Genomic DNA, 57,671 nt, shown 5'->3' on the forward strand with positions numbered 1-57,671 from the left:
AGAGGCACACGCATTAAACAGAAGAAATATGATTACAACTAGAATTTGCTTCATAAATAATAAAAATAGTTTAAAACAGCGTATCAGGTCTTTTCGGTATCGAAATATTCAAATGTTTATATGCTTTTTCCGTCACTTCCCTTCCTCTCGGCGTTCTGATGATGAATCCTTCCTGAATGAGGAACGGTTCGTACACTTCTTCTAAAGTTTCCGGATTTTCGCCGATAGAAGTCGCCAATGCAGAAATTCCCACGGGTTTCCCGCGGAAGTTTTCAATCATCACACGCATGATGCGGTTATCCATATCATCAAGACCGAATTCATCCACATTCAAAGAGTTCAGGGCAAACTTTGTAATTCCGATTTCAATTTCTCCGTTTCCTTTAATCTCCGCGAAATCACGTACTCTTCTCAATAAAGCATTTGCAATTCTCGGCGTTCCCCGGCTCCTTCTGGCGATTTCCAGGGCTGCATCTTCATAAATCGGAACGCCCAAAACCCTCGCACTTCTTTCGATAATCATCCCGAGAAGTTCAATCGTATAATATTCTAGTCTGCTCTGGATTCCGAATCGTGCCAGCATCGGTTTTGTCAGCATTCCGCTTCTGGTTGTAGCGCCCACCAGGGTAAAAGGATTCAGGCCAATCTGTACACTTCTTGCATTCGGACCGGTTTCCAGCATGATGTCGATTTTGTAATCTTCCATCGCCGAATACAGATATTCTTCCACAATCGGGGAAAGTCTGTGGATTTCATCGATAAAAAGAACATCGTTTTCCTCCAGATTTGTGAGAAGTCCCGCGAGACTTCCGGGCTTATCCAGCACCGGACCTGAGGTGATTTTGCAGTTCACGCCCAACTCATTGGCAATAATGTGGGCTAAAGTCGTTTTTCCCAATCCCGGTGGGCCGTGCAAAAGAACATGATCCAGCGCGCCACCACGATTTTTGGCGGCTGCTACGAAAACTTCCAAATTATCGAGGGTTTTTCGCTGTCCGGCAAAATCCTGAAAACTCTGGGGACGGATTTTTTCTTCCTGAATCAGTTCATCATCAGAAAAATTTTCCTTATCAGCATGTAAAAAATCGGACATTTTGATTTGAAATTTGTATATCCTCAAAGGTAAAATTTTTTATTGAATCTAATGAGGATGAAAGTACCGCAGAATTTCCACAAAACAAATAATCGAGACAGAAAAGAAAAAACTTTGTTCACTTGATCTTTAAACATTAAATTTACCATTATGAAATTAACCGGCCCATTCAAACAAATCGTTACGCTTGCGAATCTTCCTTTACGAGGAAAACTTTCTGACGATAAACTCGAAATCATCGAAAACGGAGGAATTTTATCCGAAAACGCAAAAATAATCGATGTTGCTGATTTTGATGTTTTAAAAACAGCGAATCCAACTGCAGAAATTGAAAACATAGAAGAGACTCAAGTTGCACTACCCGCTTTCACCGATGCGCACACGCATATTTGTTTTGGCGGAAACCGAGCCAACGATTTTGCGATGAGAAATGCAGGAAAAACTTATCTGGAAATTGCCGAAAGCGGCGGTGGAATTTGGAGTTCCGTGCAGCATACGAGAGTGGCTTCGGAAGACGAATTGCTGAAAACCACTTTAGAAAGAATTAATTTTTTAATTTCTTTGGGAATCACCACGATTGAGATAAAATCCGGTTACGGTTTGAACGTAGAAAACGAATTGAAAATGCTGCGCGTCATCAAAAAAGCACAAAAATTCACCAAAGCAACCTTGGTTCCGACTTGCCTTTCTGCCCATTTGAAACCAAGGGATTTTGAAGGAAATAATGAGGAATACCTCCAATATATTTTAAATGAAATCTTACCAAAAGTAAAAGAAGAAAACCTAGCAAACCGCGTTGATATTTTTATTGAAAAATCAGCTTTTCAGCCGGAAGAAAGCCGAAATTTCCTTATTAAAGCGAAAGAAATGGGCTTTGAAATAACCGTTCACGCCGATCAGTTTACACCTGGAAGCTCGAGAATTGCTGTGGAAGTTGGCGCAAAATCTGCCGATCATTTGGAAGCCACAATCGATGAGGATATTGAGTTTCTCGCATCATCGGAAACCGTGGCGATTGCACTTCCCGGTGCGAGTTTAGGTTTGGGAGAAAAATTTTCACCGGCAAGAAAAATTTTAGATAAAAACGGCATTTTAGCCATCGCATCCGATTGGAATCCCGGATCTGCACCGATGGGAAATCTGATTGCCCAAGCTGCTATTTTAGCAACTTTCGAGAAACTTTCCACGGCAGAAGTTTTGGCGGGAATTACGTTCCGTTCGGCTTTTGCGCTCGGTTTGGAAGATCGCGGGAAACTGGAAAAAGGTAAAAAAGCAGATTTTGTCACCTTTAAAACCGATAATTTTCAAAACGTTTTGTACCAACAAGGAAGTTTGAAAGCAGAAAGTGTTTTTATTGACGGAGAAAAAATTTAATAAAAATAATTATCTTAACGCCTCAAAAATAATACAATGAGCAACTTAGAAATGTGGGAAGTTTTCATCCAAACAAAACCTGGACTTTCCCATAAACACGCAGGAACGGTACAAGCTGCAACTGCAGAAATGGCGCTTCAAGCCGCACGAGATGTGTACACCAGAAGAATGGAAGGAACCTCGATTTGGGTAGTTCCAAGCAAATATATGGTAACATCCGAGGGCATAGACAAGGAAGCATTTTTCGATCCGGCAGACGATAAATTATACCGCCATCCCACTTTTTACGAAATCCCGAACGACGTGAAAAATATGTAAATTCTTAGAAACAAAATTCAAGAAGTAAGAATCAAAACTAACAATCTCAACTCTTAAACCTTGGCTCTTAAATCTCAAAAAAAATGAATCCACTTTTTAATTATCTTTTAAAACTTGCCGATGACACGCTGATTTTCGGGCAAAGATTGGGCGAACTCTGCGGACAAGGACCTTATTTGGAAGAAGATATTGCTTTGACGAATATCGCTTTAGATTACCTCGGTCAATCGAGTAATTTCTATAAATATGCCGCTCAAATTCAAAATGAAGGCAAAACGGAAGACGATTTGGCGTTTCTCCGTTTGGAAAAAGAATATTTGAATTGCCAACTTTCGGAGCTTCCGAACGGCGATTATGCGAATACGATTTTGAAAGTTTATTTCTTTTCGGTTTATCAAAAAATTCTTTATCAGGAATTAATGAAAAGCAGCGACGAACAAATTGCTGCGATTGCCGAAAAATCTTTAAAAGAAGTAAAATACCATTACACACACACTTCGACTTGGGTGAAAATGTTTGCCGATGGAACCGAAGAAAGCAAAACGCGACTGAAAAACGCTGTAGAAAACCTTTGGGAATATACCGCAGGAATGTTTGCTGAAACCAATGGTGAAAAGGATTTGGTAAAATTAGAAATCACTCCGGATTCCGAGAAACTTCATGAAATCTGGAAGCAAAAAGTAACCGAAGATTTCAACAATTTCGGAATTGAAATTCCGGAAAGTGAGTTCATGCAAAAAGGTTCTAGAACCGGTTATCACACTGAATATTTTGGTTATATTCTTTGCGAATTGCAATATATGCAGCGAACTTATCCGAATTGTGTTTGGTAGGTTTTAGTTGAGAGTTGCAAAATTATTGGTCTAGAACTTTTGATAAACTCAATTTATTTTAAACTTTTATAACTTTTGTGGTTAATAAAATCCCGTGATAAAAACAGAACAAGACTTATTCAAACTTCTTTCCCAAATCCCCGATCCCGAAATTCCCGTGATCAACATCGTGGAACTCGGAATTGTGCGCGATGCGAAAATGATTTCCGAAAATGAAGCGGAAATCGTGATTACACCGACTTATTCTGCTTGTCCGGCGATGTTTAATATTGAAGAAGACATTATTAAACTTTTCAAAGAAAAAGGAATTACCACAAAAATCATCACCAAAATTTCCCCAGTTTGGACGACAGATTGGATTACCGATGAAGCCAGAGAAAAACTAAGAAATTACGGAATTACACCTCCCGAAAAAGGCAACCACGAAGATCATCTGAATATCCCGAAAAAATGTCCGAGATGCGGCTCCGAAAATACCACACAAATCGGCCGTTTCGGTTCTACGCTTTGCAAAGCAAGTTACCAGTGCAACGATTGCTTGGAACCCTTTGATTATTTTAAATGTCATTAATTCAATTTGAAAATGTGTTATTCAAGGCATTATTTTAAATAATAATTAAACTTTATCTTTGTGAAAACGCATAATTTTCAAATTAATCTCATTATCAAATTTTCAAATTAAAACGATGTACACTCAACTAGAAATAGAATCTCATTTAGACGGAAAACTTCAAATCGCTTATCTGAACGACGAGAAAACTTTCAACAGCTTAAATAAAACCTTACTTTCTGAACTTCGAACTTTTGTTCATAATGGAAGTCGTGATGAAAAAGTGCGTTGTCTTGCGATTTCCGGACGCGGAAAAGCGTTTTGTTCCGGACAAAATTTGAAAGATGCGATGTCTTTCAACGACTCTGATGAAGATAGAATCATTCAGCGCATTGTGATCGATTATTACAATCCTTTGGTAAAGGAAATTGCAAATGCTAAAAAACCCGTTATTTCTTTGGTAAACGGAGCTGCAGTTGGGGCCGGAGCAATGTTAGCGTTGATTTGTGATATTTCTTTGGCTACCGAATCTTCCTATTTTTCTCAAGCTTTTGTCAACATTGGTTTAATTCCAGATACAGGCGGAACGTATTGGTTACCAAAACTTTTAGGAAGACAACAGGCAAATTATTTAGCATTTACCGGAAAAAAAATATCGGCTGTTGAAGCGAAAAATTTAGGATTAATTGCCGATGTTTTTGAAGATGAAAATTTCATGGAAAATGCAATGGCCGTATTAACTCAAATCTCCAATTTACCGACAAAAGCGATTGCTTTAACGAAAAAAGCTTTCAACGAATCGTATGAAAATTCCCTCAGCGAACAACTTGATATCGAAGGAATCCTGCAACAGGAAGCTGCTGAATCAGAAGATTTCATGGAAGGTGTTTCTGCATTTTTGGAGAAAAGGAAACCAAACTACAAGGGGAAATAATTTAAATATAACAATTTACCAATGTAACAATCTACCAATCTTGCGTTTTGATTGTTACATTGGTAAATTTTCACATTTTTACATTTATGAAAATTGGAATTATCGGTTCCGGAACCATGGGAATTGGAATTGCGCAGGTTGCCGCAACTTCTGGCTGTGAGGTTTTTTTGTATGATGCAAATTCTGCTCAAACAGAAAAATCATTAACAAACCTTAAAAAAATCCTGGACAGATTGGTTGAAAAACAAAAAATATCGTCAGAAAAAAGCGAAGAAATTTTCAACAAAATAAAACCATGTACTGAACTTTCAGATTTTAAAAACTGTGATTTGGTCATTGAAGCCATCATTGAAAATAAAGAAATCAAAACCAAGGTTTTTCAAAATTTAGAAGAAATTGTTTCGGAAAACTGCGTGATTTCGAGCAATACTTCATCGATTTCGATCACTTCCCTATCTTCAGAATTAAAAAATCCGGAACGTTTTATCGGAATTCATTTTTTCAATCCGGCACCGCTGATGCCTTTAGTGGAAATCATTCCCGGACTTTTAACGGAGAAAAATTTAGCCAGAAAAATGTATTCTTTAATGGAAAGTTGGGGCAAAACTCCGGTAATTGCTAAAGATGTTCCCGGATTTATCGTGAACCGAATTGCGCGTCCGTTTTATGGAGAAGCTTTAAGAATTGTCGAAGAAAATATCGCAACTCCCGAACAAATCGATGATGCGATGCGAACATTGGGAAATTTCAAAATGGGACCTTTTGAATTGATGGACTTAATTGGAATTGATGTGAATTTTGCGGTAACAAAAACTGTATATGAGGATTATTTTTACGATCCAAAATACAAACCAAGTTTGCTGCAGCAAAGAATGAGCGAGGCGAAATTACTCGGCAGAAAAACCGGAAAAGGTTTCTACGATTATGCAGAAAACGCTCAAAATCCTGCCGCAGAAAAGAATGAAGAGTTGTATCAGCAAATTTTTATGAGAATCATTTCAATGCTTATCAATGAAGCTGTAGAAGCAAAACGCCTGAAAATTGCCAGCGATGAAGATTTGGAATTGGCAATGCAAAAAGGGGTGAATTACCCGCAAGGTTTGCTGGCGTGGGGAAGAGAAATTGGATACCGAAAAATTTCTGAGACGCTTCAAAACTTATACGAAGAATATCAGGAAGAAAGGTATCGACAAAGCCCGTTGCTGCGCAAAATGTAACAATGTAAAAGTGTAACAATGTGGAAAATGTAACAATAAGAAAATGGGCAATTTAAGATTGAATATTCGCATTACGAAATAGATAAATTGATACACTGTTAAATTGGTAAATTATGACTCCACACGAACTCGCGCAATACATGCTCAATCAGGATGCATTCTCCAAGTGGATGGGAATAAAACTGATTGAGGTACGCGAAAAATATTGCTTAATAGAAATGCCGGTAAAACAGGAAATGATCAACGGACTGAAAACCGTTCACGGCGGTATTACTTTTTCCTTCGCCGATTCCGCACTGGCTTTTTCAAGCAACAATACCAACGAAGCGTCGGTCGCATTGAATTGCACCATAAATTTCACCAAAGCCGTGAAAATGGGCGATATTTTGAGAGCAGAAAGTGTTCTAATTTCCGACACACGTAAAACCGGAATTTACGACATCAAAATCACCAACCAAAAACAGGAATTGGTCGCCGCTTTTCGCGGAACGGTGTATAAAATTGATAAAAAAGTGACGGATTTATAATGATAAATATTTTAAATCATTAAACTCAGAGAACTCTTCGGGAAAACTAAAACACTCGCAAATTCAGCTGATAAAGCGAATTTCTCCAACTTCAAAAAACAATTTTGAAGTTTTTTTTATCTTGATGTAACATATTTCCGAACTTCGTTGTCTTACCTATAAACTAAACTATGACTCACGCAATCTTTAAAGAAACGGTATTCTGTCTCAAGGATGAGATGTATCGTTTTGCAAAAAGATTTGTGATGAGCAGTGACGAAGCCGAAGACATTGTACAGGATTTAATGATAAAATTCTGGCAAAAAAAAGAAGAATTGGCCACATTTGGAAACCTGAAATCATACGCGATGAAATCGGTGAAAAATGAATGTCTGAACCGGCTAAAGCATCACGACGTGAAAATGGGTTTTGCAGATTTTCAATTTCACCGTAGCGAGCTTTACCAAATCGAAACCAACAATTTGAAAGAACACATTCTGAATTTCATCAGGCAACTGCCAGAGAAACAAAAAACCGTGATTCACCTGAAAGATGTTGAAGAATATGAAATCTCGGAAATAGCAAAAATGTTGGAAATGGAAGAAAACGCAGTAAGAATAAATTTAATGCGTGCCCGACAAAAAATTAAAGAACAAATCACCAAATTGATGAATTATGAAAACCGACAAATCACAGGATAAATACAACGAAATCTTCCGAGAGCTCAGGGACGAAAAGATGAACTGGGATTTCGAAGATTTCTTGGCGGAAGCTGAAAAAACAGAAAATCCTATCACTGAGATTTCCGAAAAGAAAAGCGCGTCTTTCCCGAAATTTTATTGGATGGCGGCAAGTGTTGTATTGCTTGTTTCCATGGGAGTTTTCTATAATGTTTCCAACAAGAATAAGATGGACGAGCAAAGTGAATTGGTGAAAAATGAAATCTTAAAACAACAAAACGATTTCCGAAAAAGCAACGAAATTGTTGCGGTAAATAACACCAACGATTCTTTGAAAAGCGTTTCGGATAGTTTGCTTACCGACTCAGTATCAGTAAGCGATAGCGAAGATGTGATTGAAAAAATTCTCCCAAAAAGAGGCAGAATAAAAAGACAAACGCTGCCGCAGTTTGTCAGCAATTCCGCACCTGAAAAATCTGCAACAAAAAAAATTGACCAAAAACCCGATTACGAATCCAACTACGTGATTATCAACGGGCAAAAAATAGAAAACGAACAAGAAGCCATCGATTTAACGAAATATTCGTTCCGAATTCTTTCTGAAAACGTTTCTAAAACAGTAGCTTCAACCGAAGCAATGAACAACTTTAACAATGATTACTAAAATTTAAAATCATGAAAAATTTACTCCTAATATTCGCCCTTACTTTTTCGCATTTCTTTCAAATAAATGCCCAAAAAGATAAATTAGACCAGCTTTTTGATAAATACCAAGAATCCGAAGGTGTTACTTCAATCAAAATCGCAAAACCAATGTTCAACATGCTCAATAAGCTGGATATCAACGATTCTGAATTGGATCAAATTAAACCCTTACTCAATAAAATCAACGGTTTGCGAATCCTTATCGTAGAAAAACCGAATGTGCCAACAAATCCTGGAACTCAAGACAAACTTCTTCTCAGCAATTTTCAAAACCTTCAATCCGAAATTACAAGTTCCATTAAAAACATGAAATACGAGGAATTGATGACCGTGAACAGCAAAGACAACAAGATTAAATTCCTTTCTTCGGATGCAACCAACGGAATTTTAGACAATTTGCTTTTGAACATCAGCTCCGGAGGAAATACCGTTTTGATGATGCTCGATGGGAAAATTTCCATGGACGATGTGAATAATTTGGTGAATGAAGCACAAACCTTTTCCTCTACAAACAGCAACAGCTCCTCGACCTCTATTTCCGATAAAGAAGTACGAAAAGTAAATCAATTCAGCGGTATACAGGTATCTTCGGGGATTAATGTAAGTTTCACCCAAGATGTTACACAAAAAATTATAGTAGATTCCGACCGACCAGAATTAATCAAAACCGAACTGGTGGGCGACATTTTAAAAATATATGTAGACAACAGCAAAGAGCGAAATCTTAAATTCAAAAAAATAAATGTATCGATTTCGGCTCCGGAACTCAGCAAAATAGCAGTCAATTCGGGAGCGAGTTTTTCTACGCTTAACACCATAAAAAGCCCATATTTCCAAATTGCAACAACTTCAGGTGCTAATCTGAAAGCCGACTTGGACACAAAAGGAAAAATCGAACTTGCCACGGCTTCCGGGTCTACAATTCACCTGAATGCGATCGCAAACGAACTAGAAATGAGTGCATCAAGCGGCTCTTCAACAACATTAAACGGAATAATTAATGATGTCAACATGGCGGTTTCCTCCGCGGCAAATGTGAATGCACAAGATCTTTTAACAAAAAAATCGACGATTAGCGCATCCTCCGCAGCGGATGTAAAAGTGAACGTCACTGAAGAATTAAAAGTGATTGGAACTTCAGGAGCAACTGTAAGATACCGTGCCAACTCCACCGTGAATCGCAACGCGTCACTTTCCGGAAGAGCTTCTATGAAACCATTATAAAAATTCATCATGAAAAAAAAAATCTCTATTATTTTATTGGTACTCGCAGTATTCAGTTTGCAATCGTGCATGGTTTCGAACTCGCCAAAAATGGGCTTCTTTGATAATCCTTACTACGATTATGGCGGCGCAAAATTCACAAGCATCAATGTTCCGATGTTTCTCGCAAAACCAATCGTGAAGAAAGCTTTGAGAGAAGACGGCGAAAGCGAAGAACTCATCAACCTCATCAAAAAAGTTTCGGATGTGAAGGTGATGACGGTAGAAAATGGCAATAAAGAAATGTTGGGCGATTTCGCGAAATATCTCACTTCCAACAATTTTGAGGAATGGATGACGGTAAAAAAAGCCGATGAAACCATCAATTTCCAAGCGAAACAAACCGGCGATGTGATTAAAAAACTAATGGTCACCGTGCATTCCGGGAAAGAATTGGTTTTTGTGGATGTGACAGGAAAATTCACCGCCGATGATGTATCGAGAATCATTAATTATTCAGAAAAAAACGATGTGAAAAAATTGACTTCGAAATAAAAAAATAACCGCAGCTTTTTCTGCGGTTGTTTTTTTCAAAAGCAATTATAACATTAATTTTCCTTAATAGAAAACCCCTATTTCCATTTTCCAAAAAAAAAACATAATTTTGCAAGAAAGTAAAGATGTCTATTCACAACAAAATCGTAGAAACGGCCATCACTTTCGATGACGTTCTACTTATCCCTTCTTACTCAGAAGTTCTGCCTAATCAGGTTTCCCTCAAATCAAGACTTTCCGATAAAATCACGCTCAATGCGCCCATCGTTTCCGCTGCAATGGATACGGTTACCGAGGCCGAAATGGCGATTGCAATGGCAAGAATTGGAGGAATTGGTTTCATCCACAAAAATATGCCAATTGACGAACAAGCCGCGCAAGTTTATCGCGTGAAACGTTCTGAAAATGGAATGATTACCGATCCTGTGACTTTATCAAAAGACCACACTTTAGCTCAGGCTAAAGAAATGATGACCAATTTCAAAATCTCCGGACTTCCCGTGGTTGATGCGGAGAATAAACTCATCGGAATCATCACCAACCGAGATGTGAAATACCAAGAAAACCTCGATGCAAAGGTAGAAGAACTGATGACCAAAGACCACCTCATCACTTCCGATAAAGAAACCAATCTCGAACAGGCAAAAGCTATTCTTCTTCAAAATCGCGTGGAAAAACTTCCAATCGTTGATAAAGATTTCAAATTGGTTGGTTTAATTACCATTAAAGACATTGACAATCAATTGGAATACCCGAATGCCAATAAAGACAAAAACGGCCGACTCATCGTTGGAGCAGGCGTTGGAGTTGGCGAAGATACAATGGATCGCGTAGCTGCATTGGTAAAAGCTGGTGTCGACATTATCGCGGTAGATTCTGCTCACGGTCATTCGAAAGGCGTTTTAGATAAAATCAAAGAAATTCGTACCGGTTTCCCAGATTTGGATATTGTTGGTGGAAATATTGTAACTGCTGAAGCTGCAAAAGACCTCATCGAAGTAGGTGCAAATGTGTTGAAAGTAGGTGTTGGTCCGGGTTCTATCTGTACCACAAGAGTTGTTGCCGGAGTTGGTGTTCCTCAACTTTCCGCAATTTATAATGTTTTTGAATACGCAAAAACTAAAAATGTAGCTGTAATTGCTGATGGTGGAATCAAACTTTCCGGAGATATCGTGAAAGCTTTGGCTTCCGGAGCAAATGCGGTAATGCTTGGTTCGCTACTTGCCGGAACTGATGAAGCTCCAGGTGAGGAAATTATTTTCCAAGGAAGAAAATTCAAAGCATATCAAGGAATGGGTTCTCTCTCAGCGATGAGACGTGGCGGAAAAGAAAGATATTTCCAAAGTGAAGCGAAGAAATTTGTTCCGGAAGGTATCGAAGGTCGAGTTCCTCACAAAGGAAAATTAGAAGAAGTTGTTTTCCAATTAACAGGCGGAATTCGCGCTGGAATGGGTTATTGCGGAACCAAAGACATAGAAACCTTGCAAAAAGACGGCAAAATGGTGATGATCACCGGAAGCGGATTGAAAGAATCGCATCCACATGATGTAATTATTACTCAGGAAGCGCCGAATTATTCTTTATAAAATTTATTTTACTCAAGGGTTGCAAATTAGCAACCCTTTTTTTGCGTTTTATTTTGGGTTTAATTTCTTAAATTTACTCCAAAATCATCCGATATATGAGATCTTACTCCCTATTTTTGTTGCTTTTTCTTTTGGTTCAGTGTGATGTTTTCCCATCCACAATTCCAATTTATCAACCTAGGACTTCTTCTGCTTCAGCAAATGAAAGCAAAGAGTTCGATGAACTGATGGAAAAAGATCAAATCAATAAAAAGAAGGTTACAGCAGAAGTCCTCACCTATCTTCTCAATGATACCGAGTATGATGATCCGAAAACCGCAGCAGTAATCGAAAATAATTCGAATTGCAATATCATACTAAGGTTGGTAGAAATTCAGGGAAACCGCATTTACAATCTTCCAATTCCGAAAAACAGCAAAAATCAATTTATCATTTATAAAGGGAGTTACACCTTAAAATCCAACGTTTGTGATGCAAAATATTATTCCCAGAAATTAATCAGTACGCCACTGCTCTTGAAACTTTCGGGAAATTAAATATCCGGTTCGGAGGAATTATTTTTGCCTAAATTTTCTTTAAAATCTTCGATTCTCCAATAGGTTCCGGCATTTCCTTTTTCGATTTTTTCTTTGGAATAAAGACGGAAATCGTTTTCGGTTTTATCTAAAAGATAATCATAAGGTCCCACCGAAGAAATGAGTTTCACCAAAACTGGAGAAATCTCCAAACAGATAAAAAGTCCCATGATAAAACTCGCTGCGAGTCCGATAATTGCGGAGTTTTTTCCTAATTCATCCAATGCCTGAAGTCTGGCCGCAAAACCATTGAATTTATCCTCAAAAGTTTCAGTTTTATTTCTTTCTGTTTCGATGTTGGTGTAAACTTTAGAAATTTCTTTGTCTAAATATTCGAGTCTTGGCGCGATTTGCTTTTGATAATTTTCCAAATCTTGGCGACGTTGTTCTTTCAATTCAGATTTTCTTTTTGCATTCGAACCAAAACCTACTTTCCCACTCGTCAAACCACTTTGTTTCCCCAAAATTTCCTTCTCCAATTCTACTGCCGCAGAATCGTATGATTTTTGATAATCCGCAATTTTAGCTGCAATTTGTTTTTTTTCGGTCTCAAATGGGCCAGATTGTTGCAAAATTCTGCCATTCATTTCCGCTTGAAGTTGGGTTTTATTTCTTTGGATAATGGTATTGAGCTGTTTGTTGACTTCCTTTTCAAAGATTTTCAGTTCTAGAGGTTTCGAAATAATAATTCCTAAAAAGGTGGCTAAAATCAATCTCGGAATCGCCATTAAAATCTGATTCCACCAAGTTCCTGTTTTCTTGATAGATGAAACGATATACCGGTCGAGATTAAAAATCATCAATCCCCAAAGAACTCCAAATCCTGTGGAAACCCAAAGATCATCAAACACCGTAAACATCCCATATCCAGCTGATAAAGTTGCGAAAACAGCCGTAAACAAAACGATTCCACCGATTCCTGCAAATTTGTTCCATTCACTCGGAGTTTTCCTCAAAATATGAAGATTTCCGCCGGAACAAACGATCAAAAATTGCTGAAACAAATTCATTTTGTGGTTCACCGGATTTATATTTTGTGATTTATTTTTCATTTTTTACAATTTTAAAGTTCATAAAACTTTTACAATTTGTCCTTAAAAACGTCACAATGTTACAGATAGTATTAGGTTTAACCAAGAAGATATCTTGTAGAATTTTTGTAAATAGATTTTACAAATTAACTTTTTAATAATCTGATAGTTATGGATTTTTTAAATAAATGTTCGAAAATCATTATTATTTAATTCGATCCGGATTTTGCTTCAAAAAACTATCCCATCCGGAATAATTTTTATCTGAAACCAAATTTCCGGAGTTGAAATGATGACAAACCGCCACCGCCAAACCATCGGAAGCATCGAGGTATTTGGTGGGAAATTCCTTTAGTTTTAAAAGATTTTTCAGCATACCAGCGACTTGCTCTTTACTCGCATTTCCGTTTCCGGTGATCGCCATTTTGATTTTTTTCGGAGAATATTCGATAATAGGAATATCCCGATGAAGCGACGCCGCCATCGCCACTCCTTGCGCGCGACCGAGTTTCAGCATACTTTGCACATTTTTCCCAAAAAAAGGCGCTTCCAAAGCAACTTCATCCGGATGATATTCATCTATTAAAGCTAAAGTTTTATCAAAAATGATTTTGAGTTTGGTTTCGTGGTTAGGATATTTCTTTAAAATAAGTTCATGAATGGAAACCAATTCGATGAAACTGCCCTTCACCGAGATAATTCCGAAACCCATAATCGTGGTTCCCGGATCGATTCCTAAGATGATTTTTTCTGTTTGCACCTCACAAAAATAGCAGTTTCAAACAAATTTAAAGACTTGAAAGCAATTAATTCATCAAAATAATTCTAAATTTGTTACACATAACTTCAATTCATTGAATATAAACAACCTTCATTGAATTTTTTATAAAAATTAATAAAACAAAATAATCCGAATTAATATCAAAATTTAATTAAACATGAAAAAAATTCTATTAAGCCTAACTCTGATTACTGCGCTTTCGGCAGGAAATCTGGTGAATGCTCAAAAAACAGAAGCTCCAAAATTCGTCTCTAATATCGAGGGAACCAAGGAATATTCCCTGAACAACGGGATGAAAATCCTGCTTCTACCCGATCCTTCACAAAGCAATATGGTAGTGAACATCATCTATAATGTCGGTTCAAAAGACGAAGGTTACGGCGAAAAAGGAATGGCTCACTTGCTGGAACATATGCTTTTTAAAAGCACTAAAAATCTCGGAGACATCAAGAAACAACTTTCCGACAAAGGTGGCGCGGCAAACGGAACAACCTATTACGACCGAACCAATTACTACGAAATTTTTCCTTCCAATGATGAAAATTTGAAATGGGCATTGATGATGGAAGCCGACAGAATGCTGAATGCCACGATTTTGCAAAGCGACCTCGATAAAGAATTTTCTGTGGTGAGAAATGAATTCGAAATTGGTGAAAATGACCCGACTGGAGTTCTTATGGAAAAAGTATTTTCCACAGCGTATTTGTGGCACAACTACGGGAACAGCACCATCGGAAGTAAAGAAGACATCGAAAGGGTGAAAGCTCCAGTTCTTAGAAAATTTTACGAAAAATATTACCAACCTGATAACGCAACTTTGGTCATTGCAGGGAAATTCGACGAAGCAAATGCGCTAAAATATGTTTCAGAATATTTCGCTCCGCTTCAGAAACCTTCGCGAGAACTCGGCGGAACTTACACCGTGGAACCCGCTCAAGATGGGGAAAAATTCGTTGAAGTGAAAAGATCCGGAGACAGCAAAATTGTTTCGGCAGCTTATCATACCGCGGCTTATGCGGACAAAGATTACGCTGCTTTGGATGCATTAATTGAAGTTTTAACCGCTGATCCATCCGGTTATCTTTATAAAAACTTGGTCGAAACGCAAAAAGTATCGAGTTTATGGGCGTATTCGCCGACTGTGAGAGATGCGGGATTGGTTTATTTCCATTTTGATGTTCCGAAAGATAAAGATTTGGAAGCAACAAAAAATCTGGTAAGAACTGAACTCGATAAAATCGCTACAACCGTTTACACCGAACAAGATTTAGCAAGAGCGAAAGCAAAACTTTTAAAACAAATAGAAAACAACAAGAACAACACCATCAACAAAGCCATTGGATTAACTGAAATTGTAGGAGCCGGTGGTTATAAATTGGCATTTCTTTATCGCGATAATGTTGAAAAATTAAGTCTTGCAGATCTTAACAGAGTTGCACAGAAATATTTTAAAAGCAACAACAGAACCGTTGGTATGTTTATCCCTTCCAAAGAGGAACAACGCGTAAAACCTACCGAATTTAGCAATGACCAAATTGCCGCATTAACTAAAGATTACAAAGGAAAAGCGCTAGAAAAAGAAGCCGCACCTTTCGAAGCGAGCATTGCCAACTTGAAGAAAAATTTGAATGAAGGCGTACTTTCCAACGGAATGAAATACGGTTTGGTCAACAAAGAATTGAAAGGTGACAAAATAATCGCCAACTTCAGATTCCTCATCGGAAACGAGAAAGAATTAGCCGGAAAATCGTCTGTAGGAGCTTTAACCGCTGCTTTGCTCAACGCCGGAACCAAAACAAAAACCAAAGAACAAATTCAGGATCGATTGGATCAGCTGAATTCTTCATTAGGTTTCCGAACTTCTGGTCAAAATTTCTTGGTGAATGTTACTACTTATAAAAACAATTTCGCCGAAGTGATGGATATTTTGCAGGATATTTTAGCCAATGCAACTTTCCCGCAAAACGAAATCACCAAGATGATTGCAGAAAATAACACCTATTTGGAATCCCAACAAAAAGATCCGCAAGCGATTGCGAGCAACGAACTTCAGCGTTTGGCAAATCCTTACCCGAAAGAAAGTATTTTCTACACCCCAACATTACAAGAAGAAATCGACAATAACAAAAAAGTTACCCGCGACCAAATCACTGCTTTCTACCAAAATTTAATGGGCGCAAGCAATGGTTTCGGTACCATTTTAGGAAGTATCGATGCGAAAACTGCCACAAATTCATTAGAAAAAACCTTCGGAAAATTCACTGCAAAAACCAAATATTCCGAAGTGAAACCTACTTATTTTGAAACCCAAAAAGCAGACAAAAACTTCATCACTCCTGATAAAGAAAACGCAGTCGCTCTCGGAACTCAAAAATTCAAAATGGATCAAAAACATCCTGATTATGCAGCTTTGGTGATGGCCAATGAAATCCTCGGAAGCGGTGGTTTCCTTTCGGCAAGACTTCCGATGAGATTGCGCGAAAAAGAAGGAATCAGCTACGGTGTGGGTTCTTACCTCAACGTTCCGGTGACCAATGATGTTGCTTCTTGGAATTATTATGCGTTCCTAAATCCAACCAAAAGAGACGCTGTAGAAGTCGCTTGGAAAGAAGAAGTTGCCAAAGCTTTGAAAGACGGTTTTACCGCTCAGGAATTAACTGACAACAAGAAAAGTTACGCTAACATTCAGCAAACTAATCTTGGAATGGATAATACTTTGATCAATTTGGTCAACAAAAAACTTCAGTACGGCGTTGCGCTTGAGGATTATGACGCTTTGAACACGAAAATTCAAGCACTAAAATTAGAAGAAGTGAACGCTGCACTAAAGAAATATTTAAGTTTAGACAAAATTGTTTCGGTGTACGCGGGAGATTTCAACAAGAAATAAATTGTGTTTTTTCAAAATTAAATCCGGGACTTTCGTTCCGGATTTTTTGTTTTTACTCCAAGCCTTTTTGCGTTTCGATCAATGCATTTTCAGCAACTTCGGTTATTTTTTTTACTTCTTTATGAGGATTAAAAAATCCATTTTTCCCTTTCGCTTCATCGGCGATATTCGAGAGAATGACCACCGAAGTTTTCGTCTCAGGATAGTAAATATTCAATGATGTTGAGCCTTTCACGTAACCGGTATGAAAATAAGATTCAGGTTTTCCTTCGTTCATCATAATGCCAAAACCGTAACCCACTTTGCCCAAAATCGGGTGGTTATTATCCGAAGAATGGGTCATAAATTTCTTTAAAGATTCCGGTTTCAGGATTTTCCCGTTGTATAAAGCAAAATTCCATTGATGCAAATCTGAAATCGTCGAGAGAACGCCACCTGCACCTACCGAAATCTCATTATTGGTAAGTCGTTTCGGCATATTGTCAACCTCTTGAAAGTTCGAAGAATTCCCCAAGAAAGCACTTGCAAAATGCTCATCCACAAACAAATCTGCGGTGGAAGAATGTTTCATTCCTGCTTTAACAAAGAGTTCTTTCGCATTTTCGCCGTAAGATTTCCCCGAAACTTTCTCAATTAATTGGCCTAAATATCGATACCCTTTATTGGAATAATGAAACTGCGTTCCGGGTTTTGAAAGCAAACCGCTTCCGGAATCATTCAGCCCTGAAGTGTGATTCAGCAATTGCGCAATGGTGATATTTTCGAAAGTTTTGGGCTGAAATTCCTTTAAATATTTCGAAACTCGATCTTCCGTTTTCAGTTTTCCTTGGTCTTCCAAAAGCAAAACCATCACCGCGGTAAACTGCTTGCTCACCGAACCAATGGCAAAAACCGAATTACTATCGAGTGCTTTTTTGGTTTTAAAATTTTCAAAACCATTCTGTTTTTCATAAAGAATTTTGCCATCTCGCATCACCGAAATACTTCCATTGAATTTCGATTTTGAAAATACCGAATCGATCTGCTGCGTCAGTAAATTCCGCTGAAACTGAGTAATCACACTATCAATCAAAGCATTTCGCGCCGCAGTTTCTTCTGCTAATTTTTCCGATTCGGATTTGCAGGAAGAAAAAATGATCAACAAAAAAGTCGAGTAAAAAATTAGTTTTAAAGGATTCACATTTGTAATTTTAGTAAAAATATAAATTTAATTTTAATAAAAAAACCGTGTCAAGAACTTGTCTTCACACGGTTTTTATTTTTAGTTGATAAAAACTACATATTTCTTCTATACTTCCCTCCAACCTCAAAAAGCGCGTTGGTAATTTGCCCAAGTGAACAGAATTTCACGGCTTCCATCATCACTTCAAAAAGGTTTTTCTGGTTGATCGCTGCATGTTGCAACTCTTCCAAAACTTTCTGTGTCGCCGATGAATTGGCAGTTTGGTAAGTTTCCAGATTCTTAATTTGCTGTTGCTTTTCTTCCTCGGTCGAACGGATCACTTCACCCGGTAAAACGGTTGGCGAACCGTCTTTTCCAAGGAAAGTATTTACCCCGATAATTGGGTATTCGCCGGTATGTTTCAGCCATTCGTAATGCATCGATTCTTCTTGAATTTTCGAACGTTGATACATGGTTTCCATCGCGCCAAGAACGCCGCCACGCTCGGTGATTCGGTCGAATTCCGCATAAACAGCTTCTTCCACCAAATCGGTCAACTCTTCAATAATGAAAGAACCTTGCAACGGATTTTCGTTTTTCGCCAAACCGAGTTCTTTGTTGATGATTAGCTGAATCGCCATCGCTCTTCTCACCGATTCTTCGGTTGGTGTGGTGATCGCTTCATCATAAGCATTGGTGTGCAGCGAGTTGCAGTTGTCGTAGATCGCATACAATGCCTGCAAAGTGGTTCTGATGTCATTAAAATCGATTTCCTGCGCGTGAAGCGAACGCCCGGAAGTTTGAATATGGTATTTCAACATCTGGCTTCTTTCGTTGGCGTTGTATTTTTCGCGCATTGCTTTGGCCCAAATTCTCCTCGCTACACGGCCGATTACCGCATATTCCGGATCGATTCCGTTCGAGAAAAAGAAGGATAAATTCGGTGCAAAATCATTGATATCCATTCCTCGTGAAAGATAATATTCCACGTAAGTAAAGCCATTTGCCAAGGTAAATGCCAATTGAGAAATCGGATTCGCGCCCGCTTCCGCGATGTGATAACCGGAAATCGAAACCGAATAAAAATTTCTCACTTTTTCTTTAATGAAATATTCCTGAACGTCGCCCATCAATCTTAAGGCAAATTCGGTAGAGAAAATACAAGTATTTTGCGCCTGATCTTCCTTCAAAATATCTGCCTGAACCGTTCCACGAACTGTTGCGATAGTTTCTGCTTTAATTTTAGCATAGGTTTCCGCATCTAAAATCTCGTCGCCGGTAAGTCCTAATAATTTCAACCCTAAACCGTTATTAGAAGGCGGAAGTTCGCCGCTGTAAACGGGTCTTTTCAGACCTTTATCATCAAATTTTTCTTTTAATCTCGCTTCAACTTTGTCCCAAAGATTATTTTCGTTAATGTATTTTTCGCAATTCTGATCGATGGCTGCATTCATGAAAAACGCGAGCAGCATTGGCGCGGGACCATTAATCGTCATCGAAACAGAAGTCATGGCATTCACCAAATCGAAACCTGAATAGAGTTTTTTCGCATCATCCAAAGTAGCGATCGAAACTCCGGCATTCCCGATTTTTCCATAAATATCTGGCGGAAACGCAGGATCCTGACCGTAAAGTGTCACCGAATCGAACGCGGTAGAAAGTCTTTTGGCATCCATTTCCGCGGAAACATAATGAAATCTTCGGTTGGTTCTTTCGGGACCGCCTTCTCCGGCAAACATTCGAGTCGGATCTTCGCCAGTTCTTTTGAACGGATAAATTCCGGCGGTGAAAGGAAATGCTCCGGGAACATTTTCCTGACCTTTCCAACGAATCAAATCGCCCCAATCTTGGAATTTCGGTAAAGCTATTTTCGGAATTTTCAGGTGAGAAAGAGTTTCAGATTTGGTTTGAACCTTAATTTCTTTTCCGCGAACGAGATAAATGTATTCATCAGCGTCGTGTTTCAGTTTGAAATCGTGCCAACCGTTGAGGAAATAAATATTTTCCTGATGAAGATCTTTTTTGATTTTCTGATATCTTTTTTCGATGATTTCTTGTGAATTTACATCGTCTTCGAGAATATTTTTTGCACCTTGAAGTTGGTAAAGTTTTCTTGCAATCAATGCTTGATCAACTACATCTTTGTCGTAAGCACGGTTGTTTTCAACGATTTCAGAAAGATAGCGAACTCTTTTCGGAGGAATAATTGTGGTTTCTTCTGAAACGTTTTGTTCCACATATTCGCTTAAATTCAGACCCGAAAATTTGTCATTAACTTTTTTAATTAATTCATTGAAAAGCTCGGTTGTTCCCCAATCGTTGAATTGGCTGGCTTTGGTAGAATACACCGGCATTTCGTCCAAAGTTTTATCAAAAAGTAGATGGTTTCGCTGAAATTGTTTTTTTACCGCTTGAAGTGCATCCAAAGCACCGCGTTTGTCAGATTTATTTAAAGCTACCAAATCAGCATAATCGAGCATGTCGATTTTTTCTAATTGGGTTGAAGCACCGTATTCTGGCGTCATCACATACATAGAAACATCGGCTATATCGGTAATTTCCGAACCTGATTGTCCAATTCCGGAAGTTTCAAGAACGATGACATCCGGTTTTGCGATTTTTAAAATATTTAAAGCCGAATGAATGTGTGGCGAAACCGAAACATTATTCTCACGCGTCGCCATGGAACGCATATAAACGCGCGAATCATTGATAGAATTCATGCGGATTCTGTCGCCCAAAAGCGCACCACCGGTTTTCTTTTTGGAAGGATCGATGGAAATGATAGCGATTTTTTTCTCCGGATTGGAACGTAAAAATCTTCTCACCAATTCGTCGGTTAAGGAAGATTTTCCCGCGCCGCCGGTTCCGGTAATTCCGATGATTGGGATTTGGGAATCTTTCGCTCTTTCATCAATTTCTTTCACCAAATCGGTTTTCGTTTCGGAGAAATTTTCTACAGCTGAAATAACTTCTGCAATAGCTTTTGAATTTTCGAAATTGATTTTATCTAAATCTTGAAGCGTAATATTTTCACCGGTTGGGAAATCGGATTTCTGTACCAAATCATCGATCATTCCTTGCAAACCGAGTTCGCGACCATCATCTGGAGAATAAATTCTGGTTACGCCATAATCCATCAAATCTTTGATTTCTTCGGGCAAAATAACGCCGCCTCCGCCACCAAAAATCTTGATGTGTGAAGCGTCTTTCTCTTTTAAAAGATCATAAATATATTTAAAATACTCGTTGTGACCGCCTTGATAAGAAGTTAAAGCAATCGCATTTGCGTCTTCCTGTACCGCACAATTCACCACTTCTTCGGCAGATTTGTCGTGACCGAGGTGAATCACTTCCACGCCGGTTCCCTGAATAACGCGACGCATAATATTGATGGCAGCATCGTGTCCATCGAATAAAGCAGCGGCGGTAACGATACGGATTTTGTTTTTTGGAGAATATTTTTGGGTTTCCATAATTGAATGTTCGTAAGTTTCCAAATATAAGATTTTTTGTAATTTAAAAAAAAGAAACCCTTTCTGTTGATTGAAAGGGTTTTACATACGTTGATGATAATAATTTTTGTACTATAATATAGTTATTGTTTTGTAACCGACCAGTTTCCGACCCAATCACCTATTTTCCAGGTCCCGGATTTTGTTTTCAGGTTTCCTTGCAAAGTAAAACCTGATTGTAAAGTAACGGATTGCAGCGCGCCATCATCACACACCATTCCTGAAACAAAAGAATTTTCAGTATTAAATTGCGAAACTTTTGTAACCGAAATATAACCGTTTTGAGCAACTTCAATGGTTAGAGTACCTACTTCGTCGCCGGAATAATTTCCTTTGTAAACGCCCTTATAAGGAGATACGTAATTTTCATTAGCTTCTTCTTCCCTGTTATTATCAATAATTCTTTGGCAAGAAACTAGGGATAAAATACTCAAAATGATCAATGTAAATCTAATTTTCACGACTGGTATATTTTTCTCAAATATAAAAAAAATACCAAATTGTTTATTAAATCTTTATTTTTGCGGAAACATTATTGATATGCAACGCGCCATTATTTATTTCTTCGCCGGAATCGTGATCAGTTTTCTCCTGAATTATTTTCTTTTGGGAAGCCAAGGTTGGGCGCTTGATCTATATTATGCGGTTGCGTTTGGTGCGGCTTGGGGAACTGCTTATTTTCTGGATGATGAAAAATTCACATTGGTACAAAAACTGGGCATTTCGTTTCTTGGGATGGTAATTTTGGTTTTGGTTGGTACTTTCCTCTTTGATTTGGAGAAAGCAGTACCTTCAGTGATTAAATTCTCGATGGTTTATGTTGCTTATTATGTCTTAGCAAGTTTCAAAAGCTCGAAATCTTTAAGAAAATAATAAGAGATTTAGAGAAAACTGTACTCATTACAGAGAATAAAAGCCTTAATAAATCCATCATTTTCAAAACATTAGGATAATCTTTCCTAAAACATTTTCTGTTTCAAAAAAAATCTTTACCTTTGCACACCCTATTTAGGGAAAATTATGTTTAATCGTTAAACGAAAAAGTGTGAATACATTAAGTTACAAAACCGTTTCAGCTAACAAAGCTACCGCTAATAAAGAATGGGTTGTGGTAGACGCTGAAGGACAACCGTTAGGAAGACTAGCATCTAAGGTTGCAAAGATTTTGAGAGGAAAGCACAAAACGAATTTTACGCCTCACGCAGATTGTGGAGATAACGTAATCGTTTTGAATGCTGGGAAAGTAACCCTTTCCGGGAACAAGTGGGCTGACAAGACTTACATTTGGCATACTGGTTATCCAGGTGGTCAAAAGTCAATGACTGCTCTTGAACTTCAGAAAAAAGATTCTTTAAAAGTATTGGAAAAATCTGTAAAAGGAATGCTTCCAAAAAACAAATTGGGATCTCAATTGTTTACTAACCTTTATTTATATGAAGGAACTGAACACAAACATGAAGCTCAACAGCCAAAAGTTATTAATATTAACGAATTCAAATAATTAATATGTCAATAGTTCATAAAATCGGAAGAAGAAAAACTTCTGTTGCAAGAGTTTATGTGAGACCAGGTTCTGGGGTGATCACAATCAACAAGAAAGATTCTAAAGAGTATTTTGGTACTGATGTATTGGTTTACAAGATCAACCAGCCATTTTTGTTGACAGAAACTGCAGGTCAGTATGACGTGACAGTGAACGTTTTCGGAGGTGGAATTACAGGTCAGGCTGAAGCAATCAGACTTGGAGTTTCTAGAGCTTTATGCGAAATCAACGAAGAATTCAGATTATTGCTAAAACCTCACGGCTTGCTTACAAGAGACGCGAGAATGGTGGAAAGAAAGAAACCAGGTCAGAAAAAAGCGAGAAAGAGATTCCAATTCTCAAAACGTTAATCAAACAGATTCAAGATACGAGACGCGAGATTCGAGACTTTCAAAAATCTTTATTCTTGGTTCTTGGCTCTATTATCTAATCAAAAAAATGCCCCGTTTAGTTTAGCACCCAAACTCTTCTCCCATCTAAAGAAAAGTTGATTGCGAAAAAGCGGAACGTAAACTAAAAACAAAAAAGCGACATGGCAAAAGCAAATGTTAAAGACCTTTTAGAGGCAGGTGTACACTTCGGTCACATGACCAGAAAGTGGAATCCAAATATGGCTCCATACATTTTCATGGAGAAAAACGGTATTCACATTGTAGACTTACATAAAACAGCGGTAAAATTAGACGAAGCTTGTAGCGCTTTGGAAAAAATTACTTCTGCTGGCAAAAAAGTTCTTTTCGTGGCTACAAAGAAACAAGCGAAAGAAGTAGTTGCTAAATATGCAGCTGACCTTAATATGCCTTATATCACTGAAAGATGGCCAGGTGGAATGTTAACAAATTTTGTTACCATCCGTAAAGCTGTTAAGAAAATGAACCACATCGATAAAATGAAGAAAGATGGAACTTTCGAAACTTTATCTAAAAAAGAAAGACTTCAGGTAGATCGTCAAAGAGCTAACCTTGAGAAAAACTTAGGTTCTATTTCTGACATGGTACGTCTTCCATCAGCACTTTTTGTTGTTGATATTATGAAAGAACACATCGCGGTAACTGAAGCTAAAAAATTGGGAATCCCTGTTTTCGCTATCGTTGATACGAACTCTGACCCAAGAAAAGTAGATTTCGTAATCCCAGGAAACGATGATGCTTCTAAATCTATCGATATGATCTTGAGCGTAGTTTCAGGTTCTATCAAAGACGGATTGTCTCAAAGAAAAGCTGATAAAGAAAAATCTAAAGAAGAAGGAGAAAAAGTATCAGCTGATGCTGATGCAGATTTCGACACTGCTGCAGAATAAGATTTTATCTTTAAAACAAGAAAAGCTCAGATTAATTTCTGAGCTTTTCTTGTTTTAATAAGAATATAAATACTTCCTAAAAATAAAAAAGGGGACATATACCAATAATGCTATATGATTGTCAGATAAATATTCAAACTATACGCTGAAATCTTTCCCAACAATACTTTTACTTCAAACCTATGAAACTAAATTTTCATGCTTATGATACTGGAGTTTCATGCCTATGATATTGAAGAATTACAACTTATGATATTGGAATATCAAATGTAAATAGACTAAGAAGAACAAAGAATTAAAACAAAGTTATCAAATGGAATCTTAATGAAATCTTGTTTTTATATTTTGAGAATTGCTCCCACTCCCTCAAAAAGGTTGTAGGCTCGATGTAATGGATCCTATTGAATAATGAAAAAAGGAGTTTCTTACCCAAAAAAATTTAAGAAGGGAAATTTGTAAAGTGAAAGCTACTTACTTAATTCTAAATTTAATATAAGTAATGGTTTTGCCTTTTGCTGAAAATAATCCCTCGTAATACGTTTTTATTTCTCTTAAAAGCGGCGTTCCTGGCTCGTATTCCGGTGCTCCATAGATATCGTGATGTGCAGAAATAATCTCATGGCCTTGCCCTTGAAGCAACCCTAAAGTATAACCATGAAGGAATTCTGAGTCAGTTTTCAAGTGAATGATGCCATCTTTCTTTAAGATTTTTTTGTAACGTTCCAGAAAATCAGGATGCGTCATTCGGTGTTTGGTTCTTCGGTATTTAATCTGTGGATCTGGGAAGGTAATCCAGATTTCATCAACCTCATCCTGATCAAAAAAACAATCTACCAATTCGATTTGAGTTCTTAAAAAAGCTACATTATTGAGGTTTTTCTCAGAAGCTTCTTTGGCACCAAACCAAAATCTTGCACCTTTGATATCAATCCCGATAAAATTTTTTTCAGGAAAAGCCTTCGCCAATCCTACGGAATATTCTCCTTTGCCACAACCGAGTTCCAATACGATCGGATTCTCATTTTTGAAGACTTCAGATCTCCATTTTCCTTTTAAAGGATAATTGTTGAGCGCCTCTTCTCTGGTCGGCTGAAATACATTCGGAAGTATTTTGTTTTCGGCAAATCTTGCCAGTTTATTTTTACCCATTTCTTATTCAAAATCGTGCAAAAATAACCAAAAATATAGACTTTATAGCTATTTTAAACAAATTAAAATTACAGAGTCTTCAATTCTCCCAATTGAGAAATGATTGTTTTTTACTTACAGCTACTACCATTTGCTTGACATCTCTTACTCCATTTACTTACAATTTTCCTTTGAAATTTATTCTTGTAGAAAGGTTTTCTATGAAGCAACGTAAATTTTTATTAAAATTCCTTCAACCATAGGTCCGAAGAATTGATGACATTGCATAATTCAATATGAACTTTAAATACTTATAAATTTATTGTGTATTTTCGATTAAATGTGAGTTCCGAAGGCGACGTTGGTAAATTGGAAGATATTTTTCGATGTAAATCGCTACAGATTCATAATTATTCTGTTGAATATAAGGCAACAAACTCTCGGACGTATAAACAAACTGCAAGAAATTATCGATGAAACTGGTTGGGATTTTCAAGTTGGTAAAGTATTCATCCCCATAATATTTTCGGATGTTGGCTACTGCAACATTCATTTTTTCATATTGGTTCGCGCGTTCCTTCTTTTTCCGATCGCCCGAAAGAATGTCATAAATACTCTCTAAACTAAAAGTAAGTCCACCGCCAGAAAAACCAGCAACAGGAAGTTGTGGTGGTGTCCCATCACCTTTAGGAGCCGGCAAACCAATCATTTTCTGCAGTGCCATTGTTTTTTCTCCCGTTTTCAGGGAACTTACATCTTTTCTTAGATTTCCGGTAGGTTTAAATTTATTAATTACCACTTCCTGAATATCGTAATATGCGATTTTGAGTTCCACGAAATTATTAGCGTTCTCTAAATTTTCCGCTGTTACGGTAACATCTTTTCGATCGGTAACGATGGAGGTGAAACGAATGATATCTCCTGGTTTTGCAGGAATTTTGAAAGCACCGAAATAATCGGTGTAAACGGTCTTGTGAGCGGTAATATTGGTTACATACACCTGATTGAGATAGTACACAGAATTGTCTCTGATAATAATTTCTCCGGAGAAAAACTGGGCATGAACCTGTGTTAAAACAAACAGTGCAACAAGTAGAAAAAATCGTTTCATATAGGAGGCAAAAGTAAATCAAATTTTACACATTCTACGATGAATAAAGGTTTTGCCGTGGTTAAAGTTTGGTTAAATAGTTTCTATAAATGTTAAATAATCTTAAACGTTGGTTTAAAATTATTTAGAACAAGATATCAGTGATTTATAAGCATTTCTCAGACTTTTTTTTAAAAGAAAATCTTTGGAAATAGCATAGAAAAATCCCCGGTGGTATTCCGGGGATCTATTATTATTGAAAATGTGATTTATTTTTTGATGAATTTCACTTTTTCTACTTTACCGTTATCTTCTACAGAGATGATGTACACCCCAGATTGTAGTTTAGAAACCTGAACTTTGTTGTCTGCGATTTTTCCTTTAGCAACAATTTGACCAGCTACATTGTAGATGCTGTAAGTTGCATTTCCAGAAACTTTAGAAACATTCAATACGTCTGTTGCAGGGTTAGGATAAACTTGTGTAGAATTTACATGAGTGTCTCCTACTGCCATATCAGCAATAATTTTTACTGCATAATCTTCTACTTCACCATAATTGTAAGTATCACAAGGGGTAGTTTGCGCAATATCATATCTAAGAGCAACTCTCATTCCTACAGTTTTATCCCCAGCATAAGAATTAGCAGGAACGGTAAACGTATTAGTAACAAGGGTTTTTATATCTGGTGATGTTGAAAGTATAATTTCATCGTCATCAAAAATCCCACTTCTATCAAAATCAATCCATGCAGTAACCGCTTCATCATACGAAATATCAGACCAAGCTTTAGTAACAGAGATTACGTTATTGGTAGTTCCTTGTTTTAAGGAAACTATTCTTGTCGCATCTGTTGAATAATTAGTATAAGTAGAAGCTCCAGATATACTGTAAACTCCAGCTGCACCATCTGCCCTGATTTCCACATTGGAAATATATTCATCACTAGCATCGGTAGAAGTTAGTTTACAATATACAAGTATATTTGTAGTAAAATCAACAGAAGCAGTATAAGCACCTGTTGTTCCTGAACAAACAGAAGCGACTTGAACATTGTACGAAGTCTCATCTTCTAAACCAGTAATTGTATAGCTATTTGAGTTTACAGGAACTTCAGTCCAAGTAGCATCAGCTGTTTTCTTGTATCTTACAATATAGGTAGCACTTGCGATAGCATCCCAAGCTACGTTAGCAGAATTCATACTAACACCAGAAACCGATAAACCTGTAGGAGCAGAACCGTCGCAAGTCATAATTGCAGAGACAGTAACCGGAGCCACTGCATAGAATACGTTTTCGATTGCAGAAATTCTTACTTTCATTGGGGCGTTGGTTGCAAAAGAAGAGAATCTAAAATCTTCTGTACCGTCATTTGGTGTTGAAGCTGCTAAAACATTCCAAGTAGCACCATTGTCGGTAGTATAATCAATTTTTACGTTCGCAACATTGAAAGGAGCTGCATTAGTTCCTACAACATCCCAAGTTAATGGACCAGCGGCGTTGTTGTAAACTTTAGTAGAAGTAATTTTGAAAGGTCCGTTAGCATGAACAGTAACTTTTTGGTTTGCACTTTGAGTTTGTTGCTGAGTTACGTCTGCTTTATTATCTCTTACAGTTACCATAAAGTTTGAAGTTCTTGCTACTTTAGAAACGGCTTCCCAATCCGTATCACTTTTTAAGCTTCCACCTATTACGGTACTCAACTTAGGAAAATATCTTGTTGGACTTGTAGTTGGGCTCCAAGATCTGAAAGAAGGCCCGTTGGTTAAAGTTCCTAAATTGGTAATGGTGGTAGGAGTAGTCGCATTATCTGCTTGTTCCCAAGTATAAGTTAATGGATCTCCTTCCACATCTGTCGCTTGAGCAGTAAGTACGAAAGCAGTTTCTTTAGGGATAGTAACATCTGGCATTGCAGTAATTACCGGAGGGGTATTTGCTACAGCAGTTTCAACATCACAAGTTTTACTTGCCAAATTAGTTTGAACTTGATTGATACTGTAATAATGAAAATAAGCATCAGAGTGCGCTTGAACATCTGTAACTCCTGTGATTCCGGCATAACCCATAATGGTTGATCCTGAACCTGGTTCTTGGTTAGTTCCTATACCTTCAAGTTGGTGAGAAAAAGTATGGTTACCACCCAATTGGTGACCTATTTCGTGAGCAACATAGTCGATATCGAAATTGTCCCCTTGTGGAATTCCGTCTGAAGGTGAAGTAAATCCAGATCCTTTTCCCTTATCTAGGTTTGTAGCAGTTTCACTAGTAGGCGCAATACAAACACAACCGATACAACCTGCATTTCCACCACCTCCAGTAGCACCAAACAAATGACCTATATCGTATGCATTACTTCCTACAGTTCTTGATAGTGTATTTTGTAATTGCAAGCTCCAACCAACTAATTTATTGGAATTACCACTATCTGTACCTATCGTTGCATCGGAATATGGATCGATATTTGCATCTATATAAATCAACTGTGGAAAATCTTGAAGTATAAGATGTAACCCAAAATCTTTCTCAAAAACAAAATTACATCTGGTCAATGTTGCATTTATTGCAGTCAATGCCCCGGCAACTGTTCCACCAAAATACTGCGTGTATTCGCCGGTCACAGAAATGGCTAATCGTATTGTACGATATTTTTGGTCAGAAGATTTATTGAAATCTTTTGGATTGTTGGTAAAGGTTTTACCATTGATGTACAATTTATCAATCTGCTGTTTTGTTAATGGGGCTTCATTTGTTGAACAAACAAATGCTTTGTCAGATTCAGATTTATTGCTTTTAGGATGTACCCTGTAAACTGATTTTTCTTTGTTTTGAGGCTCTATAAATTCATAATTTCCATCTTTAAGTATCATCGCTTGGAAATCATTTGGGGCCACACTGAATCTTACATAAGCAGCAGGATCATCAATCCCAACACCTACATAAGAACCCAATTGATAACGATCAGCAATGGATTTTACTACAACAGGAGCACTATAAACTGCAAATCTTTCAATTTTACCGTTGAGTGTTGGTAGCTTAACTTCTATAGGTTTTGCATTTCTTCCTGTTTCTTTCGTATTTGCTAAAGTCTGTCTTATGTCATTAATATTCAAAGAATAATACTGCATTACTTCTGTCGACGAACGGATTTTTTCTCCTTGTATTGATATTGGACTCCACTGGGAAAGTGCAGCTGTTGACATCAAACAACATAATAAAGAAGTAAAAAATTTCTTCATAAATTATTTATTAGTGATTTATTCAAAAGTAGTTTTTTTCAATCGTATTTCAAAATTTTAAAAACATAATAATTAAGTTATTTAACAACAAATTCACCAACAAAACAAATATTAAATATATACTTTATTTAAAAAAGAACTTATTTAAGTAACAATCTATTATTTACCCTTAAAGAATTAAAATTTTGTAAATAAAAAAACTCGCAAAAAATTGCGAGTGAATTATTCATTGCATAACAAGTTATCTTTCTTAAAAAGAATAAGCAATATTCCAAGAGAATCCGACATTAAATTTCGCAGAACTTTTCCCGAAACCGGGAACAATCATCGGTTTGATATCATCTTGTGTTGTAGAAAAAAGTAAATATCTTGGTTGCGCCGTAACATCAATATAAAAAGGACTTTCAAACAACTGAACGCGCCCACCAACCGTCGCTTCAATCCAATATGAGCTTTGTGATGACGCAGGAAAAGCCACCGAGGTTTCGCTTCCGCCGAAACCACGAACCGGAACCGCTTTGTATTCCTGATTATAAAATGAACCCGCTAATTTTCCGCCGGCGTAGAAACCATTTAATGGATTTTCTTTGTCGTTCGCCAACATATAAAATGCACCTAATTTTAAAAAAGGACCATTTACAGAAGCATCGTAACCATTTTTCTGGTAAATATTTTTTTCAAAACCCGCTTCAGCAGCTGCATGAACATTTTCGCTGATTCGCGAAGACACAAATCCCTGAAACAATTTTCGATCCGAAAAAGCTCCGATTCCGGCATTCAAAACATCAATTCCTACCATAAAATTAGGTTCGTATTTCAATTTTGTTTTAACCGTATCTTGTTCCTTCTGCGCAAAAGAATTTAGAAACAAAAAACTAAAAAAGAAGGTAAAAATGAGTCTTGGATTCATCGGTAATTTGGGTTTGGTTTTGTTCAACATCTAACACAGGATTGGCTACTTCCAAAACCGCATTTACATTTTCATAAATTTTCTTGATTCCGCAAGCCGGAGAAACATATTCTGATTGAGTGGTATAATTCACTTTCACTTCAGAAGTGATTGCCGCTTTCGACAAACCGACATAAATTTTGGTAAAAAGCGCGTCATCAACTCTCAAAGGAATAAAAACAGAATCAGTTTTCGTTTTCGCAGCAATCACCGAAACTGGACCATTTCCGTAATCAACGTTTACAAAAATCGAATCCATCGTTTTGAGTTTTCCGGTAGCTTTTGTTTTGAATTTAAGCTTCATTCTCGGTGTCGCTTCGCCACTTACGCAAATATCATCATCACTTCCGCAGGAAAAAAGCGAAATCAGAAACAGGGAAACCAGAAAAATTTTCAGAAATTTCATCATTAAATTTTTACTAAAAGTGCAATATTCTCAACATGATGCGTTTGCGGGAACATATCAACCGGCAATATTTTCACCAATCGATATTGATCTTTCATCAAAGCCAAATCTCTCGCTTGTGTTGCCGAATTACAGCTTACATAAACGATTTTTTCGGGAGCGAGTTTCAGGATTTGTTCCACCACTTTTTGATGCATTCCATCGCGTGGCGGATCGGTGATTAAAACATCCGCTTTAGGATGATTCGCCAAAAATTCGTCATTAAAAATATCTTTCATATCGCCACAATAGAACGTACAATTCGACAAACCATTCAGTTCAGCGTGTTCTTTCGCTGCATTGATCGCTTCTTGAACCGATTCAATTCCAATCACTTGTTTGGCGTTTCTTGCAACATATTGTGCAATCGTTCCTGTTCCGGTGTACAAATCATAAACCACTTCATCGCCTTTCAAATCAGCAAATTCGAGGGTTTTTCTGTATAATTCTAACGCTTGTTTATAATTAGTTTGGAAGAAAGATTTCGGGCCGATTTTGAATTTCAAACCATCCATTTCTTCCATTAAAAAACCATCGCCGAAATAAGTTTCGACATTTTGGTCGTAAATAGAATCGTTTTGTTTTGAATTAATGCAATAAACCAAAGTTTTGATCTGCGAAAATTCTGAAAGTAAAAAATCGAACAATTTCTCGCGATTTTCCTTTTCATCACGGAAAAGTTGGAATAAAACCATCCATTCGCCTTTCGAATTTTGTCTCATCATCACGGTTCGCAAAAATCCGGTTTGTTCTTTTACATCAAAAAATTCCAAACCATTTTTTACAGCGTAATTTTTCACCGCCAAACGAATCGCATTCGATGGATCTTCTTGAAGAAAACATTCTTTCAAATCGAGAATTTTGCTCCACATTCCGGGAATATGAAAGCCCAAAGCATCGCGGTTTCCGAAATTTTCTTCGGAACTGATTTCGTATTGTGTGAGCCAACGCGCATTGGAAAATGAAAATTCCATTTTGTTGCGGTAGAAATACTGTTGCTCACTTCCCAAAATTGGTAAAGTTTCGAAATCTTCGATGCCACCGATTCTTTTGATATGGTTATAAACTTCATCTTGCTTGAAAACAAGTTGTTGCTCATACGAAAGATTTTGCCATTTGCAACCTCCGCAAACACCAAAATGAACACATTTCGGAGCTACACGATACGGAGATTTTTCCAAAATTTCCACTGCTTCGGCTTCGAAATATTTCGATTTCGATTTTTTGACTCTTGCATTGACCAAATCTCCGGGAACTGCGCCGGAAACCAAAACGGTTTTGCCATCGTCGGTTTTGCCTATTGCCACGCCTTTTGCGCCCGCAGAAACCAGTCTAATATTTTCTAAAACGATATTTTTGTTTTTCTTTCTCATCGACTAATTTAATGAACACAAAAGTAAGGTTTTGAAAATAAAAAGAAGCGATAAATCGGTTGAAGCAATTTGAATCTGTTTAAATTATTTTTAAAATATTCAGAATCGATTAAATTTCGGCAAAAACCAACTCACATTTTACAAAAAAAGCTAAAGTTCGTTGCTCTTGAAATAAAAAAATCCTGCCCAAGAAAATGAGCAGGAAATATTTTAATTATTAGTAAAAGTTACTTTGTTGGAGCAGCTTCTGGTTTTGGAGCTAACAAATCATTCTGCAAAGTAGCTTCTGGCTGTACCATCGGCGCTTTTAACCCTGAAAGTTTATCCAAAACGGTTACGATTTCCGGATCGCCCAAGTTGTAGAAGAAGCGGCTTGCAATTTTGCCATCTTTATCCAAAACGATAAAAGAAGGAAGTTTGAAACCATAAATTCCCAAGTCTTTAGCGATTTGAGCATTCATTCCGCCATCGCCGTAAACGCTAGTTCCTTGAATTCCTTTCAATAATGCGTTGCTGGTTTTCACGAATTGGTCTTTGGTATCATCCAAATTTACAAAAGTGAAATTCATTTTTGATTTGTAGAAATTTACTACTTCTCTCAACACTGGAACGGTTCCTTCCGCGATGTAAGGATTCCAAGAAGCGTAGAACATCACCAAAGTTGGTTTTCCAGTAGCAAATTTATAATCGCTTCCGTCGGCTTTCGCCAATTTTGCGGAGCTCATTGCATCGCCAACTTTAGGGCCTTCGATTACGAATTGAATTCTTTCCAAATCTTTTTTGATTTGGCTGTCTTTGATTTTTTCTTTAATGATTTTCGAAATTTTATCAGAGTTTTCCTTAGTCATTCCCGGTGCAATATCACCGCTAGAAAGTACGAAAGCCAAAAGATAATCTTTAGCGGTTTGCGAAAGGTCTTTTTTTGTATCTAAAAATTTTGCGAAAACTTCAGAAGACATTTCTTTACCAGTTTTGTTATTTGCTGAAGCGAAATTCTGGAATTCAGAACTCAATTTTCCTAACAGATAGTTTCTGTAAACCGGTTGGTTTCTCAACATTCTTTCGTTATCTGAATCCAATTTTGCTTCCGCATCTTTGAAGTTTTTAGAAACTTTATAATTAGGATTTTGGGTAACTTGCGGGTGATTGATTTCATATTGACTCATCAATCCCAACAAGCTTGCATTCAATTCATCTTTTTTATACTGAACCACTTCGCTGTCAGCAGAAGTTTTTTTGGCGGAAGCTTCGATACTAGTTTCGAAATCTTTTCTAATTTTTTCTACATCTTTCAAGAAAGCATCTTCATTTTTGCTTACCAATTCTCCAACATTGATTTTGGCAGCATAGCCTTGGATGAATTTCTGCACATCCATTAAGAAATCATTGTTCTTTTTGGCATCACCGGTAATAGTGAATTGATTAGGGAAATTGGCAGCTTGGCCAGAAATATTTAATTCCTGTCCACCTTTAAGGTAAATCATTGCAGTTTTACCGGCATAAGACATGATGTACATTCCGTTTTTGGGAGCTTCGAAACTCCCGGAAAAACTCCCTTTTGAATCTACTCCTAAATTAACCAATGGCAAAGTTGCCACGCCTGAAGCTTCGATAAATTCAATTCTTTCCAAAGGTGATCCACCTGCGAAATTACCTTTTACTTCTACCTTTTTTGAACATGACATTGCTACGAAAGCAAAAATCAGCATTAAAAAATATTTACTCATGTTTGTATTGTTGTGTATAAATTTTGTTTACAATTAAATCTCTATTCTTTTCTGGTATAACGGGAACAAAAGTAAGTTATATAAAGAGTTAAAGAAAATTTTAGAATGTTTTTTGTGAAATTTTAACAAAGAAAAATCCGTTTTCAATATTAGAAAACGGATTTTTAAATTTTAATAAAGATTTTATCCTCTGTTGATATTCGCTGCCATAAACTCGCGGTTCATTCGTGCGATTACTTCCAAAGAAATTCCTTTAGGACATTCAACTTCGCAAGCGCCGGTGTTTGAGCAGTTTCCGAAACCTTCTTCGTCCATGGCTTTTACCATGTTCAGAACTCTTCTTTGCGCTTCTACTCTACCTTGCGGAAGCAATGCGTATTGGGAAACTTTAGCTCCAACGAATAACATTGCAGATCCGTTTTTACAAGTCGCCACACAAGCTCCACAACCGATACATGCAGCTGCATCCATTGCTTTGTCAGCATCTTCCTTCGGAACTGGGATCGCGTTGGCATCCAAAGTATTTCCGGAGGTATTCACGGAGATAAATCCACCTGCAGCCATTACTTTATCAAAAGCACTTCTATCAACCACCAAATCCTTAATTACAGGAAAAGCAGCACTACGCCAAGGTTCGATATGAATGGTTTCGCCATCTTTAAACATTCTCATGTGCAATTGGCAAGTAGTGATTCCGGTATCCGGACCGTGAGCTCTACCGTTGATATATAGTGAACACATTCCGCAGATTCCTTCACGACAGTCGTGGTCGAAAGCGATAGGTTCTTTTCCTTCATTGATTAGATTCTCGTTGAGCATATCCAACATTTCAAGGAAAGAAGAGTCGGTGGAAACGTCTGAAATTTTGTAGGTTTCAAACTGTCCTTTTGATTTATTGTTTTTCTGTCTCCAAATTTTCAGAGTCAGGCTTAATCCTTTTTTAGCACTCATTTTAATATTTACTTTTTCGGAGATTATTTATAACTTCTTGTTTTCACTTCGATGTTTTCATAAATCAGGTCTTCTTTGTGCAAAACTTCCTGATTAATGTCGATCCCTTGGTATTCCCATGCTGCAACGTATTTGAAATTCAAATCATCGCGTTCCGCTTCACCTTCTGGTGTTGCGTGATCCCATCGGAAGTGGCCTCCACAGGATTCTTCTCTTTTCAAAGCATCAATTGCCATCAATTGTCCTAATTCCAAGAAATCTGCTACTCTGAATGCTTTTTCTAATTCAGGGTTCATTTCATTGGCTTGTCCTGGAACTTTCACATCTTTCCAGAATTCTTCTCTCACTGCAGCAATTTCTTTGATTGCTTCTTGTAAACCTTCAGGAGTTCTTCCCATTCCTACTTTGTTCCACATGATGTGTCCCAATTTTTTATGGAAATAATCTACCGAATGTTTTCCGTTATTATTGATGAAGAAGTTAACTTTATCTTGAATTTCCTTTTCAGCAGCATCAAATTCAGCAGAATCGGTCGGAATTGCTCCCGTTCTGATATCTGCAGAAAGATAATCTGCGATCGTATAAGGAAGTACAAAATAACCATCTGCAAGACCTTGCATCAATGCAGAAGCACCCAATCTGTTCGCTCCGTGATCTGAGAAATTAGCTTCTCCGATTACGAAACATCCCGGAATAGTAGATTGCAAGTTATAATCAACCCAAACACCACCCATTGTGTAGTGAACTGCTGGATAAATCTTCATTGGAGTTACATACGGGTTATCCGCTGTAATTTTTTCGTACATCTGGAAAAGGTTTCCATACTTTTCTTCAACCCAAGCTTTACCTAGATCGTAGATTTGCTGTTGTGAAGGATTATGAATATTTTTCTCCAAAGCAGCTTCTTTTCCTTTTTTCATGATTTCTGTTGAGAAATCTAAGTAAACGCCTTCTTTGGTATCATTATTTTCAATTCCGAAACCTGCATCACATCTTTCTTTCGCCGCTCTGGAAGCTACGTCACGAGGAACCAAGTTTCCGAAAGCTGGATATCTTCTTTCTAAATAATAATCTCTGTTTTCTTCAGCGATATTTTCAGGTTTTAATTTTCCTGCGCGAATTGCTTCTGCATCTTCAATATTTTTTGGAACCCAAATTCTTCCTGAGTTTCTCAAAGATTCCGACATCAAAGTAAGTTTTGACTGTTGCGTTCCGTGAACCGGAATACAAGTCGGGTGAATCTGCACATAACAAGGATTTGCGAAATACGCTCCTTTTTTATGAATTTTCCAAGCAGCTGAAACATTCGATCCCATTGCGTTTGTAGAAAGGAAATACACGTTTCCGTAACCACCAGAAGCGATTACTACTGCGTGTGCAGAATGTCTTTCAATTTCGCCGGTCACAAGGTTTCTTGCAATAATCCCTCTAGCTTTTCCATCTACGATAACGAGGTCAAGCATTTCGTGACGGTTATACATTTTAATTCTACCTTTCCCGATTTGGCGGCTCAATGCAGAATAAGCTCCCAGCAAAAGTTGTTGTCCGGTTTGCCCTTTCGCATAGAAAGTTCTTTTAACTTGTACTCCACCGAAAGAACGGTTATCTAACTGTCCACCATATTCACGGCCGAAGGGAACACCTTGCGCCACACACTGGTCAATAATATTTGCGGAAACTTCTGCAAGTCTGTAAACATTCGCTTCTCTTGCGCGGTAATCTCCACCTTTGATGGTATCGTAAAACAATCGGTAAGTAGAATCTCCATCACCTTGGTAGTTTTTCGCTGCATTAATACCACCTTGAGCAGCAATAGAGTGCGCTCTTCTTGGCGAATCTTGGTAGCAGAATGCTTTTACATTATATCCTTGCTCTGCCAAAGTTGCAGCAGCTGAACCTCCTGCCAAACCAGTTCCTACAACGATGATATCAATCTTATCACGGTTGTTTGGTGCAACAAGGTTCATGTGGTTTTTATGGTTTTTCCATTTGTCCGCTAAAGGACCAGCTGGAATTTTTGAATCTAATTTGCTCATTTTTTAGAAATTTTAAATTTTAAACTTTAAATTTTAGACTACTTAAAACTTAAAATTTATTGAGTTAAAAAGTGATATACTGCAATGATAATAAACCCTGCAGGAATAAGAATAGAATACCAAGTCCCGAGAGTTTTGATAACAGGAGTGTATTTCGGATGACGCGCTCCCACAGATTGGAAAGACGATTGGAAACCGTGCGCCAAATGCAATCCTAAAAGCACAAAAGCAATCACATAAAAACCAACTCTCAACGGATTTGCGAAATTCGCGTGAAGTTCTTCCCAGAATCTTCCGTTATCGGGCGTGTTGGCTTCGATATACTTGAAGTTGATCTCATGCCACCAAAAATCGTAAAGGTGTAATCCTAAAAAAGCTAAAACTACCAATCCGGAAATAATCATATTTCTCGACATCCATGTAGAATTGGCTGAACCTTTGTTTACTGCATATTTCACTGGTCTTGCGCTTCGGTTTTTCAATTCAAGAACAAATCCCATTACAAAATGGAAAACCACTGCAAAACCCAAAACCGGTTGCATCAGAAACTGAATAACCGGGTTATAACCCATAAATTCTGAAGCTGCGTTGAATGCTTCGGGGCTGCAAATTGAAAGTAAATTCACCGAAAGGTGCATGATAAGGAATAGGAGCAAAAACATTGCAGACAATGCCATTGCGTACTTTCTACCGATAGTAGAACTTGTTAATCCTGCCATAATTAATGTTTAAATTTGAATTTCCACAAAGTTAAAAAATTGTTAAGGTATCTGTAGGTGAGATTTATCAGATTTTTTTAGTTTGTAATCTTTCTAAATAAGTTTTGCTTTATTCATCAAAATCGTAAATTTTGCCTTTTATTCGAACTTCATTAGTTCCTTTGGGTAGAATCTTGATTTCAAAGTTTTGCACTCTTCTTGCCGTTAAATAAGGTTCAATGATATATTGTTGAAGTTTATCGGTATTTGCTTTTTCTTTTAAAATAAACACAACTTTCTTATCATTTTTGACCGAAATAATTTTCTCTTTAAAATAATAATGTTCCAAAACCTCATCAATTTCTGCAGCTTTATAATTGAGCAAAAGTCGCAGTGCAAAGAAAATCAAGAGAAAATAAATAACCCTCAAAACATTTTTAGCTTTTGGTTTCAAAATCGCAAATCTTAAAAACCAAACCACTGCAAAAGCGACCACAACTTCCAAAAAAGTCATCGAAAGCATTTTATGGAAAGCAAAATCGAAATCTGCAAACCAATGAATCATTTTTAATGTAAAAACAACCACCTCATCATAAATCAAATTCAACCAATAAAACTGAAAGGAAAACCCAATAAGAAGCGTCATCAACAAAGAAAAAACAATAAGAATTTCCGAAAAAGGAATCACTAATAAATTGGCAAAAATCGACACTAAAGAATATTGATGAAAATAATAAATCACCAGCGGAAGCGTTGCAATTTGCGCTGCAAAACTCACTGAAACAATATTGACGAGAAATTTCTGAAAATTATTTTTCGGTTTTGGCAAGTATTTCAAAATCGGTTTATTCAACCAGAAAATCCCGAAAACCGCTGCAAAACTCAGTTGAAAACCAACATCAAAAAGCTGTTGCGTATCGAAAATGAGCAATCCCAATGCAGCCAAAGCCATCGCATGAAGCAAATCGGGTTTTCGTTGTAAAATCACAAAAATATAATACGCAGAAATCATGATGCAACTCCGCACCACCGAGCTTCCGTAATCGATAAAAACAGCAAATGCCCAAATCAAAATCAAGGCAAAAATCATTTTGAAATTCCTAAATTTCGGCGGAAAAATCCAATTCAAAACCAACAAAATCAACCAGAAAATAATCGCCATGTGCGAACCGGAAATCGCTAAAACATGCATCAATCCTGATTTGTTGAAATCCTGAACCGTTTCCTGATCCATCTCAGTTCGATCTGCAAGGATAATTCCTTTTGTAAATTCTCTTGTTCTTTTGCTAAAACCGCTGCGATCGATTTTACTTAAAGTTTCCAAGCGTTTTTGTTTAATTTTTTCAGCAAAACTTAAATCATTTCGCAATCCGGATTTGAAAGAATTGGGCAGGTAAGCTTGAAAATAAATGTGTTTTCTTGCCAAATACTTTCTATAATCAAACTGAAAATCGTGATAAGGTTTTTGAAGCGAATTGATGTGAACTTCACCTTTATAATAATGCAGAAAATCGAGTTCACTTTCGGATTTCGGAACAGAAAGAACGCTTAGAAATGATTCTTTTCCTTTCCACGCGACGATTTCATAACGACGATTTTTTTCGTTGGAATTGAGTTTTTTGTTGATTTTGAAAACGATGTTTTCTTTGCTTTCAAGAATCGGTAATTTAGGCTTTTTGGAATGGAAAAAATGGGCAAAAACTCCTAATGAAAAGAACAAAAAGAACAATGAAAGATGTCGAATTCGATAAAGACAAAAGCTTTTAACGAAATAAATAGTTAATGATAAAAAACTGAATATCAACAAAATACAAATTAAATTTTGCTGCAGTGAAAAATAATCCTGTAAAACAATTCCCAGGACAAAACAAATACACAGAATAAGTAAAGGCTGCTTTTGCAATGTTTTAATTTTACAGTTAAACAGCTATTGAATTATGATAAAATCAGCTTTTTACAACAATTTCTGCAGCATGATCACTTGCGCCCTTTCCTCCAAGTTTCTCGCGGAGCAATTCAAAATCTTGTAACATTTTTTCACGCGTTTCACCTTCTAAAATCCGTTGAAGTTCTTTCACTAAATTTTCAGTATTTAGCTCTTTTTGAATGAGTTCAGTAACCACTTCGCGATCCATAATTAAATTCACCAACGAAATAAATTTAATGTTTTTTACCACTCTTCTTCCGATTTCATAGGAAATTTGACTGCTTCGATAACACACCACTTCCGGAATATTGAGCAGAGCGGTTTCCAAAGTTGCAGTTCCGGAAGTCACCAAAGCAGCGCGTGAACTTCTCAATAAATCGTAAGTTTTATTGGACACAAAATGCACATCATCGTCCACAAATTTTCGGTAAAATTCCTTCGGTAAACTTGGTGCACCAGCAATTACAAATTGATAATTTTTAAAAAAAGGTCGCACAGAAAGCATTAAAGCCAACATTTTTTCTACTTCCTGTTCACGCGAACCCGGCAAAAGCGCAATGATTTCTTTCTCATTTAAACCATGTTCTTTTTTAAAATACTCAGCAGAAATTTCTGGCAAATCTGAAATTGCATCAAGCAAAGGATGACCAACAAAATGCGCATCAACACTGTGTTTTTTATAAAAATCTTTCTCAAAAGGAAGAATCACGAGCATTTCATCAACGAATTTTTTGATTTTTTCAACGCGACCTTCTTTCCACGCCCAAAGTTGTGGCGAAATATAATAAACCACCTTAATCCCCAACGATTTCGCGAACTCGGCAATTCTTAAATTAAATCCCGGATAATCCACTAAAACCAATACATCAGGTTGATAATCAGCAATATCTTTCTTGCAGAATTTTATATTTCCGAGAATCGTTTTGAGATTTTTCGCCACTTCCAAAAATCCCATGAAGGCCAAATCTTTATAATGCTTCACAGGCTGAAAACCTGCAACTTCAGCCATCAAATCTCCTCCCCAAAACCGAAATTCAGCGGAAGAATCTTTCTTTAAAATCGACTTCATTAAATTAGAAGCATGCAAATCTCCGGACGCTTCTCCTGCGATGATATAGTATTTCACGTGGTAAAAAGTTGTAATTTTGCTCAAAGATAAAGATAAAAAATGTCAGAAGAATTTGAAATAAAAAATAAAGTTGCAGACAGCGGTTTGATTAATTTCGACCTTTCTGCATTAATACCGAAAGGAAAAAGAATCGGGATTGACTTGAAAGATTTCCTTTTCGAAGGTTTAATTTTAAAAGAAAAAGACTTTCGCGAAAAAATTGCAGCACTCAATACAGATAATTTTGAAGATTCCTATATCTACATTTATAACTCTGCAGATGCGATTGTTCCCCTTTGGGCGTACTTTCTCATCACCGCAAAACTAACCGAAGTTGCTAAAAAAATCGTTTTCGGAAACCGTGAAGATTTGGAAGTGTTGTTGATGCACAACGCCATTCAAACCTACGATTTCAGCGAAATGAACGGAAAAAGAGTTTTAGTAAAAGGTTGCAGCGACCAATCAATTCCGGAAAATGCTTATATCGAATTGGTGGAACAGCTGAAACCACTCGTAAAATCGCTGATGTTTGGCGAAGCTTGTTCGAATGTTCCGATTTTTAAAAATTAAATCTTTTAGTTTTCATTAAACTTAAAATTTTAACAATACTTTATCATTCTAAAAAAAGATTGCGGAAGATTTTTTGTTACATTTGAGTTTCATATTTAATCACAAAAAATACAAACTATGAGTTTAATAGATTTAATTACCGGAAACGCCGGAAACCAAGTAGCAACACAAGCCGAAAACAAATTTGGCATCAGCAAAAACCAAATTATTGCCCTTTTAGCAGTTGCTGCGCCTTTGGTTATTTCTTATTTAAGAAAAAAATCTCAAGAAGATCCGAACGAAGCTGAAGCTTTAAATAACGCTTTAGACAAAGATCACGATGGAAGTATTTTAGACGATCCTTCTCAAGTAGAAGCGCGTCAACAGGAAGGAGGTTCTATCTTGGATCATATTTTCGGAGGTCAAAAAGCTACGGTAGAAAATCAACTTTCTCAGAATACGGGAATTTCAATGGACAAAATCGGACCCATTTTAGCGATGCTGGCTCCAGTAATTATGGGTTATATCGGCAAACAAAAACAATCAAGCGGAGTAACTTCCGGTGGTGGTTTAGGCGATTTGTTGGGCGGAATTTTAGGAGGTGCACAAAGCCAAGTTCAATCTGAACCTTCAAATCCTTTGAATGACATTCTAGGAAGTGTTTTGGGTGGTTCTCAAGCCAACAATTCCGGAAATCCTTTGAATGATATTTTGGGATCCGTTCTTGGCGGTGGTAATCAGCAACAGCAATCACAAGGCGGATTGGGAGGATTATTAGGCAGTATTTTAGGCGGAAAATAAATTTAACTTTCCACTAATAAATTAAAAAAAACCGAAGATTATTCTTCGGTTTTTTTAGTTTTTGGAGCCGCTTTTGGCTTCTTTTCTACGTTTGCATTTTCAGTTTTTTCGGTTGGTTGGCCAACTTCTTTTCGCACTTTGGCTTTCGGTGATTTTTTGTCATCTTCATCCAAAACTTTTACCGGAATATTCTTCACAGAGGCAGATTTTCGAGGTCTTTTCTTTCCATAGCTTCCAGCTGTAACTTTGCCTCGTCTTGATTTTTGATCTCCTTTTCCCATAATTAAATTATTTTTTGATGTTGATTTCATCAAAGTTAATTAAAAAATCGCCAAAGCGAATCTTAAAAAATCATAAAGTTTAGACCTTAAACACTATAAATCATCACTTTCCGAGAATTCCATTTGCCCAAAAATCACTTCTTACAATCGTTCAAAAAACTTATCTTTGTCCCTGCAAAATTGATTAACTCAAATATCCTAAAAATATGTTTCGTACGCACACCAACGGAGAACTTTCTTTACAAAATATTGATCAAAACGTCACCCTTTCCGGTTGGGTTCAGACCATCCGCGACAAGGGATTTATGATTTGGATCGACTTGCGAGATCGCTACGGAATTACCCAATTGGTATTTGATGCTGATCGTTCATCAGCTGAATTATTAGAAAATGCAAAAAAACTCGGTCGCGAATTTGTAATTCAAGTGAACGGAAAAGTGATCGAGAGACAAAGCAAAAACCCGAAAATTCCGACAGGAGAAATAGAAATTTTAGTTGAAAAACTAACGATTTTAAATGAATCTCAGCTTCCGCCATTCACCATCGAAGACGAAACCGACGGTGGTGAAGAACTGAGAATGAAATACAGATATTTGGACATCCGCAGAAATCCGGTAAAAGACAAATTGATTTTCCGCCATAAAATGGCGCAAAAAGTAAGAAATTACCTTTCTGACCAAAATTTTATCGAAGTTGAAACTCCGGTTCTCATTAAATCTACTCCAGAAGGTGCGAGAGATTTTGTGGTTCCAAGCAGAATGAATCCGGGGCAATTTTATGCACTTCCGCAATCGCCACAAACTTTCAAGCAACTCTTAATGATTGGCGGAATGGACCGTTATTTCCAAATTGTAAAATGTTTCCGTGACGAAGATTTGCGTGCAGACAGACAGCCGGAATTCACCCAAATCGATTGCGAAATGGCGTTTGTAGAACAGGAAGATGTTCTGGAAATTTTCGAAGGAATGACCGCAAATTTGTTGAAAGACATTACCGGAAAAGATTTCGGAAAATTCCCAAGAATGACCTTCGCTGATGCGATGAAAAAATACGGAAACGACAAACCGGACATCCGATTCGGTATGGAATTCGTGGAAGTAAATGAATTGGTAAAAGGCAAAGATTTCAAAATATTTGATGATGCAGAATTGGTGGTTGGAATCAACGTTGAAGGTTGCGCCGATTATACCAGAAAACAAATCGATGAATTAATTGATTGGGTAAAACGCCCACAAATAGGAGCTTCCGGAATGGTTTGGATTAAATTCCAAAACGACGGAATCGTAACTTCTTCTGTAAATAAATTTTACAATGAAGAAGATTTAAAGAAAATTACAGAAAAATTCGGAGCAAAAGCGGGAGATTTAATCTTCCTCATGTCCGGAAATGAAAATAAAGTAAGAACCCAACTTTCTGCTCTCAGAATGGAATTGGGAAACCGTTTAGGTTTAAGAAATCCGAAAGAATTCGCTCCACTTTGGGTGATCGATTTCCCACTTTTGGAATGGGACGAAGAAAGCGGAAGATATCACGCGATGCACCACCCTTTCACTTCCCCAAAACCGGAAGACGTACATTTATTGCAAACCGAACCCGGAAAAGCAAGAGCAAACGCCTACGATTTGGTACTGAACGGAAACGAAATCGGTGGTGGCTCGGTAAGAATTTTCGACAAAGAATTGCAGTCAACAATGTTTGATTTACTCGGTTTCACGAAAGAAGATGCTGAAGCTCAGTTTGGATTTTTGATGAACGCTTTCAAATTCGGAGCACCGCCACACGCTGGTTTAGCGTTTGGTTTCGACCGATTGGTAGCGATTTTAGACGGAAACGAAGTGATCCGAGATTACATCGCTTTCCCGAAAAACAATTCCGGAAGAGACGTCATGATCGATGCACCAAGTAAAATTGCAGACGAGCAGTTGGATGAACTTTTCTTGAAAGTAGAAACTAAAGGATAAATCAAGTGTTTTTAAAACAAGCCAAGAAGCAATCTCAATCAATGGGATTGCTTCTTTTTTACATTTAAATTTCATCAAAATTAACTTAAAAACATTAATTTTAGTCAAATTTTCCAAAGCCATGAAATTCATCTTTCTCTTTTTTTCTTTTTTCTTATTCATCTCTATGAACGCTCAAAAACTCACTTCATTCGTCAATCCATTTGTGGGAACAAAAAACATGGGACACACTTTTCCCGGAGCCACTTCCCCGTTTGGAATGGTTCAGCTTTCTCCGGAAACAAACCAAGTTCCTTACGCGATTGATGGAAAATACAATCCCGAAACATATCGTTACTGTTCTGGTTATCAAGCGCAAGATCAAACTATTTTTGGATTTTCACACACTCATTTTAGCGGCGTTGGTCACTCGGATTTGGGAGATTTTTTAATCATGCCCACAACGGGAAAACTCAATTTAGAACCCGGAAAAATCAACGAACCCAAAAGCGGATATCATTCCCAATTTTCAAAAAAAACCGAGAAAGCAGAACCCGGTTTTTATGAAGTAATGTTGGATGATTATGGCATCAAAGCTGAACTTACGACTTCCGACCGCGTTGGTTTTCATCGATACACTTTTCCTAAATCTGGAGAATCGCACATTATTTTAGATTTAATGTCGAATATTTACAATTATGAAGGGAAAAATGTATGGACTTTCGTAAGAGTAGAAGATAATCAAACCGTTATTGGATACCGAGAAACTACAGGTTGGGCGAGAACTAAAAAAGTATTTTTCGCGATGAAGTTTTCTAAACCTTTTAAAAATTATGGAAGAAAAAGATATGAAAAGGTAGAATACAACGGCTTTTACAGAAAATTTAATGAAAATGAAAATTTCCCAGAATTTGCAGGAAGACAAATCCGCGCTTACTTCGATTTTGATACCGAAAAAGATGAACAGATTTTAGTGAAATTTGCTCTTTCAAATACTTCAACCAACGGAGCATTGAAAAATTTGGAAGCAGAAATTCCGCATTGGAATTTTAATCAAATTAAAGAAGAAACCTCGGCAAAATGGGAAAAAGAACTTTCAAAAATTGAAGTAGAAACATTAAATCTAAACGATAAAAAAACTTTCTACACGGCAATTTACCACACCATGATGTCGCCGATTTTGTATGAAGATATCGATGGACAATATCTTGGACTCGATCAAAACATTCATGAATCCGAAGGTTTTACGAACTACTCTATTTTTTCACTTTGGGACACCTATCGCGCGCTGCACCCGCTTTACAACATCATTCAACCGAAAAGAAACAACGACTTCATTCATTCGATGATGGCTCATTATGATCAAAGCGTTCACAAAGCTTTGCCGATTTGGTCGCATTATGCCAACGAAAATTGGTGCATGATTGGCTATCATTCCGTTTCGGTAATTGCCGATGCCATCGCAAAAGGAACTACAAATATTGATTTAAATAAAGCTTTAATTGCTTCTAAAAATTCATCAAACCTAAAATATTACGATGGAATTGAACATTATTTAAAATATGGTTACGTTCCGGAAGATAAAAGTTCATCGTCGGTTTCCAAAACTTTAGAATATGCTTATGATGATTGGGCAATTGCACAAATTGCCAAAAAATTAGGAGACCAAACTACCGAAAATGAATATTTGAAGAGAAGCGAATCTTACCGAAATGTTTATAACCCGAAAACTGGGTTTATGCATCCGAAACTTTCCGATGGAACTTTCAAGAAAGAATTTGATCCGATGGATACGCACGGACAAGGTTTTATCGAAGGAAACGCCTTCAATTACGGACTTTATGTTCCGCAAAATATTCCGGAAATGATAAAAATGATGGGCGGAAAAACGAAATTTTCTAAACATTTAGATGAAATTTTCACCACGGAAATTGCCGACAAATACATCGAGAAAAACGAAGACATCACCCGAGACGGGATCATCGGAAACTACGTTCACGGCAACGAACCGGGGCATCACATTCCATATCTTTATAACTGGACCAACGATTCTTGGAAAACACAAGAACGTGTAAGAATGATCTTGCGAAAAATGTATTCTGCAGAAGAAGATGGGCTTTGCGGAAACGATGATGCAGGACAAATGTCGGCTTGGTATGTTTTCTCGGCGCTTGGTTTTTACCCTGTTCTTCCAGGTTCCGACGAATATCAAATCGGTTCTCCACTCGTGAAATCTGCGAAAATCAATTTAGAAAACGGAAAAACTTTGCACATCAAAACCGAAAATCAATCGGAGAAAAATGTGTATGTAAAGAAAATTTCGGTCAACGGAAAAGAAATAAAAACGCATTTGCTAAAACACAGTGATATCGCCAATGGTGGTGAAATTATTTTCACCATGAGCGATAAACATTAGCTTAAGGCAATTTCGCAACTAAAAATTCCGGTGAAAGTTTCAAAATCCAATAGATGATTTTCCATTTCCAATTTGGGACGATGGTGAAAGAATTTCCTGCGTTTACGATATGTTTCGCAACATAATCGGGTTCCATCATCAGGTTTTTGTTGAGTTCCAAACCTGCATTTATTTTGGTATTGATGTAGCCACTCACCAAAACATTCACGATCACTTTCCTTGATGCCAATTCTTGTCTCAAACCTGATAAATATTGGGTAAAAGCAGATTTTGTACTTCCGTAAACAAAGTTTGATTTTCGTCCACGAACACCAGAAAGCGAAGAAATTCCGATAATTCTTTCTAAATTTTGATTGGAAAAATCGGTTGCAATAATATTTAAAATAGAAACCGCGCCAATGTAATTCACTTTCATCATGTTGAAAGTTCTTTCAAAATCATGCAAAGCCTCTTGATTTTCCACCAAAAAACCGGCGGCATAAACCACAATATTCGGTTTTGCTGATAGTTCATCATAAAATTTTTGATGAGAACTGAAATCTGTGGCGTCGAAATATTTAAGTTCAACATTATTTTGGAGATTATTTTCTTCAACGAAATTTTTCAGCGAAGACAAATCTCTGGAAGCCGCCAAAACATGAAATCCCTTTTCCGAATATTGCAAAATACATTGCTTCGCAACATCGGAATTCGCACCGAGAATTAGGATGGTTTTATAAAAATCCATTATGCTATTTCGCACGCAATCTTTCCTTAATTTTTCCAATATTTTCTTTGGCGGAATCTTCTAAAATTAATGAAGCGCTCATCAAAATTCTTTCTGGCATTAATTGATCAAAATGTTCGGTACCTTCCCAAGAAACTTTTTTAATCAATGATAAAGCGTCAGAACTTCTGGTTGATAGTTTTTCCATAAAGGCAATAATTTTCTCATCCATTTCCTGAATATTTTCTGAAACCGAATGATAGACATCGTGTTTTTCGCACCAATCTGCAGTTCTGAAATCTGCGTCAATCGACATCGCTGAATAGGCAGATTTTCCAATTTTTCTTTCTACATAAGGTCCAATAATGAATGGCCCGATTCCCAAATTCAATTCTGTTAAAGCCATTGCTGCGTATTTTGTAGCGAAACAATAATCGGCTGCACAAGCGATTCCCACGCCTCCACCGGTTGTTTTTCCCTGAACACGAACGATGACTATTTTCCCACAATTTCGCATCGCATTTAAAACTTTAGCAAAACCTCCAAAAAATATTTTCGATTTTTCCAACTCTTCGATTTCCAATAATTCATCGAAACTGGCTCCGGCGCAAAATGCTTTATCTCCTTCGGATTTTAAAAGAATTGCTTTGACATTTTGATCTTTTCCGCTTTCTAAAATAGTTTGCGCCAATTTTTCTAAAATTTCTCCCGGCAAAGAATTGCTTTTCGGGGTTCCGAAAGTAATTTCAGCGATGTTGTTTTTTATCTCTTGGGCTACAAATCCGTTGTTCATTTTCTATTTTTATCTTGATTATTTTAAGGTTTCATTCCCAAAGCTTTGGTATAACCTTCAATTTTTTTGTTGTTTTTAAACTTCATGTTTTCGAGCAAATCGAGCATTGCCTTTCTCACTAAAGCCTGATTTGGTCTTGCTTCGCGAACTTTCGAGAAATTGCTTCTATCCTTTTTGGTGTAATCCACGATGAGATCCCAGTTTTCAGGTTTTGGGATGTACATCATTCCACTTTTGGGAACCATTTTTTTATAAGGCCAAAATGTCCAGCCAATATTATTTTCCTCAAGCGTTTTTCGAAATTGTTCCACCCACTCATCAGTGTTTTCGCCGGTTTCGCCCATCATAAGTGGTAAATTTACCTTTTCCCTAAAATCAATAAAATCCTGAATAGCATTTTTATCCGTACCACTCCAATATCGATGTGGAGTGTACATGATATTGTCATCAAATTTAGGATTATTAAATACTTTAAAATTTCCATTCCACTGTGCTCCTCCCAAAAGGATAATGTGGTTTTTATCAGCCTTTCTGATTGCCGCAGTGCATTCAATATAAAGCAGTTCTAGTTTGGAATTCAGCAAAGGCAAATCTTTATCAAAATAGTGCGCAATAGGTTCATTCAACAAATCGTAGCCTAAAATTGCTGTTTCTTTCGAATAATGCTTTGCAATTCTCTGCCAGATTTCGATGAATTGTTTTTGATCTTCTTTTTCCAAAAGCAACCATGGATAACCATAGCTATCATCAATATTATCGCCCGTTTGTCCACCAGGCGCAACGTGCATATCAAGAATTACATACAAACCCGCCTCTTTGCACCAAGAAATAACTTCATCTAAAACTTTAAATCCGTTCTGGTCATCGGAAACTCCCATAAAATCTTCATTCGTAAACATTTTATAATGAAAAGGAATTCGCACAGTATTCATTCCTGTCGATTTGATGTAGAGAATATCATCTTTGGTAATATAATTTTTCTGGAAATTTCGCCAAAATTCATTGGTAAAACGCGGCCCAACCATTTCAGCAAATGCATCATTGATCAAACGGTAAGAAGATGTACCTTCAAAAAAGAACATATATCCTTCCGGATTCAGCCAATTTCCGAGATTTGTACCTTGTATAAAGAATTTTTGATGGTTCGGTGTATAAATATTTTGTCCATCAACATACAAAAATTTTGTATTCTTATTGATTTTCTGCCCTAAAAATAGATGACTGAAAATCAACATAACAAGCAATACAAACGGCTTTAAAAAAGAAATTATTTTCATTTTATTAATATTAATCAATAATTAATTTTTAGTCGTTTAAAATATCAAATTGTTCAAAATGATGCGTAAAATGTTTGCGATGGAAAAGCTCCCACATCTCCTTTCCTATTTTGCAAAAAAGAGGATGAGTGTGTTCTACCAAAGGATTTTCGCGATAATATACCAGATAAGATTTCAAGCTTTTCATGAATTTTTCTTTGGCTTCGTCAAGATTTTTGTAGCGGAGCGACGCATTTTCATTTTCCGGTAATCCTTCGAACTTTAAATCCCGAGAAATTGGTTTTTCTTTGTAAAGCCAATCGCGAAGTTTTTCCAATTGTTCCTCATCTTTTGTTCGGCATTCCATATGTTTTTCTCCCACTGAAAATTGCAAGAAATCTTCTAAATGTTCCAACATATTTTGCGGCGTCATAATTCCCCATTTCGGTTGAGAATTTTCCGTTAACGCATTCAATTTCTTTTGAATATTTCTCACATTCAATTCTAAAAACTGAGATTTTTTAGCAACTAAAGTCAAAATCGTCGCAACACAAACAATCTCATCGCGCTGATTGACAACTTCAACCAGCCATTTCACCACACCACTCGGAATATTTCTTCCTTTTACCCCTTTGTTGATTTTTTCTTTGGCCGTTAAATAAACCGTAATCGTGTCTCCTGCATAAACCGGTTTGAAGAAACTTGCATTTTCCAATCCATAATTGGCGATAACAGGTCCCTTTTTCCCGGAAACAAACAAACCAGCTGCCGCAGAAAGGATAAAATATCCATGTGCAACCGTTTTATCGAAAATAGTTCCGTTCAAACTTGTAGAATCGGTGTGAGCATAAAAATGATCCCAAGATACATTAGAGAAATTCACAATATCGGCTTCTGTAACTGTTCTTCCGGCGGTTTCTAGAGAATCTCCGATTTCTACTTCTTCAAAATATTTTCTGAAAGGATGTTTGTCTGAAAATTTCTGCGTTGCACCTTGTTGGTAAATTTTGGTTATCGCCGTCAAAATATCCGGCGAACCTTGAATGGCAGTTTTCTGTAAAAAGAAATGAAGTCCGTTCAATCCTCCCATTTCTTCACCACCGCCTGCTCTTCCGGGGCCGCCATGCATTAAAGTTGGAAGCGGAGAACCATGACCTGTGGATTCTTTGGCATTATCTCGATTTAAAACAAAAATTCTACCGTGAGTGGTCGCCATTTTCCAAGATGTTTCTGCAACAAATTTTTCGTCGTGGGAAATGATGGAACCTACCAAACTTCCTTTTCCTCGTTTCGCTAGAGCAGCGGCTTCTTCCGCATCTTTGTAAGGCATGATTGTAGAAACAGGTCCAAATGCTTCCACATCGTGGGAAATGTTTTTATTGAAAGGTTGGTCGTTGTAGAATAATTTCGGACTCATAAACGATCCGGACTCGTAATTAGCGTCAATTAAATCTTGTTTTCCGTCGTAAATGAGTTCCGTTTCGGTTTTTAATAAATTGATTTTTTCAGAAACTTCCTTGAACTGATCTTTCCCGGCCAAAGCGCCCATTCGCGTTTCGCGATTGAGTGGATTTCCAATTTTTACTTGATCTAAAGATTTAATTAAAGCATTCTGAACATCACCAATCAAATTTTCCGGAACGATAATTCTACGAATTGCGGTACATTTTTGACCGGATTTAGTAGTCATTTCGTTACGAACTTCTTTGATGAAAAGATCAAATTCCGGAGTTCCTGGTTTTGCATCTAAACCTAAAATTGAACAGTTTAAAGAATCTGCTTCCATATTGAATCGCACAGAATTCTGAGCAATGGACGGCATTGATTTCAATTTTTTCCCGGTGGAAGCCGAACCCGTAAAGAGAACAGAATCTCCATCTTTCATGAACTCAAGCATGTTTCCTGCACTTCCACAAATTAGTTGAATGGCACCTTCGGGAAGAATTCCGCTTGCGATCATGTCTTCGAAAACGGCGTGGGTGAGATAACTTGTTGGCGTTGCAGGCTTCACAATACTTGGAACTCCCGCCAAAAGCGAGGTTGAAAGTTTCTCCAACATTCCCCAAACTGGGAAATTGTAAGCATTAATTTGAACAGAAACCCCTTCACTTGGTGTTAAAATATGCGTTCCGAGAAAAGTTCCGTTGGCTGAAATTTTCTGCGTATCTCCATCTACCCAAAACGGCGTGTTGGGTAACATTCTTTTTGCTAAACCTGAATAAGTGAAAAAAGTTCCAAAACCACCTTCAATATCTACCCAAGAATCCGTATGAGTTGCACCGGTTTTATAGGAAATTTCGTAATATTTTTTCTTTCTCTCGAGAAGATAAAGTGCCATTTTCTTGAGCATTTCACCTCGATCATAAAAAGTCATGGAAGAGAGATTTTTATAACCGACCGTTCTTCCGAAATCTAACGCTTGCTCGAAATTGATTCCTTCGGTGTCGGCGATTGCCACTTTTTCTCCGTTTACTGAATTATAAAGTTGATTTCCTTCGCCGGTTCCTTCTACCCATTGGTTGTAGATATAGTTTTTGAGCTTTTGCATTTTTTTAAATAAGTAAATATTAAGAATGTTAAGATACAGAAATTTTCAAATTTGCTAAAATATAGTTTTCAAAAACCTGAAATTGCTGAAAAAGAAGCGGTTTGTCATTAAAAAATAAATGATTAAATCAAATTAAACCATAAAAAAAATCCCTTCCAATGAAAATTGAAAGGGAAATTTATTAATTTATCGCAAAATTATCTTGCGCTAAAGTCTACGTAATCGCGTTTTTGAGCTCCTTGGTAAACCTGTCTTGGTCTTCCGATTGGGTCGTTGTGTAAACGCATTTCTTTCCATTGAGAGATCCATCCTGGAAGTCTTCCCAATGCGAACATTACGGTAAACATCTCGGTTGGAATTCCTAATGCTCTGTAGATGATTCCTGAATAGAAATCCACGTTTGGATAGAGTTTTCTGCTTACGAAATATTCATCCTCTAGCGCTACTCTCTCCAATTGCATAGCAATATCTAGAGCTTTATCTTCAATACCTAAAGCATTTAAGATATCATCAGCAGCTTTCTTAATGATGGTTGCTCTTGGATCGAAGTTTTTGTAAACTCTGTGTCCGAAGCCCATCAAACGGAAATTGTCGTCTTTATTTTTAGCTTTTTCTACATATTTTGCAACATCGCCTCCGTCTTGCTCAATCAGCTCAAGCATTTCAATCACAGCTTGATTTGCACCACCATGAAGTGGCCCCCAAAGTGCGGAAATACCAGCTGAAACAGATGCAAATAATCCGGTGTGTGCAGATCCTACCATTCTTACTGTTGAAGTAGAACAGTTTTGTTCGTGATCAGCGTGAAGGATTAATAATTTATCTAAAGCACCAACAACAATTGGATCTAAATGGAATTCTTCGTTTGGACGACGGAAACACATTTTGTAGAAATTCTCTACATAATTAAGACTATTGTCTCCATGATTGATTGGCAAACCTAGTTTTTTTCTGTAAGTCCAAGCGCAAAGGTGAGAGAATTTAGCAATCATCATCTCTGCAGCGTGATCCAAATCTTCTTTAGAATTAACGTCAACAGCTCTCGGGTTGAATGCTGTAAGTGCTGAAGTAAGAGAAGACAAAACTCCCATTGGGTGGGCAGATCTAGGGAAAACATCTAGGATTTTCTTCATTTCATCGGCAACAAAATTATATTTGTTGATCCCTTTTTGAAATGATTGAAACTGATCACTCGTAGGCAATTCTCCGTGAAGCAAAAGATACATTACTTCTGTGAAGTTAGATTTCTCAGCAATCTGTTCAATAGGGTAACCTCTGTAGTACAATTCGCCATTATCACCATCAAGATAGGTAATATCGCTTAATGTAGCTCCTGTGTTTTTATAACCTAAATCTAATGTAATCAAACCTGTTTGGTCTCTCAATTTAGAAATATCGATTCCTCTGTCACCGATAGTACTATCTATAATGGGATATTCGAAAGATTTCCCGTCATAGTTCAATACAACTTTATTATCTGACATATTAATTATTTATTTTTTACTAAATTATGAATAATGATAGAGAACAGCAAATGAATCTTGGTATTCTCTATTGATATTACCTATTATCGTTTTATTTTAAATGCACCCAATCCTGGGAAATAAGCAGATTCTCCTAAAGCCTCTTCAATTCTCAATAATTGGTTGTATTTTGCCATTCTATCGGAACGGGAAGCAGAACCTGTTTTGATTTGTCCACAGTTCATTGCAACTGCTAAATCAGCAATCGTAGAATCTTCAGTTTCCCCGGAACGGTGAGACATTACAGACGTATATCTGTTGTGTTGAGCCATTTGAACAGCATCCATAGTTTCTGATAAAGACCCGATTTGGTTTACTTTAACTAAGATTGAGTTAGCAATTCCTTCATTAACACCTCTTGAGAGTCTTTCAACATTGGTTACAAACAAATCATCACCTACCAATTGAACTCTGTCACCAATTTTATCGGTCAACATTTTCCAACCTTCCCAATCGTCTTCGTGCATACCGTCTTCGATAGAAATAATTGGATATTTTGCTGCCAATTCAGCAAGATAATTTACTTGTTCACTTCTGTTAAATATTGCAGAATCAGGAGTTTGGAATTTTCTATAATCATAATTTCCATCTTTGTAGAATTCTGAAGAAGCACAATCCAAAGCAATCATCACATCATCACCTGGTTTGTAACCTGCTTTTTCAATCGCTTGCAAAAGAGTATCTAAAGCATCTTCAGTACCAGTGAAAGTTGGCGCGAAACCACCTTCATCACCTACTGCGGTTGATAAACCTCTTGAATGAAGAATTGATTTTAAATTATGGAAAATTTCAGTTCCTTTTCTTAAAGCGTGAGAGAAAGAATCAGCTTTCACCGGCATCACCATAAATTCTTGGAAAGCAATCGGAGCATCGGAGTGAGAACCTCCGTTAATTACGTTCATCATCGGAACTGGAAGTGTGTTGGCATTTACACCACCCACATATTTGTAAAGAGGCATTCTCAGTTCAGTAGCTGCTGCTTTTGCTGCTGCTAAAGAAACACCAAGAATTGCATTAGCACCAAGATTTCCTTTGTTTTTAGTTCCATCAAGGTCGATCATGATTTGATCGATATAATTTTGGTCATAAACAGGAAGTCCTACCAATTCTGGTGCGATCACTTCTCTTACATTTTCTACGGCCTTCAGAACTCCTTTCCCTAAATAATCAGAACCGCCATCGCGTAATTCTACGGCTTCATGCTCGCCGGTAGATGCTCCGGAAGGAACTGCAGCACGACCCATCGCACCATTTTCTGTAAAAACATCCACTTCGATTGTGGGATTACCTCTGGAATCCAAAATCTGTCTTGCTTCAATGTAAGAAATGTAACTCATTGTATTATTTTTAACGTTTATTTTTGAATTACAAATTTAATGAAAATTGAACTATTTTATAGGTTTCACCCCATGATTTTATGAATGTTAGCGTTAAAATTTCGTTAATTAATTTAGTTTTATTAAATCAAAAAAAGTAATCGTAAATTTGAATGATTAAAAATAATTTTGTCATGAAAAAAATAATTTATTCGGCATCTGCAATTGCACTTTTGACGAGTTATAGTTGCAATAAATCTACAGAAGGAAATAAGAATGTAATCGTAGAGGAAAGCTCCGATATCAAAGTTGATAACAAAAACGGAACGATTGACAGCACAGTTTCCATTGAAAAAATAGTGAAAAATGGAGAAAATACCAGTACTGAACGAACCGACCGATATGTTGCGGAAGATGGATCTTCGGCTTTGGTGACTTTCAAAAATACCGACAAAGAAAAATCAATCAGCATTCGAAGTAATAATAAAACCATTTCAGCACCACGAAAAGAGGAAAAAGGTGAAGGCGTTTACGGAAATTACGATTTCGAGATTGTTGCCAAAAACGATAGTGTAATCATTACCCAAGGAAATAATGTGATTGCCTTAAAAAAAGCGAGAGTTAACTAAAATTATTCGGATTAAAGCAAAAAAAACCATTCAACACAAATTGAATGGTTTTTTATATTTAAAAACTGTTTGAATTATTCAGCAGCTTTTTCTTCTGTAGAGTCTGCAGCTTCTGCAGTAGGTTCTTCAGTTTTAGCATCAGCTTTTGCCGGAGCTTCTTTTACTTCAGCAGCAACTGCTTCAGCTTTAGGAGCGGCAGATCTTCTGCTTCTTCTTGTTACTTTTTTCTCTTCAGCATTCGGGTTGTAAAGTTCATTGAAATCTACAAGCTCGATCATTGCAGTATCTGCAGCGTCGCCTGGTCTGAATCCAGTTTTGATAATTCTGGTGTAACCACCATTTCTTTCTGCAATTTTAGGAGCAACTGTTCTGAATAATTCAGTAACTGCTTCTTTGCTTTGCAGGTAAGAGAAAACTGTTCTTCTGTTGTGAGTTGTATCTTCTTTCGCTTTTGTTAAGATAGGTTCAACATATACTCTCAAAGCTTTCGCTTTTGCAACAGTAGTGTTGATTCTTTTATGCTCAATAAGAGAACAAGCCATATTAGAAAGCAAAGCGCTTCTGTGCGAAGCAGTTCTTCCTAAGTGATTGAATTTTTTACCGTGTCTCATTGTTTTTTATTTATCAGCGTCTAATTTATATTTAGCAACGTCGAAACCGAAGTTAAGACCTTTTGCATGCACTAATTCTTCTAATTCTGTTAAAGATTTTTTACCGAAATTTCTGAATTTCATCAAATCAGACTTTGTATAAGAAACCAGTTCTCCTAAAGTTTCCACTTCAGCAGCTTTCAAGCAGTTTAATGCTCTTACAGAAAGATCCATATCTGTTAATTTAGATTTAAGGAGCTGTCTTGTATGTAAAGTTTCTTCGTCGTATTGGATGGATGCTTTCACGGCTTCAGTTTCCAAAGTGATTCTCTCATCAGAGAACAACATGAAGTGATAAATTAATATCTTAGAAGCTTCGGTTAAAGCATTCTGAGGGCTGATTGAGCCATCAGTTTCAATATCCAAAACAAGTTTTTCGTAGTCTGTTTTTTGCTCTACACGATAGTTTTCAACACTGTACTGCACTTTCTTGATTGGCGTAAAAATCGAATCAATCGCAATGGTACCGATAGGCGCATTGTTTGATTTATTCTGCTCAGAAGGAACATAACCTCTACCTTTTTCGATGTTGAAAGTGATTTCAAATTTAACATCTTTATTAAGGTTGCAGATGATCAAATCTGGGTTCAAAACATCAAACCCTTGGATTGATTTTCCTAAATCTCCTGCTGTTACAGTAGTTTGTCCGGAAACTTTAGCAGTTACTGTTTCAGCCGTAGCATTTTCAGTTTTAGCTTTAAGTCTTAATTGTTTCAGGTTCAGAATAATTTCTGTTACGTCTTCAATAACGCCGGGAATCGTTGAAAATTCGTGCTCTACGCCTTCTATTTTGATAGATGAAATAGCATATCCTTCAAGAGAAGAAAGTAATACTCTCCTCAAAGCATTACCGATAGTAAGTCCGAAACCTGGTTCTAATGGTCTGAATTCAAATTGACCTTTGAAATCATCAGAGTTAAGTAGGATTACTTTATCGGGTTTAATAAATGTTAAAATTGCCATATAATTTGGGGTTGAGCAAAAATTTGAAAAAAATTATTTAGAGTAAAGTTCGACGATCAACTGTTCTTTGATATCTTCCGGGATTTGAATTCTCTCCGGAGCTGATACGAAAGTACCTTGTTTTGTTTCGTCGTTGAATTGCAACCACTCATAGTTTGTTTTAGAAGCTAATGAATCTGCAATTACTTCAAGAGATTTAGATTTTTCTCTTACTGCAACTACATCACCAGCTTTCAACAAATAAGATGGAATGTTTACCAATTCGCCATTTACTGTAATGT

The 57,671-nt window shown here is 37.1% G+C and carries 52 protein-coding genes (2 of these 52 cut by a window edge); 23 read left to right on the plus strand and 29 right to left on the minus strand.

Annotated features, from left to right (window positions below; translation table 11 throughout):
- Together NOV28_RS10115 and ruvB are read right to left on the minus strand one after the other, a co-directional pair.
- Nucleotides 1-54, minus strand: the 5' end (the start) of a protein-coding gene (locus NOV28_RS10115; RefSeq protein ID WP_255930561.1) for a tetratricopeptide repeat protein. It extends 555 nt beyond the left edge of the window; only the first 54 of its 609 coding nucleotides appear in the window; its start codon is at nt 52-54; the stop codon falls past the left edge of the window.
- A gap of 16 nt (nt 55-70) precedes the next feature.
- A complete protein-coding gene (gene ruvB, locus NOV28_RS10120; RefSeq protein ID WP_255930562.1) occupies nt 71-1,093 on the minus strand; it encodes a Holliday junction branch migration DNA helicase RuvB in 1,023 nt (340 codons plus the stop codon).
- Between the two features lie 150 nt (nt 1,094-1,243).
- Here ruvB and hutI point away from each other — a divergent pair, with 150 nt between their 5' ends.
- From hutI to NOV28_RS10185, 13 genes are all read left to right on the plus strand, one after another.
- Nucleotides 1,244-2,467: an imidazolonepropionase gene (gene hutI, locus NOV28_RS10125; protein WP_255930564.1), complete on the plus strand. Its 1,224-nt coding sequence runs from the start codon at nt 1,244-1,246 to the stop codon at nt 2,465-2,467.
- A 36-nt stretch (nt 2,468-2,503) separates the two neighbouring features.
- Nucleotides 2,504-2,785, plus strand: coding sequence for a 1,2-phenylacetyl-CoA epoxidase subunit PaaB (gene paaB, locus NOV28_RS10130; RefSeq protein WP_255930574.1), 282 nt, complete (start codon nt 2,504-2,506; stop codon nt 2,783-2,785).
- An 83-nt stretch (nt 2,786-2,868) separates the two neighbouring features.
- Nucleotides 2,869-3,618, plus strand: coding sequence for a 1,2-phenylacetyl-CoA epoxidase subunit PaaC (paaC, locus tag NOV28_RS10135; protein ID WP_255930576.1), 750 nt, complete (start codon nt 2,869-2,871; stop codon nt 3,616-3,618).
- Nucleotides 3,619-3,712: 94 nt separating this feature from the next.
- Complete coding sequence (gene paaD, locus NOV28_RS10140) at nt 3,713-4,189, plus strand: 1,2-phenylacetyl-CoA epoxidase subunit PaaD (RefSeq protein WP_380265628.1); 477 nt, start codon at nt 3,713-3,715, stop codon at nt 4,187-4,189.
- 115 nt (nt 4,190-4,304) lie between these two features.
- Nucleotides 4,305-5,102 (plus strand): enoyl-CoA hydratase-related protein, encoded by a 798-nt coding sequence (locus NOV28_RS10145; RefSeq protein ID WP_255930578.1) that lies wholly within the window; start codon nt 4,305-4,307, stop codon nt 5,100-5,102.
- Nucleotides 5,103-5,188: 86 nt separating this feature from the next.
- Nucleotides 5,189-6,319, plus strand: a complete 1,131-nt coding sequence (locus tag NOV28_RS10150) for a 3-hydroxyacyl-CoA dehydrogenase NAD-binding domain-containing protein (protein ID WP_255930580.1) — start codon at nt 5,189-5,191, stop codon at nt 6,317-6,319.
- 113 nt (nt 6,320-6,432) lie between these two features.
- On the plus strand, nt 6,433-6,846 hold the full coding sequence (locus NOV28_RS10155) for a PaaI family thioesterase (RefSeq protein WP_255930582.1): 414 nt from the start codon (nt 6,433-6,435) through the stop codon (nt 6,844-6,846).
- Between the two features lie 170 nt (nt 6,847-7,016).
- Nucleotides 7,017-7,526, plus strand: a complete 510-nt coding sequence (locus tag NOV28_RS10160) for a GFO_1088 family ECF-type sigma factor (RefSeq protein WP_255930584.1) — start codon at nt 7,017-7,019, stop codon at nt 7,524-7,526.
- Nucleotides 7,501-8,169, plus strand: coding sequence for a hypothetical protein (locus tag NOV28_RS10165; RefSeq protein WP_255930586.1), 669 nt, complete (start codon nt 7,501-7,503; stop codon nt 8,167-8,169). Before NOV28_RS10160 ends, NOV28_RS10165 begins: the two co-directional genes overlap by 26 nt.
- A gap of 11 nt (nt 8,170-8,180) precedes the next feature.
- Nucleotides 8,181-9,434 (plus strand): DUF4252 domain-containing protein, encoded by a 1,254-nt coding sequence (locus NOV28_RS10170; protein ID WP_255930588.1) that lies wholly within the window; start codon nt 8,181-8,183, stop codon nt 9,432-9,434.
- A gap of 9 nt (nt 9,435-9,443) precedes the next feature.
- Nucleotides 9,444-9,968 (plus strand): DUF4252 domain-containing protein, encoded by a 525-nt coding sequence (locus NOV28_RS10175; protein WP_255930590.1) that lies wholly within the window; start codon nt 9,444-9,446, stop codon nt 9,966-9,968.
- Nucleotides 9,969-10,093: 125 nt separating this feature from the next.
- Nucleotides 10,094-11,554 (plus strand): IMP dehydrogenase, encoded by a 1,461-nt coding sequence (guaB, locus tag NOV28_RS10180; protein ID WP_255930601.1) that lies wholly within the window; start codon nt 10,094-10,096, stop codon nt 11,552-11,554.
- Nucleotides 11,555-11,649: 95 nt separating this feature from the next.
- A complete protein-coding gene (locus tag NOV28_RS10185) occupies nt 11,650-12,090 on the plus strand; it encodes a DUF6759 domain-containing protein (RefSeq protein WP_255930603.1) in 441 nt (146 codons plus the stop codon).
- Here NOV28_RS10185 and NOV28_RS10190 read toward each other — a convergent pair.
- Both NOV28_RS10190 and ruvC read right to left on the minus strand, forming a co-directional pair.
- On the minus strand, nt 12,087-13,181 hold the full coding sequence (locus NOV28_RS10190) for a DUF4407 domain-containing protein (protein WP_255930605.1): 1,095 nt from the start codon (nt 13,179-13,181) through the stop codon (nt 12,087-12,089). The genes NOV28_RS10185 and NOV28_RS10190 overlap by 4 nt on opposite strands.
- A gap of 184 nt (nt 13,182-13,365) precedes the next feature.
- On the minus strand, nt 13,366-13,920 hold the full coding sequence (ruvC, locus tag NOV28_RS10195) for a crossover junction endodeoxyribonuclease RuvC (RefSeq protein WP_255930607.1): 555 nt from the start codon (nt 13,918-13,920) through the stop codon (nt 13,366-13,368).
- Nucleotides 13,921-14,098: 178 nt separating this feature from the next.
- On the opposite strand from ruvC, the gene NOV28_RS10200 reads away from it, so the two are divergent.
- The gene (locus tag NOV28_RS10200; RefSeq protein ID WP_255930609.1) at nt 14,099-16,831 is read left to right on the plus strand and encodes a M16 family metallopeptidase; all 2,733 of its coding nucleotides are present in this window, start codon (nt 14,099-14,101) and stop codon (nt 16,829-16,831) included.
- Between the two features lie 52 nt (nt 16,832-16,883).
- On the opposite strand, the gene NOV28_RS10205 is transcribed toward NOV28_RS10200, so the two are convergent.
- The 3 genes from NOV28_RS10205 to NOV28_RS10215 form a co-directional block, all read right to left on the minus strand.
- Nucleotides 16,884-18,011, minus strand: a complete 1,128-nt coding sequence (locus NOV28_RS10205) for a serine hydrolase domain-containing protein (RefSeq protein ID WP_255930611.1) — start codon at nt 18,009-18,011, stop codon at nt 16,884-16,886.
- 95 nt (nt 18,012-18,106) lie between these two features.
- Nucleotides 18,107-21,469: a methylmalonyl-CoA mutase family protein gene (locus NOV28_RS10210; protein WP_255930903.1), complete on the minus strand. Its 3,363-nt coding sequence runs from the start codon at nt 21,467-21,469 to the stop codon at nt 18,107-18,109.
- A gap of 122 nt (nt 21,470-21,591) precedes the next feature.
- Nucleotides 21,592-21,969 carry a hypothetical protein gene (locus tag NOV28_RS10215; RefSeq protein WP_255930613.1) on the minus strand — a complete coding sequence of 126 codons (378 nt, stop codon included), beginning with the start codon at nt 21,967-21,969 and terminating at the stop codon, nt 21,592-21,594.
- A 79-nt stretch (nt 21,970-22,048) separates the two neighbouring features.
- On the opposite strand from NOV28_RS10215, the gene NOV28_RS10220 reads away from it, so the two are divergent.
- The 4 genes from NOV28_RS10220 to rpsB all read left to right on the plus strand — a co-directional run bounded on the left by NOV28_RS10220 (nt 22,049) and on the right by rpsB (nt 24,351).
- Entirely contained in the window at nt 22,049-22,381 is a 333-nt protein-coding gene (locus NOV28_RS10220) for a hypothetical protein (RefSeq protein WP_255930615.1), read from the plus strand.
- 172 nt (nt 22,382-22,553) lie between these two features.
- A complete protein-coding gene (gene rplM, locus NOV28_RS10225; RefSeq protein ID WP_031501463.1) occupies nt 22,554-23,009 on the plus strand; it encodes a 50S ribosomal protein L13 in 456 nt (151 codons plus the stop codon).
- 5 nt (nt 23,010-23,014) lie between these two features.
- Entirely contained in the window at nt 23,015-23,401 is a 387-nt protein-coding gene (gene rpsI, locus NOV28_RS10230) for a 30S ribosomal protein S9 (RefSeq protein ID WP_255930617.1), read from the plus strand.
- Nucleotides 23,402-23,583: 182 nt separating this feature from the next.
- Nucleotides 23,584-24,351, plus strand: a complete 768-nt coding sequence (gene rpsB, locus NOV28_RS10235; protein ID WP_255930619.1) for a 30S ribosomal protein S2 — start codon at nt 23,584-23,586, stop codon at nt 24,349-24,351.
- Between the two features lie 471 nt (nt 24,352-24,822).
- Here the strand turns inward: rpsB and trmB are convergent, their stop codons facing one another.
- From trmB to lpxB, 12 genes are all read right to left on the minus strand, one after another.
- Nucleotides 24,823-25,500 carry a tRNA (guanosine(46)-N7)-methyltransferase TrmB gene (trmB, locus tag NOV28_RS10240; RefSeq protein ID WP_255930621.1) on the minus strand — a complete coding sequence of 226 codons (678 nt, stop codon included), beginning with the start codon at nt 25,498-25,500 and terminating at the stop codon, nt 24,823-24,825.
- 298 nt (nt 25,501-25,798) lie between these two features.
- Complete coding sequence (locus NOV28_RS10245) at nt 25,799-26,590, minus strand: hypothetical protein (RefSeq protein WP_255930623.1); 792 nt, start codon at nt 26,588-26,590, stop codon at nt 25,799-25,801.
- Between the two features lie 248 nt (nt 26,591-26,838).
- Entirely contained in the window at nt 26,839-29,805 is a 2,967-nt protein-coding gene (locus NOV28_RS10250) for a reprolysin-like metallopeptidase (RefSeq protein ID WP_255930625.1), read from the minus strand.
- A gap of 250 nt (nt 29,806-30,055) precedes the next feature.
- Complete coding sequence (locus NOV28_RS10255) at nt 30,056-30,715, minus strand: DUF6048 family protein (protein WP_255930627.1); 660 nt, start codon at nt 30,713-30,715, stop codon at nt 30,056-30,058.
- Nucleotides 30,681-31,163, minus strand: coding sequence for a DUF6452 family protein (locus NOV28_RS10260; RefSeq protein WP_255930629.1), 483 nt, complete (start codon nt 31,161-31,163; stop codon nt 30,681-30,683). The genes NOV28_RS10255 and NOV28_RS10260 overlap by 35 nt, the downstream gene beginning before the upstream one ends.
- Nucleotides 31,163-32,572: a 23S rRNA (uracil(1939)-C(5))-methyltransferase RlmD gene (rlmD, locus tag NOV28_RS10265; RefSeq protein WP_255930631.1), complete on the minus strand. Its 1,410-nt coding sequence runs from the start codon at nt 32,570-32,572 to the stop codon at nt 31,163-31,165. The genes NOV28_RS10260 and rlmD overlap by 1 nt, the downstream gene beginning before the upstream one ends.
- Nucleotides 32,573-32,799: 227 nt before the next feature.
- Nucleotides 32,800-34,299: a TlpA family protein disulfide reductase gene (locus NOV28_RS10270; RefSeq protein ID WP_255930633.1), complete on the minus strand. Its 1,500-nt coding sequence runs from the start codon at nt 34,297-34,299 to the stop codon at nt 32,800-32,802.
- A gap of 183 nt (nt 34,300-34,482) precedes the next feature.
- Nucleotides 34,483-35,250: a succinate dehydrogenase/fumarate reductase iron-sulfur subunit gene (locus NOV28_RS10275; protein ID WP_255930635.1), complete on the minus strand. Its 768-nt coding sequence runs from the start codon at nt 35,248-35,250 to the stop codon at nt 34,483-34,485.
- 23 nt (nt 35,251-35,273) lie between these two features.
- Nucleotides 35,274-37,286: a fumarate reductase/succinate dehydrogenase flavoprotein subunit gene (locus tag NOV28_RS10280; RefSeq protein ID WP_255930637.1), complete on the minus strand. Its 2,013-nt coding sequence runs from the start codon at nt 37,284-37,286 to the stop codon at nt 35,274-35,276.
- 56 nt (nt 37,287-37,342) lie between these two features.
- On the minus strand, nt 37,343-38,005 hold the full coding sequence (locus tag NOV28_RS10285; protein ID WP_255930639.1) for a succinate dehydrogenase cytochrome b subunit: 663 nt from the start codon (nt 38,003-38,005) through the stop codon (nt 37,343-37,345).
- Nucleotides 38,006-38,114: 109 nt separating this feature from the next.
- Complete coding sequence (locus NOV28_RS10290; RefSeq protein WP_255930641.1) at nt 38,115-39,887, minus strand: ComEC/Rec2 family competence protein; 1,773 nt, start codon at nt 39,885-39,887, stop codon at nt 38,115-38,117.
- 43 nt (nt 39,888-39,930) lie between these two features.
- Complete coding sequence (gene lpxB, locus NOV28_RS10295; RefSeq protein ID WP_255930642.1) at nt 39,931-41,037, minus strand: lipid-A-disaccharide synthase; 1,107 nt, start codon at nt 41,035-41,037, stop codon at nt 39,931-39,933.
- A gap of 42 nt (nt 41,038-41,079) precedes the next feature.
- On the opposite strand from lpxB, the gene NOV28_RS10300 reads away from it, so the two are divergent.
- Both NOV28_RS10300 and NOV28_RS10305 read left to right on the plus strand, forming a co-directional pair.
- Entirely contained in the window at nt 41,080-41,589 is a 510-nt protein-coding gene (locus tag NOV28_RS10300; RefSeq protein WP_255930644.1) for a DUF2480 family protein, read from the plus strand.
- Between the two features lie 117 nt (nt 41,590-41,706).
- On the plus strand, nt 41,707-42,369 hold the full coding sequence (locus NOV28_RS10305) for a DUF937 domain-containing protein (RefSeq protein WP_255930646.1): 663 nt from the start codon (nt 41,707-41,709) through the stop codon (nt 42,367-42,369).
- Between the two features lie 38 nt (nt 42,370-42,407).
- Here the strand turns inward: NOV28_RS10305 and NOV28_RS11215 are convergent, their stop codons facing one another.
- Complete coding sequence (locus NOV28_RS11215; protein ID WP_369413225.1) at nt 42,408-42,680, minus strand: 30S ribosomal protein THX; 273 nt, start codon at nt 42,678-42,680, stop codon at nt 42,408-42,410.
- A gap of 176 nt (nt 42,681-42,856) precedes the next feature.
- Here NOV28_RS11215 and aspS point away from each other — a divergent pair, with 176 nt between their 5' ends.
- Both aspS and NOV28_RS10320 read left to right on the plus strand, forming a co-directional pair.
- Nucleotides 42,857-44,611: an aspartate--tRNA ligase gene (gene aspS / locus NOV28_RS10315; protein WP_255930648.1), complete on the plus strand. Its 1,755-nt coding sequence runs from the start codon at nt 42,857-42,859 to the stop codon at nt 44,609-44,611.
- 121 nt (nt 44,612-44,732) lie between these two features.
- Nucleotides 44,733-47,006 carry a GH92 family glycosyl hydrolase gene (locus NOV28_RS10320; protein WP_255930650.1) on the plus strand — a complete coding sequence of 758 codons (2,274 nt, stop codon included), beginning with the start codon at nt 44,733-44,735 and terminating at the stop codon, nt 47,004-47,006.
- A gap of 1 nt (nt 47,007) precedes the next feature.
- Here the strand turns inward: NOV28_RS10320 and NOV28_RS10325 are convergent, their stop codons facing one another.
- The 6 genes from NOV28_RS10325 to eno all read right to left on the minus strand — a co-directional run bounded on the left by NOV28_RS10325 (nt 47,008) and on the right by eno (nt 55,169).
- The gene (locus tag NOV28_RS10325) at nt 47,008-47,733 is read right to left on the minus strand and encodes an SDR family NAD(P)-dependent oxidoreductase (RefSeq protein WP_255930652.1); all 726 of its coding nucleotides are present in this window, start codon (nt 47,731-47,733) and stop codon (nt 47,008-47,010) included.
- Between the two features lie 4 nt (nt 47,734-47,737).
- Nucleotides 47,738-48,505 carry an enoyl-CoA hydratase/isomerase family protein gene (locus tag NOV28_RS10330; RefSeq protein ID WP_255930654.1) on the minus strand — a complete coding sequence of 256 codons (768 nt, stop codon included), beginning with the start codon at nt 48,503-48,505 and terminating at the stop codon, nt 47,738-47,740.
- Between the two features lie 23 nt (nt 48,506-48,528).
- On the minus strand, nt 48,529-49,782 hold the full coding sequence (locus NOV28_RS10335) for a glycoside hydrolase family 5 protein (RefSeq protein ID WP_255930655.1): 1,254 nt from the start codon (nt 49,780-49,782) through the stop codon (nt 48,529-48,531).
- A gap of 28 nt (nt 49,783-49,810) precedes the next feature.
- Nucleotides 49,811-52,309: a phenylacetic acid degradation bifunctional protein PaaZ gene (paaZ, locus tag NOV28_RS10340; RefSeq protein WP_255930656.1), complete on the minus strand. Its 2,499-nt coding sequence runs from the start codon at nt 52,307-52,309 to the stop codon at nt 49,811-49,813.
- Between the two features lie 197 nt (nt 52,310-52,506).
- A complete protein-coding gene (locus NOV28_RS10345) occupies nt 52,507-53,793 on the minus strand; it encodes a citrate synthase (protein ID WP_255930664.1) in 1,287 nt (428 codons plus the stop codon).
- Between the two features lie 83 nt (nt 53,794-53,876).
- Complete coding sequence (eno, locus tag NOV28_RS10350) at nt 53,877-55,169, minus strand: phosphopyruvate hydratase (RefSeq protein WP_255930666.1); 1,293 nt, start codon at nt 55,167-55,169, stop codon at nt 53,877-53,879.
- A gap of 173 nt (nt 55,170-55,342) precedes the next feature.
- Here eno and NOV28_RS10355 point away from each other — a divergent pair, with 173 nt between their 5' ends.
- Complete coding sequence (locus tag NOV28_RS10355; protein ID WP_255930668.1) at nt 55,343-55,777, plus strand: hypothetical protein; 435 nt, start codon at nt 55,343-55,345, stop codon at nt 55,775-55,777.
- Between the two features lie 74 nt (nt 55,778-55,851).
- Here NOV28_RS10355 and rplQ read toward each other — a convergent pair whose 3' ends face one another.
- The 3 genes in view from rplQ to rpsD are tightly spaced (at most 33 nt apart) and all read right to left on the minus strand, a layout consistent with a single transcriptional unit that may run on beyond the window.
- Nucleotides 55,852-56,388: a 50S ribosomal protein L17 gene (gene rplQ, locus NOV28_RS10360; protein ID WP_255930670.1), complete on the minus strand. Its 537-nt coding sequence runs from the start codon at nt 56,386-56,388 to the stop codon at nt 55,852-55,854.
- A gap of 6 nt (nt 56,389-56,394) precedes the next feature.
- Nucleotides 56,395-57,390: a DNA-directed RNA polymerase subunit alpha gene (locus NOV28_RS10365; RefSeq protein WP_255930672.1), complete on the minus strand. Its 996-nt coding sequence runs from the start codon at nt 57,388-57,390 to the stop codon at nt 56,395-56,397.
- 33 nt (nt 57,391-57,423) lie between these two features.
- Nucleotides 57,424-57,671, minus strand: the final stretch of a protein-coding gene (gene rpsD, locus NOV28_RS10370; protein WP_255930682.1) for a 30S ribosomal protein S4. 361 nt of this gene lie beyond the right edge of the window; 248 of the gene's 609 nt are visible here — the last part of the coding sequence; its start codon lies beyond the right edge, outside the window; the stop codon is at nt 57,424-57,426.

This window comes from Kaistella montana, from assembly GCF_024436175.1.
GTDB classification, from domain to species: domain Bacteria; phylum Bacteroidota; class Bacteroidia; order Flavobacteriales; family Weeksellaceae; genus Kaistella; species Kaistella montana.

What these genes read in the sequence shown, in the direction of transcription:
- NOV28_RS10300 (WP_255930644.1), top strand. Translation starts at nt 41,080, where the DNA reads ATGTCAGAAGAATTTGAAATAAAAAATAAAGTTGCAGACAGCGGTTTG.
- NOV28_RS10175 (WP_255930590.1), top strand. Translation starts at nt 9,444, where the DNA reads ATGAAAAAAAAAATCTCTATTATTTTATTGGTACTCGCAGTATTCAGT.
- NOV28_RS10335 (WP_255930655.1), bottom strand. Translation starts at nt 49,782, where the DNA reads ATGAAAATAATTTCTTTTTTAAAGCCGTTTGTATTGCTTGTTATGTTG.
- NOV28_RS10275 (WP_255930635.1), bottom strand. Translation starts at nt 35,250, where the DNA reads ATGAGTGCTAAAAAAGGATTAAGCCTGACTCTGAAAATTTGGAGACAG.
- NOV28_RS10245 (WP_255930623.1), bottom strand. Translation starts at nt 26,590, where the DNA reads ATGAAACGATTTTTTCTACTTGTTGCACTGTTTGTTTTAACACAGGTT.
- NOV28_RS10270 (WP_255930633.1), bottom strand. Translation starts at nt 34,299, where the DNA reads ATGAGTAAATATTTTTTAATGCTGATTTTTGCTTTCGTAGCAATGTCA.
- NOV28_RS10160 (WP_255930584.1), top strand. Translation starts at nt 7,017, where the DNA reads ATGACTCACGCAATCTTTAAAGAAACGGTATTCTGTCTCAAGGATGAG.
- NOV28_RS10325 (WP_255930652.1), bottom strand. Translation starts at nt 47,733, where the DNA reads ATGGATTTTTATAAAACCATCCTAATTCTCGGTGCGAATTCCGATGTT.
- eno (WP_255930666.1), bottom strand. Translation starts at nt 55,169, where the DNA reads ATGAGTTACATTTCTTACATTGAAGCAAGACAGATTTTGGATTCCAGA.
- rpsI (WP_255930617.1), top strand. Translation starts at nt 23,015, where the DNA reads ATGTCAATAGTTCATAAAATCGGAAGAAGAAAAACTTCTGTTGCAAGA.
- NOV28_RS10330 (WP_255930654.1), bottom strand. Translation starts at nt 48,505, where the DNA reads ATGAACAACGGATTTGTAGCCCAAGAGATAAAAAACAACATCGCTGAA.
- guaB (WP_255930601.1), top strand. Translation starts at nt 10,094, where the DNA reads ATGTCTATTCACAACAAAATCGTAGAAACGGCCATCACTTTCGATGAC.
- aspS (WP_255930648.1), top strand. Translation starts at nt 42,857, where the DNA reads ATGTTTCGTACGCACACCAACGGAGAACTTTCTTTACAAAATATTGAT.
- rplQ (WP_255930670.1), bottom strand. Translation starts at nt 56,388, where the DNA reads ATGAGACACGGTAAAAAATTCAATCACTTAGGAAGAACTGCTTCGCAC.
- NOV28_RS10285 (WP_255930639.1), bottom strand. Translation starts at nt 38,005, where the DNA reads ATGGCAGGATTAACAAGTTCTACTATCGGTAGAAAGTACGCAATGGCA.
- NOV28_RS10365 (WP_255930672.1), bottom strand. Translation starts at nt 57,390, where the DNA reads ATGGCAATTTTAACATTTATTAAACCCGATAAAGTAATCCTACTTAAC.
- NOV28_RS10260 (WP_255930629.1), bottom strand. Translation starts at nt 31,163, where the DNA reads ATGATGAAATTTCTGAAAATTTTTCTGGTTTCCCTGTTTCTGATTTCG.
- ruvB (WP_255930562.1), bottom strand. Translation starts at nt 1,093, where the DNA reads ATGTCCGATTTTTTACATGCTGATAAGGAAAATTTTTCTGATGATGAA.
- trmB (WP_255930621.1), bottom strand. Translation starts at nt 25,500, where the DNA reads ATGGGTAAAAATAAACTGGCAAGATTTGCCGAAAACAAAATACTTCCG.
- NOV28_RS10250 (WP_255930625.1), bottom strand. Translation starts at nt 29,805, where the DNA reads ATGAAGAAATTTTTTACTTCTTTATTATGTTGTTTGATGTCAACAGCT.
- NOV28_RS10170 (WP_255930588.1), top strand. Translation starts at nt 8,181, where the DNA reads ATGAAAAATTTACTCCTAATATTCGCCCTTACTTTTTCGCATTTCTTT.
- NOV28_RS10280 (WP_255930637.1), bottom strand. Translation starts at nt 37,286, where the DNA reads ATGAGCAAATTAGATTCAAAAATTCCAGCTGGTCCTTTAGCGGACAAA.
- hutI (WP_255930564.1), top strand. Translation starts at nt 1,244, where the DNA reads ATGAAATTAACCGGCCCATTCAAACAAATCGTTACGCTTGCGAATCTT.
- paaB (WP_255930574.1), top strand. Translation starts at nt 2,504, where the DNA reads ATGAGCAACTTAGAAATGTGGGAAGTTTTCATCCAAACAAAACCTGGA.
- NOV28_RS10320 (WP_255930650.1), top strand. Translation starts at nt 44,733, where the DNA reads ATGAAATTCATCTTTCTCTTTTTTTCTTTTTTCTTATTCATCTCTATG.
- NOV28_RS10190 (WP_255930605.1), bottom strand. Translation starts at nt 13,181, where the DNA reads ATGAAAAATAAATCACAAAATATAAATCCGGTGAACCACAAAATGAAT.
- NOV28_RS10150 (WP_255930580.1), top strand. Translation starts at nt 5,189, where the DNA reads ATGAAAATTGGAATTATCGGTTCCGGAACCATGGGAATTGGAATTGCG.
- rpsB (WP_255930619.1), top strand. Translation starts at nt 23,584, where the DNA reads ATGGCAAAAGCAAATGTTAAAGACCTTTTAGAGGCAGGTGTACACTTC.
- NOV28_RS10255 (WP_255930627.1), bottom strand. Translation starts at nt 30,715, where the DNA reads ATGAATCCAAGACTCATTTTTACCTTCTTTTTTAGTTTTTTGTTTCTA.
- NOV28_RS10345 (WP_255930664.1), bottom strand. Translation starts at nt 53,793, where the DNA reads ATGTCAGATAATAAAGTTGTATTGAACTATGACGGGAAATCTTTCGAA.
- NOV28_RS10145 (WP_255930578.1), top strand. Translation starts at nt 4,305, where the DNA reads ATGTACACTCAACTAGAAATAGAATCTCATTTAGACGGAAAACTTCAA.
- NOV28_RS10210 (WP_255930903.1), bottom strand. Translation starts at nt 21,469, where the DNA reads ATGGAAACCCAAAAATATTCTCCAAAAAACAAAATCCGTATCGTTACC.
- NOV28_RS10355 (WP_255930668.1), top strand. Translation starts at nt 55,343, where the DNA reads ATGAAAAAAATAATTTATTCGGCATCTGCAATTGCACTTTTGACGAGT.
- NOV28_RS10305 (WP_255930646.1), top strand. Translation starts at nt 41,707, where the DNA reads ATGAGTTTAATAGATTTAATTACCGGAAACGCCGGAAACCAAGTAGCA.
- NOV28_RS10200 (WP_255930609.1), top strand. Translation starts at nt 14,099, where the DNA reads ATGAAAAAAATTCTATTAAGCCTAACTCTGATTACTGCGCTTTCGGCA.
- NOV28_RS10165 (WP_255930586.1), top strand. Translation starts at nt 7,501, where the DNA reads ATGAAAACCGACAAATCACAGGATAAATACAACGAAATCTTCCGAGAG.
- NOV28_RS10155 (WP_255930582.1), top strand. Translation starts at nt 6,433, where the DNA reads ATGACTCCACACGAACTCGCGCAATACATGCTCAATCAGGATGCATTC.
- paaC (WP_255930576.1), top strand. Translation starts at nt 2,869, where the DNA reads ATGAATCCACTTTTTAATTATCTTTTAAAACTTGCCGATGACACGCTG.
- NOV28_RS10185 (WP_255930603.1), top strand. Translation starts at nt 11,650, where the DNA reads ATGAGATCTTACTCCCTATTTTTGTTGCTTTTTCTTTTGGTTCAGTGT.
- paaZ (WP_255930656.1), bottom strand. Translation starts at nt 52,309, where the DNA reads ATGCAAAAGCTCAAAAACTATATCTACAACCAATGGGTAGAAGGAACC.
- NOV28_RS10220 (WP_255930615.1), top strand. Translation starts at nt 22,049, where the DNA reads ATGCAACGCGCCATTATTTATTTCTTCGCCGGAATCGTGATCAGTTTT.
- NOV28_RS11215 (WP_369413225.1), bottom strand. Translation starts at nt 42,680, where the DNA reads ATGAAATCAACATCAAAAAATAATTTAATTATGGGAAAAGGAGATCAA.
- rlmD (WP_255930631.1), bottom strand. Translation starts at nt 32,572, where the DNA reads ATGAGAAAGAAAAACAAAAATATCGTTTTAGAAAATATTAGACTGGTT.